Below are 57067 nucleotides of genomic sequence, written 5' to 3' on the forward strand. Positions count from 1 at the left end.
CCGTCCTCGCTCACGAAATTCCGCCGCCAACGCATGGACGACGACAAACTGCTCGACAAACTGCTCGCACACACGGTCGAGGTCGCGAAAGAGATGGGGCTGCTGAAGGGACGGACGCTGATCGTCGGTTCGACCCATTCCCGGGCCCGGTACGGGCAGAAGCCGATTGGGCAGGCGATCATCGCGGTAAACCTGAAGCGGATCATCACCCTCTCAAAAGAAAAAACAGGATAAGGGCAAGGAAAAAGAGCGATTGTCCCGACTTGAGTCGGTCCAATCGCCCTTTTTTCTGTTCACGCTCGGATAGAGCGGAGGTTTTTCAGTGCCCTCCGCGAGTAGCGAGAGAGTTTTTGTATTACTTAACGACGTGGATTGGCATACCCATTGCGATTTCTGCCGCTTCCATTGCCATCTCACCGAGTGATGGGTGAGCGTGGATTGTGAGCGCGATATCTTCAGCTGTCATGCCTGCTTCGATGGCGAGACCAAGCTCGGCAATCATATCAGAAGCGCCTGTACCCGCGATTTGAGCACCGATCAAAAGACCGTCCTCTTTACGCGTGATGAGCTTCATGAAGCCGTCTGGCTCGTCGAGGGCGAGGGCACGACCGTTCGCTGCGAATGGGAATTTCGATACTGTGAAATCGAGTCCTTCTTCTTTAGCGAGCGGTTCTGTGTAACCGACTGTCGCAAGTTCAGGGTCAGTGAAGACGACCGCTGGGATTGCTGAGTAGTCGAGGTAAGCCGGCTTACCTGCAGCTGCCTCCGCTGCAACTTTTGCTTCGTAAGAAGCTTTGTGTGCGAGCGGTGGTCCTGGTACGATGTCGCCGATTGCATAAATGTTTTCGTTCGACGTCTTGCACTGGTCGTCGATCTCGATGATGCCGCGGTCGCTGATTTTAACTTCAGCATTCTCGAGGCCGATGTCGCCAGTGTTCGGACGGCGTCCGACTGTGACGAGGACGTAGTCCGCTTCAACAGTCTGTTCTTCGCCGTTCACTTCAAACTTCACGATAACGCCGTCTTCCGTTTCCTCGACGCCTTTTGCAAGAGCGTTCGTGTGGATCGTGACGTTGCCTTTTTGTTTGAGTTTCTTTTTGACGATTTGCGTCATTTGTGGCTCGAAGCCAGACAAGATGTCGCTTGCGCCTTCAACGACTACGACTTCAGTATCGAAGTTCGCATACGCTGTTCCAAGTTCCATTCCGATGTAGCCGCCACCGATGACGACGAGCTTTTTCGGAACTTCTGTAAGAGCCAATGCGCCAGTTGAAGAAAGAACGCGTTTTGACCATTTGAACGATGGGATCTCGATTGGTGTCGAACCAGTCGCGATGATCGCTTTCTTGAACTTGTAAGGAGTTGAGCTATCTTCTGTGATGACACGAACTGTGTCTTCAGCTGCGAAGAACGCTTCACCTTGAACGATTTCGATCTTGTTGCCTTTCAAAAGACCTTTGACGCCGCCAGTCAATTTGTTGACAACCGACTGTTTCCAGTCTTGGACTTTCGTGAAGTCAACTGACACGTTGTCAGATGTGATTCCCATTGTCGAGTGACCTTTAGCGTGCTGGAAGTTATGTCCAGCCGTAATCAACGCTTTAGATGGGATACAACCGACGTTCAAGCAGACACCGCCAAAGTTGCCTCTTTCAACGATTGTAACTTTGAGTCCGAGTTGTGCGCCGCGGATTGCTGCGACGTATCCACCAGGACCGGCGCCGATGACAAGTAAATCAGTTTCTTGTGCGAATTCTCCTACTACCATGTTCTTATCCCTCCATCATTAGAAGTGCTGGATCTTGAAGCAAGCGTTTGACCATGTTGAGCGCGTTTTGAGCAGTCGCACCATCGATGAGACGGTGGTCAAAGCTGAATGAAAGTGCGAGCACTGGTGCTGCGACAATCTCTCCGTCTTTGACGACAGCTTTTTCAGCAATGCGGCCGATACCGAGAATAGCAACTTCCGGGTGGTTGATGACAGGTGTGAACCATTGTCCACCAGCTGAACCGATGTTCGTGATTGTGATCGATCCGCCTTTCATGTCGTCCCCAGCAAGTTTGCCTTCACGGGCTTTGCCAGCAAGCTCATTGATGTTGTTTGCAAGTGCGTAGACTGATTTACGGTCCGCATCTTTGACGACAGGAACGACGAGGCCGTTATCCGTGTCAGCTGCGATACCGATGTTGTAGTAGTTTTTGTAGACGATTTCTTCGTTTACATCGTCGATTGACGCGTTGATCGTTGGGTAAGCTTTCGCTGCCGCTGTCAATGCTTTGACGACGAATGGCAAGTACGTGAGTTTCACGCCTTGGTCAGCCGCGACTTGTTTGAACTCTTTACGGAGTGCGACAAGTTTCGTGACATCGACTTCGTCCATGAGTGTTACGTGCGGAGCCGTATGTTTCGAGTTGACCATCGCTTTCGAGATCGCTTTACGGATACCACGGATTTTCTCGCGCGTTTCGAGTTCAGGTGTAGCTGACTCGTAAGGCTTGATTTCCGTCTTCGCAGCCGAGGCCGTCGCTACAGATTCTGTTTTCTCTGTTGTAGCTTCCGCTGTCGGTGCTTCACCGTTTGCGAACGCGTCGATGTCTTCTTTAAGAATACGCCCGTTGTCGCCCGTTCCTTTGACTTCACGGATGTCGACGCCTTTTTCGCGAGCGTACTTGCGAATCGAAGGCATAGCGATGACACGCTCAGACTTGTGAAGTTGAACTTCACGTGGACCGTCTTCTTTCACGTCTTCTTTTACGTCTTCTTGAATCTCTTCTGTCTTCTCTTCAGCTTTTGGCTGTTCAGGAGCTGCTGCTTCTTCACCGGCTGGTGCGTCACCTTCAATATCGAACGTGATGAGCACGTCGCCGACGATGGCAACTGTTCCTTCAGAGACTTTAACTTCCTTGACTGTTCCGTCAACCGGAGCAGGAATCTCAACGACGGCTTTGTCGTTTTGAACTTCGAGGAGGATGTCATCCTCTTTCACTGTATCCCCTGCTTTGACGAACCACTTGACGATCTCACCTTCGTGAATTCCTTCACCGATGTCTGGTAATTTAAATTCAAATACTGCCACTGGTTTTTCCTCCCATCAAATAATCATGTAAATACGACAAGGGAGACAATTCTCCCTCATCGTTAAATGAACACGATCAGAAGTTGATAACTTCTTTAACTTTTGCAACGACATCTTTATGGTCAGGTAACCATGCATCTTCACCTTGTGCGAAAGCGAAGACCGTGTCTGGTGCAGTTACACGAAGCACTGGTGCTTCGAGGTGAAGAATCGCGCGTTCTTGAATTTCAGTTACGACGTTCGCCGCAATCCCTGCTTGACGCTGTGCCTCTTGAACGACGATCGCGCGGCCAGTCTTTTTAACTGACTCGACGATTGTGTCGATATCAAGCGGGCTGATTGTCATGAGGTCGATTACTTCGACGTTGATGTTTTCTTTTTCAAGCTCTTCAGCTGCTTTGAGTGAAGTATGAACCATCGCACCGTATGTGATGATCGAAACGTCAGTACCTTCGCGTTTCACGTCTGCTTTTCCAAGCTCGATCGTGTAGTCGCCTTCTGGTACTTCGCCACGGAACGAACGGTAAAGTTTCATGTGCTCGAGGAATACGACTGGGTCGTTGTCACGGATTGACGCGATCAAAAGACCTTTTGCATCGTATGGTGTTGACGGGATGACGACTTTAAGACCAGGTGTCTGAGCCATCAATCCTTCAAGGCTGTCCGCATGCAGTTCTGGTGTTTTAACGCCGCCACCGAACGGTGAACGGATTGTAACCGGCTGGCTGTAAGCGCCGCCTGAACGGTAACGCATACGTGCCATTTGGGCAGCAACTGAGTCAAACACTTCGAATACGAATCCGAAGAATTGAACTTCCATGATTGGACGGAAGCCTGTGAGTGCAAGACCGATCGCGAGACCGCCGATACCAGACTCAGCGAGCGGTGTATCGAAGACGCGGTCTTCGCCTAACTCGTCTTGGAGACCTTCCGTTGCACGGAAGACCCCACCGTTTTTACCAACGTCTTCTCCGAAAAGAAGTACTTTCTCGTCGCGCTTCATTTCAACGCGCATCGCATCAGTAATCGCTTGGATCATTGTCATTTGAGCCATAACTTACTTCGACTCCTTTGCTGTATATTCTTCAAGCTGCTCTTTCAAGTTTGAAGGGAGTGTTTCGAACATGTTGTTGATGAAGTCCGAAACTTTTTGTTTTGGTTCTTTGTCCGCGAGGCTGATCGCTTCTTTCACGTCTGCTTTCGCTTGTTCGATCACTTCGTTCTCCATGTCTTCGCTCCAAAGCTTTTTGCCTTCGAGGAAAAGACGGAAACGTACGAGTGGATCTTTTTCTTGGTACTCTGAATCGAGTTCTTTCGTACGGTAACGTGTTGGGTCATCCCCAGCGAGCGTATGTGGTCCGTAACGGTATGTGAGTGCTTCGATGAGCGTCGGTGTCCCATCAAGTGCGTCTTTACGCGCTTGTTGTGTTGCGGCGAAGACAGCAAGTACGTCCATACCGTCAACTTGGATTCCGTTGATGCCCGCTGCTACAGCTTTTTGCGCGATCGTTTTAGCTGCCGTCTGCTTCTCAACAGGTGTCGAGATTGCGAAGCGGTTGTTTTGAACGACGAAGATAGCTGGTGATTTGAATGCACCTGCGAAGTTCATGCCTTCGTAGAAGTCACCTTGTGACGATCCACCGTCACCCGTGTAAGTAATGGCGACGTTCGTGTTGCCGTTGCGTTTGAGGCCCATAGCCACACCCGCTGCTTGAATGATTTGTGCGCCGATGATGATTTGCGGCATTAAGACGTTAACGTCTTCTGGGATGCGGTTTCCTGCCACGTGACCACGTGAGAACAAGAACGCTTGATAAAGCGGAAGTCCGTGGAATACGAGTTGTGGGATATCGCGGTAACCCGGAAGAATCCAGTCTTGCTTGTCGAGCGCGTATTGCGTCCCGATCATCGTTGCTTCTTGACCTGCCACTGGCGCATAGAAACCTAGGCGTCCTTGACGGTTAAGCGAGATGGCACGCTGATCCCAAATTCGAGTATAGACCATGCGGCGCATAAGCTCCTGAAGTTGCTCGTCCGTTACATCTGGCATTGCGTCTTGGTTGACGACCTCGCCCTTCTCGTCGAGAATACGGAACGTTTGGAAGTTTTCTTCCACGTTTTGAAGTACCTGAACGTTGTTCATTCGTTTCACCTCATCCTTTCAACTATGAGACAATTGTCTTTTTTTGTGATCAAACACTACCTCAAATCTTAAGTGTATCTGTCCAAAAAAGCAATCTGTATTAACGTGATTCAGGAAAGTATGACTTCTCCTGCCGTTTCCTAGTCAGTATAAAACGGGTTGTTACAATAACGCAAAAAATATGCTCACTCCATAAAAACGCTTACATGAACACATTTTTCGAATGTTTTACGCTCTGTATCATTTTCATTTCACCTTCTGTACCATCTGAGCGATTCGCTCATTAAATATGATATAATTGGACATATCGCAATTGGAAAGGAAGTTTACCCATGTTAACAATGAAAGACGTGATTCGTGAAGGAGATGAGCGGCTCCGTAACCGTTCAAGTGAAGTCTCGATTCCACCTACGGCAGAAGACCTCGCCCTGCTCGACGAGATGGAAACGTTCCTCGTCAACAGCCAAGACCCTGAGATCAGTGAAAAATATGAGCTTCGCGGCGGTGTCGGGATTGCCGCACCACAACTTGGTGTCAATCGCCGGTTCTTCACCGTCCTGCTAAAAGAGGAAGAAGAGACGTTCAAGCTGTCGATCTTCAATCCGAAAATCACGAGTCATTCGCTCGAACAGACGTATTTGAACGGCGGTGAAGGCTGCTTATCTGTCGACCGCATCGTCAAAGGCAACGTACCGCGTCACCGTCGCATCACCCTCGAAGGATTTGACCGTGACGGCAATCCGATCAAGTTACGTCTTCGCGGGATGCGAGCCATCGTCTGCCAACACGAACTCGACCACTTGGACGGCGTCCTGTTTTATGACCGCATTAATACGACCAATCCGCTAGAAACATACGGTGAACCGATCTGAGGTGACGAGCGTGAAAAAAAAGACACTGTTGTTCCTATTCCCATTCTTGTTTCTTTTAATCGGTGGATGCGTCCGGATCGAATATGACGCCACCGTCCACTATGATCAGTCTGTCACGCTCGAGACGACGTATGCATTCCGCGATCACCCGGTCATGAAGCTATTAAACTTACGGCTCGACTGGGAAACGTGGAAACAACAAGCGAACGATAACGGCTATGCGACTCGAGACTATTCGAGCGAAGACGATTACGAAGGTATGGTGTTAAAGAAGACGTTCAAAAACGCCGATGAACTGCGAAACATTAAACAGGAATGGAAGACCGGACCGGCCGGTGTCCTCGTTCCCCCCGACGTGAAATTTGACGTTCAAAAGGAAGACGGCATTTGGTTCGATTCATACGTATTGAAGACGAACTTGGATTTACGTCTCGATCGCGTTGACTTGCCTGGTGTCAACTTGAGCGGTTCCCCGAAAGAACTCGCCGAGCGTTACATCCGCCAAGCCGACATCCGTTTCAATTTGACGGTACCGACCGGTGTGTTCGTCGAGGACGGGACCGGTCTTGACCCTCGTTCAATGAAACAAGTCGAGTGGCAAGTGTACGGCGGACGCCAAAACAATATGATGCTTGTTGCGCACGTACCGAACGTCAAAGCGTGGACCATCACGATCGTCGTTGCCATCATTGCTAGTGTGACTGCTTTCTTCTTTTGGCGGAGATCTCGGAAAAATGTCGGAAACCCCGACCGGACATCGATTCGTTCGCGCGTGCTCGGTATGTTGATCATCCTGTTAGCGTTAGCCATCATTATCGTGACCGTACGTGAAGAGCTGACGAACGATCGAAAAGTCGAAGCCATCCGTCAAGCCGCCCAAACCGATGAATTCATCCCGACGTTCGCCGTCCACGGCCTGCTTGGGACCGACCGGACGTTCCTCCGCTTCTCCCAATACATGGAGCAGCGCGGACTCGCCAAAGACGGTGCGCTTTGTACGGTGACAGCGAAAGGAGCGGTCGACTGCGTCATCAATGATTACAGTTCGAACCGCCCGATCGTCCGGATTGAATATGAGGATGCTGAAGCGTCCTTGAACAACCAGACGAAATGGTTGAACCTCGCCATCGAAGAGTACAAATCGGAACGAAACCGTTCGTTCGACCGCATGTATGTGATCGGTCACAGTATGGGCGGTGTCGCCGCAGCCAACTACATTTTGAACCAAGACGAGTATATCGTCGATAAGCTCGTTACGTTCGATAGCCCGTTCGCCGGGACGCGCCTCGCCAACTTCGGTTTATCCGCCAGCAACTTCGGTGTGAACACGGGCAGTCCGGCCATCCGCGACTTGTCGCCGAGTTCTGATGGGCTCAAGTCGTTCCAGGCGAAGCTTGAGACGTGGCCCCGCTCCGTCCAAGTGTATTCGTTCTCAGGACGAGGCGGCGAGTTCAACTTGATCGAACCGTCGAGCTCGCTCTTGCTTGAGGAATACACGAACAATATCGGTACCGAGACCGTCCCATACGATCACTTCTCACTTCATCGGAAGACGGACGTGCTCCGTGAGACGGGCGAGTTCTTATACGAGTATTCAAATGAGTTCAATCCAGTCGAAACGCAATAAAACAAGCCCGTCCTCTGATGAGGACGGGCTTGGGCTGTTGACGAACCAATTCGCTTTTCGCGAATTGGTTCGTCTTTTTTATGTTCGATGACCTCGAGTCACTCTGCCCGACATAAAATTGAAAAACTGTTATGTATACGGTCTTTCTAGGCCAACAAATTGGCCAGTTCTTTCATAATTTATGCGGTGACCGCCGCCAGATGGCGACCGTGTGCGTTGCCCGTCCGATGGCGCCCCGTCCCCTGCAGGATAGCAATCCAACGGAGACCCAGCAGCGACGCGAGTCGCGATGCGGCTCCGGGATTGCCTGCGGAAAGCGTGGGCGCCGAAAGGACGAGCGATAGCAATCATGTTAGTCAACAAGTTGAAGCCCGCCCTCTGTTGAGGACGGGCTTGTTTAGGTCAGTAGGTCATCGTCCACGTCAACTTCTGTAACCAGTAGAGCAAGTACTTGCCAATCGGCAAGTCGGTCTGAATCTCATCATAAGCGACGGTGTACGTCCCGTCCTCGTTGTTCCAAAGCCGTTTGAAATAGCTATCGACTTCGCGCATGAACTCGGTCTCGGTCGCAGTCGTCACTTCGACGTCCGCCTCGAGGTTATAGTCGTTCATATTCCGGGTCGTATAGTTGCCAGACCCCATCACGACAACACGCTGCTCGCCTTCGACGTAGAGCATCTTCGGATGATATTGTTCTTTCCCGACTTCGTACCAGCGGACCTCGATCTGTTCCGGATTGACTTCGACGAGCTCAGCCGTGACCGGCAAGTTCGGGAGACCCGACTTATTACGCCCGAACGCGTTCGTGTTCGGGTCAAGGATGAGCTTGACGAACGCGCCGCGCTCGGCGGCGTCGTGGATCGACTGGATGATGTTCCGGTCGGCCAAATAGAACATGCCGATCCAAATCGTCTCGCCCGCTTTCGCCTCTTCCATCGCTTTCAGGACGGCTTCTTGAATTTTCGACTCGGTGACGTAACGAACCTGCATCGGTCCGTCCGAGTCCTCGTCACGTAAGGCGGCAAGTTTTTCTTCACTCGGGAAACGACTCGCATCCCCTTTCGAGAACCGGGCGATCGCCTCTTCCCCTTCAAGAATGTCAGCTAGGATCGGACCGTCGAGTCGGACACCGACATTTGAATGGTAACCGGACGCGTCATGCGGATTCGCCGAGAGGACGAACCCGTCGTTCTCCGTCACCATGACTTTGCGATGGTTCGCTTTCACGTTCAGTAACCGTAAATAAGAACGAATCGTGATGTCCGGTGCCGATTTCGCCATCGGGTTCGAAAGCCAACCGTTCTGGCTGTCCCCGAACCATTGGAAGCCGATGCGATACAACGTCGAGTACAAGATATTCGGGTCACGTAACGCGTCGAGGTTCGTGTAGACGACTTCAGCGCCCGCTTCCTTGAGCACGTCTAAATGGTCAGACGCGTGGCCGTTATACGTCGTGTTGATCTCGTCTGTGATCAACACGACGTTCAAGTCCGGATACAGCTCCATCTGTTCTAAGAGTGCTGACGACAGGCGGGCCGTGATGTCCGGGTACTGTCGATCTTCATTTGAATATGGATTGAATAAGAAAAAGTCCATGACGATATATTCGCTTGCTTCCCGAATCGATCGCTCGACATCTTGGAAGATTTCTTGCTCGGTCACTTCCGTATCTTCCCCTTGGTATGTCAAATCAGACAAAAAATCGATTTGGTCATCCGAGATGTTTACCGATTCGGATGCTCGAGACACCCCTTCTGGTAGCGGTTTTACTTGATGATAAATCATCGTGACTAAAAATAAGAGCGCAAATGCGGCAAGTCCCCATTTGAGCCATCCTGTCTTATGCTTCTGCCGTTCCATACGCACCGTCCCCTTTTTTATGCTCTAAAAAACGGGCTGTAGTCACCTACAGCCCGTTCGTTCATACTTCCATAATGATCGGAAGAACCATTGGGTGTCTTCGTGTTTTTTGAGCCAAGTATGGTGTGAGTGTATCCGAGACGAGTTGTTTCATCTCTGACCACTTCATCTGCTTATTCGACAATCCTTGTTCGACCGTCTTCTTGAGCAAGCGCTCACCGTCACGAATCAAGCTACCCGATTCGCGCATGTACACGAATCCGCGCGAGATGATGTCGGGTCCGGAGACGAGTTTTCGCGTCTTGCCGTCGATGCTGATGACGACGACGACAAGTCCATCTTCTGACAAGATGCGGCGGTCACGTAAGACGATATTGCCGATGTCACCGATGCCGTTTCCGTCAACATAGACGGCGTTCGCCGAAATTTTGCCTGTGATGGCAGCCGAATCGGCGTCGACGGCGAGCACTTCGCCGTTGTCCATTACGAACGTGTTCTCTTTCGGGATCCCGACCGACTGCGCGAGCTCGGCATGTTTCACTAACATGCGGTACTCTCCGTGAATCGGCATGAAGAATTTCGGGTTGAGCAACCGGATCATGAGCAGTTGCTCTTGTTGCGATCCGTGACCTGACGTATGGATGTTCGTGAGTTTACCGTAGACAACGTCAGCGCCCGCTTTGTATAGTTGGTTGATCGTTTTACCGACCGACACGGCGTTACCTGGAATCGGTGACGATGAGAAGATGACCGTGTCGCCAGGGATGATCGAAACTTGACGGTGTGTCCCGTTCGCAATCCGGCTGAGCGCAGCCATCGGTTCACCTTGTGATCCTGTACAGAGAATCGCCACTTCATGTGGTTGGAAGTTGCGCATCTGGTTCGTCTCGATAATCATTCCTTTTGGTACGTTGATGAAGCCGAGATCTTGTCCGATCGTCATGACTTTTTCCATCGAGCGACCGAAGATGAGCAAGTGGCGGCCCGTCTCAGCACAAGAGTCGATGACTTGTTGCAGACGATAGATGTTCGAGGCGAACGTCGCGAAGATGATGCGCCCTTCCGCTTTACGGAACGTCTCACTGATCGTCCCGCCGACGACTTTTTCACTCATCGTGAACCCTTCGATTTCTGCGTTCGTCGAGTCTGACAAGAGACAAAGGACGCCTTCTTTCCCGATCTCAGCCATTTTGGCGATATCAGCCGGCTCGCCGACCGGTGTGAAGTCGAACTTGAAGTCGCCGGTATGGACGATGTTGCCTTGTGGCGTCTTGACGACGACACCGAGCGAGTTCGGAATCGAGTGAGTCGTCCGGAAGAACGAGATACTCGTCTTTCTGAACTTAACGATCGTATCCTCATCGATTTCATGCAATTCGGCCTCGCGAAGCAAGCCATGCTCCTCAAGTTTCACTTTGATCAACCCAAGGGCGAGCTTTGTCGCATAGATCGGCAGTTTGACTTGTTTCAACAAGAACGGGATTCCACCGATATGGTCTTCGTGACCGTGGGTGATGAACACCCCTTTTACTTTTTCTTTGTTTTTGATCAAGTATGAGTAATCTGGAATGACGTAGTCGATCCCAAGCAAGTCATCCTCTGGGAACATAATCCCGGCGTCGATGACAATGATCTCATCTTGAAATTGAGCGACGTACGTATTCTTCCCGATTTCTCCGAGTCCGCCTAATGCGAACACAGCGGTTTGATGGTTCTTTACAAACTTCATTTAATCTCTCCTTACTTCTAGTTAGTTGATTTTCATCTATGTGATACATAAGTGATTCTCGTGATAAAGTTATGTCTCCGTAAGATTCTTTCTTCATTATAGCTCATATTGTGACAAAATTTCACTAATGACGTCAGATTGAGGGCTGTTTCTTGATTTCGTGGTATGCTTTTTTGTATAGACATACCCTAAACAAGACAGAGAAAGCATGGTGATTCGAATGGAAGATAAAAAAGTAGTCTTTTTTGACATTGACGGCACACTTCTCCACGAAGGGACGTATATTCCGCCTTCGACGATTGCGGCGATCGAACAACTTCGTGCGAACGGAGTCGAGACGTTCATCGCGACGGGACGAGGCCCGGCGATGCTCTCAGACATCCCGCAGCAACTTGGAATCGAGAGCATGGTGTGCTACAACGGCCAAATCGTCGTCCACCGCGGGGAAATCGTCTATCGGAACACGCTACCGACTCATGCGCTCAGCCGTTTGACGGACCATGCGGGTACGAACGACCACACACTCGTCTATCTCGGACAAGACCGTGGCGGCGCGACGAAACCGAACGACCACGTCGTCGAACAGTCGCTCGGTGAACTCGATATACCGATCCCGACGTACGCGCCAAACTTCCACATTGAACAGGACGTCTATCAGACGTTGCTCTACTGCACGCCTGAAGAAGAGCATCGTTATCTCGACGCTTACAGCGAATTCGATTTTATCCGCTGGCACCCGCATGCGATGGACGTCATCAATCGCGGGGCGAGCAAGGCGGACGGCATTCGCCACTTCATCGAGACGAACGGCTATCGCCTCGAGAACACATACGCCTTCGGTGACGCGTTGAACGACTTGGCGATGCTCCGATACGTCGGTACAGGCATCGCGATGGGCAACGGACGAGCCGAGGCAAAAGAAGCGGCCGACTTTGTGACGAAATCGATTCTTGAAGACGGTATCGAGTATGGACTAAGAAAAATGAAATTAATCTAAAAACAACGAGAGGCGCGCGCCTCTCGTTTTTATCTTGACCGAAGCGAGCGTTCGAGCCGGTCGAGGTCGGTATCTTTTCCGATGATGATCAAAATATCTTCCGGCAGGATCATCTCGTCGGCTTGAGGGGAAATCAAGACGTCGTCACCACGACGGATGGCGACGATGTTGACTCCGTATTTGGCACGAAGGTCCAAATCAATCAGTGATTTATTCGATAGTTTTTCAGAAGCCTTGATCTCGACAATCGAATGTTCATTTGAAAGTTCAAGGTAATCCAAAATACTTTGGCTCATCAATCCGTTGGCGATCCGGACGCCCATATCGCGTTCCGGGTGGACGATGTTATCCGCACCGATTCGACGTAGGACTTTTTCGTGGTAGTCGTTCGTCGCTTTCACCGTGATGATTTGGACACCGAGCTCTTTCAAAATCAACGTCGTCAAAATCGAGGCTTGAATGTTTTCTCCGATTGCCACGATCACATGTTCGAAGTTACGAATCCCAAGACTCTTTAAGACGTTCTCATCGGTCGTGTCGGCGATGACCGCGTGCGTGGCTAGACCCATGAACTCATTGACGCGTTCTTCATCCACGTCGATGGCGAGCACGTCATATCCGTTCGACGACAGCTCCCGCACGATCGACCCACCAAACCGACCTAAGCCGATGACTGCAAATTCACCTGTCATATTCAAAACATCCCTTTCCCTACAGCTGGTTCTGTTCCCGATTCTTCGTACAGTGTAACCGATTCGCCCTAAAAAAACTATACAAAAAAAGACCGGGAAATCCCGGTCTTATGCTTTACCGCTTGAACGTTTTCCACGCACATAGTCATTGTCGAACAAGAACAGACGAAGCAATAAATACAACGCCGGTACGAGTAAGAGCAATCCTAGAATGAACACGATGACGAGCGCGATCGCCATCGACTCGTTGACGACGCTTCCGTTAATGTCGATATACGGATAGAGGATATACGGCAAATGCGTATAGCCATATCCGAACCACGCCATGAAGAACTGACCCATGACCATTAAGAAAGCGAGTCCGTAGTTGCGTTTCAAGTAGACGAACGATACGGCAATGATGAAGAAGACGAAACTCGCGGCGAACCACCACCAGTTACCCGCCAAAATGTTTTCATAATGCCATGCCGCCTGCGACTTTAAGCCGAAGAAGACGAGTCCCGAAGCGAGGATCGTCGGAACACTCCAGAAGAGCGCCCACTTACGCACGAGGCCGACTGCTTCGACATCACGTGCCTTGTCCGCATAGAACAAGAGGAACATCGCACTAATATAGAGCACCGACACGATCGCGAGGATCACGACTGTCCACGAGTAAAAGTTTGTGAACAACTTCAATCCGTTAAAGAACACACCCGACTCTGTCTCGTTAATGAATCCGCCTTGACTGACCGTGAGCACGGTCGACATCGCTGCCGGAATCAATAGACCTGTCGCACCATACAAGAACACGTAAAACGTACTCTCTTTCGAACCGTAGTTCGCGAACGCATAAAAACTTCCGCGAATCGCGAGCAAAATCAACACGACAGAGGCCGGTACTAACAAGGCCGTTCCATAATAGTAAGCCGTATCCGGGAAGAACCCGACGATTCCGACGAAGAAGAAGACGAAGAAGACGTTCGTCACTTCCCATGTCGGCGACAAATACCGTTGAATCAGGCGATTGATTTTTTGGTCTCGCTTCGTGTACTTACTATAGAAAGCGAAGAAGCCGGCACCGAAATCAATCGATGCAACGATGAGATAGCCGTATAAAAACGTCCATAATACGGCAATCCCTAATTCTTGAATTTGCATGTCATATCCTCCGATCACACTTCATCCGCAAACATCGCTTCGCCGCGATGTTCCGATTGTTTTAGTTCTTTCCCGACTGGGTTGTCCTTGAACAGACGTGTCAAGACGAGCACTGTGACCACGCCAAGAACCGCATATAGGATCGCGAAGGCGATGAGCATCCAACCTACGTTAGCCGACGTTGTCGCTGCCTCACTCGTGCGCATCAAATCATAGAGCGCCCATGGCTGACGGCCAAACTCGGCGAAGAACCACCCGAACTCGATTGCCATCATGGCGAGAGGGCCTCCCGCCGCAATCGCGATCAGCATCGGTTTGCTGAATTGAGGCAATCGCTTAATATAGCGTCCGAGGACGAACAGGAATGAGATAAGCGCAAGAAGCATCCCGATTCCGACCATTGCATCAAACAGATAGTGGATGAACAGTGGCGGTTGGTCCTCTTTCGCAAATTCATTAAGACCCGTCACTTCATAGTTTGGGACACCGCCCGCTAAGATTGACAACGCATAAGGGATTTTAATGGCCCCGCGTACTTCGTAACCACCTTCACCATCGTCTTCGAGCCATCCGCCCAAGATGAGTTCGGCTTCGGAGGAGGTGTCAAAATGCCACTCTGCCGCCGCCAACTTATCCGGCTGATACTTCGCCAAGTACTTACCTGAGAAGTCCCCGACGAGCGCAGTCGCAATCGCAAAGATGAGCGCGACGGTCATCGTTAAACGAAGACCTTTTTTGTGATACTCGACTGACAATTTGTCGAGCTGGTTACGACGTTGGCGCAATAACTGCACGGCCGCAATCGCCGCTAAGATGAACGCCGATGTCAAAATGGCAGACGTTAATACGTGCGCCATCTTCGTCGGCATCGCCGGGCTGAACATCGCATCGAGCGGACTCACGTTCGCAAGTTTTCCATCGACGATGTCAAATCCGACAGGTTGGTTCATAAAGCTGTTGACTGTCGTAATGAAGAAACCTGAGAACAGTGCACCAACGGCGACTGGAATCCCGATCAGCATATGGTGCCATGGGTTTTTAAAACGATCCCACGTGTACAAATAAATGCCGAGGAAGATCGCTTCAAAGAAGAACGCGAACGTTTCCATGAACAACGGCAGCGCGATCGTCTGACCGGCGACGCGCATCAAGTTTGGCCAAAGCAGTGATAACTGCAGCCCGATGGCTGTACCGGTGACGACACCGACCGCGACGGTCACGACATAGCCCCGCGACCACCGACGAGCCATCAAGATGTATTTCGGATCTTTCTTTTTAATACCTAAAAACTCTGCCAATAAAATTAAAAGTGGAACCCCGACGCCGATTGTGGCAAAAATCACATGAAAGCCTAACGTGAGTGCCGTTAACGCCCGACTCATCAGGACCGGATCTTGAAACATCTATTGATTACCTCCTATCTCTCTCTAGCGCTTCACACCGATGCGTGAAACGAAACATCACAGATGATTTCCTTTGGATAACCCTATCATAATGATTTTATATAGCGCTGTAATGTCTCAATGCTTGAGTTCGCAAAATGTTCACATTTGAACAAGCTTAACAATATCGACGCTTTACAATCATAATAATTTCCCTTTTTCCTCACATCGGAAGCACAATTCAACACATTCCAATAAAAAAAGCGAACCGCAACGCGTCCGCTTCGTTCACTTCACAATGACCGTTCTAAAGAAATGGTCGAACAGTTCGACCGCGACATCGATCGCCCGCTCATCCGGATTGAGCGTCGCTTGATGAAGACCTGAACCCATGTCGTTCACCCCAAGCCACACCATGAACCCCGGCACTTGTTTCAACATATAGCCGAAATCCTCACCGGTCATGGCCGGGACGCACGTCTTATACGAATAGCCGACGTCTTCGACCGCTTCCTCGAACTGGAACAAATACCGTTCGTCGTTCACTACTTCATGGTACCGGTTGCCGAACTCGAGGTCGATATGGACGTTATACGTCATCTCGACACCGGCGATGACTTGACGGATCCGGCGCTCAAGGACGACCATTTCTTTATCCGACAGGGCCCGGATCGTCCCATCGAGCTTGGCCGTCTCGGCGATGATGTTCTCTTTCGTGCCGGCAGCGACTTTACCGATACTGATCACGGCGCTCCCCATCGGGTCGATGTTGCGAGAGATGATTGTCTGCAGCTGCATGATCAGTGCCGCCTGAACGATGACAGCGTCAATCCCGGCATGCGGGAAAGCGCCGTGACCACCCTTGCCGTGAATCGTGAGGTGGAGCTCACGTGCACTCGCGAACAAGACGCCCGGCCGTGAGGCAATCGTGCCGACCGGGTATTCCGGCGCCACGTGGAGACCGAACATCGCGTCAGGACGGAAATGATAGAACAACTCCGACATCGCCATCGGTTCCGCACCGCCCGGCCCTTCTTCGGCCGGTTGGAAGAAGACGACGAGATGATGATCGAGCGGCTCTTCGATTGCGCGTTTGATCAAGCCGAGCGCGATTGCCATATGGACATCATGGCCACAGGCATGCATCATGCCTTCATGGACCGAGGCGAACTCAAGTCCCGTCTCTTCCGTGATCGGCAATCCGTCCATATCGGCCCGATACCCGATCGTCTTATCGCCGACAAGACCGTCGACACGCACGAACAGTCCGGTGCGCCAATGCGAGATATGGACCCGTGACGAGTTAAACGAACGAATCAACTCCTCAAGCGTCGCTTGTGTTTTAAACTCTTTGTAACCCGGTTCTGGAATCAAATGTAACTGTCTTCTAGCTTCTATGGCCCAACTCATTCCACACTCTCCTTTGTCACTTCTTCAACGATTTCCCAAAACGCTTTCACTTGCGCGAGCTCGAGCATCGAGTCGGTCGACAACATCCACGTGTCACGCACGAGCGGTGTCCCGTTCGACGACGTGAGCGGGATCTTATTGATCGCCTCGACATCGCGAATCGTCGACTCCGGCAAGATGGCAAAACCAATCCCATGCAGCGCCATCTGTTTGCACGTCTCGATTTGATCGACGACGAGCGTTGTGAGCGGAGGACTCGAGAACCGCTCTTGCCACCATTCAAGGATTTCTTGATAATAGGTCGAGTCACTTTTAAACTGAATGAACGAGCGCTCGTTATTTTTCAACTGCTTTAAATCGGTCATCCGCATATCAACGAGGTGAAGTGAATCTGAGAACAGTTTCATCTTTTCTCCGCGCCAGTCCGGATTACCGCGAATGATCCCGATATGGAAACTCTCTTCGAGCATATAGCGCATCATCTCGCTCGACCATCCTGTCACGAGCTTGACCCGGACGGACGGATACCGTTCCATGAATCGTTTCAAGACGCGGGGCAACCAATACTGTCCCATGATCGAGGCGACCGCGATTTTGAGCGTCCCATACACTTCGCCTTGCTTGGCCGTCAACTCTCCCCGAAGTTCTTGCTCTTCGCTATACATCTTTTTCGCGAAGTCGATGATTTTCTCACCGTCCGGGGTGAGGGCGAGGCCTCGCGTCGAGCGGACGAAAATCTTCTTGCCCCACTGATGCTCGATCGTGACGAGGCGTTGGCTTAAAGCCGGTTGGGAGACGAACAACCGCTCGGCGGCTTTTCTCATATTCAACTCTTCGGCGAGGACGATCAACACTTCCACTTCTGATACTTGCATGACGTCACCTGTTTCTATATCGTTTCTAAGACTGTATACTAAATTCATTGTTGCTAACCTGTATCATATCATGTTCATTCGCAATTTTTGAGTCGTCAGGAGGAAATCGTATGCAACGTCATCATTTTGCCTTTATTGTCGCGACCGTCGCGACGCTCGGAAGTTTGTACTTCTCCGAAGTCATGCTTTATCTGCCCTGCAAGCTGTGCTGGTTTCAGCGCATATTCATGTACCCGCTCGCGATTTATTACTTGACCATCATGTTGACGAACCGTGAGCTCAACCGTCTCTTCATCGGACTGATGGCCGGTGCCGGCTGGCTGATCAGCCTATACCACGTCGTGCTCGAACGGATTCCGAACGGGGATGCGTTTTGCAGCAACGACTGTCTCATCCGTTGGGTGAACTACTTCGGGTTCGTCACGATCCCGCTCTTGAGCTTCATCGCGTTCACGCTGATTTTAGTCATTCAATTCGTTCCAAAACGTACTGCTCGTTGAATGGAAAGAGGAGACACGGTCGAAATACGACCGTGTCTCCTCTTTATCAAAATTAGGCGAGAATACTCCCACTTCTAAACGACGCGGGCGAAGCCCTAGTGAAAGTGGGAGATGAATCGCCTTCGAACCAGGCGTGTCTTTCGATACATCAATGGTTCGACATCGTGTTTGAACTTCCTGAAATCAGGTAAAAAAATAAGTGTCACGTTCCTTGAAAACTGAAGATATAGGGTTGTGGCAGGAAGTTCGTCTGTCACGTAAAATCTTCAACGTTCACCTAGCGGATGACCGAAGTAGCGAAAACCAAGCAAAGTAGGCATCCGCACTAAAGAAACGGACAAGATCAACTTTCAATCGTCGGGACGACGGGGTTAGCCTGATTAGGTTCCGGCTGATAGGTCGGATAACTCAGGAATCCTTCACCTCTAAGCAAAGCGTAGGTGGGGGTAGTTCAATTAGCTCATTGCCACCACTCGTCATAGAGCGACGCCGGCATATGGTGCTTATGGCGCGACCGTTTAAAGATCGTCTCGATCCGCTCGGCGATAGCCGGGTCGACGGCTTTCCCTTCTAAATAATCGTCGAGTTGGTCATACGTCATCCCCAGTGCGACTTCATCGGGAAGACCCGGTTTGTCGTCCTCGAGGTCAGCCGTCGGCACTTTATAAATCAGACTCTCGTGCGCTTCGAGCTCATGGAGCAACGCTTTCCCTTGTCGCTTGCTCAGTCCCGTAAGCGGCGTCAAATCGGCTGCCCCGTCCCCGTGCTTCGTATAAAATCCAGTTACATACTCTGCCGCATGATCAGTCCCGACGACAAGCGCCCCGAACGTCGCTGCGATGTCATATTGGACTTTCATCCGTTCACGCGCTTTCGTGTTTCCTTTATGGAAATCGCCGAGTTCGAGCGTCGTCGCTTGTTTGAACGCCTCGACCGAAGCATCGACGGCCGGCTTGATGTTGACGGTGAACGTCTTGTCAGGCCGGATGAAATCGAGTGACCGCTTGGCGTCGTCTTCATCATGTTGTTCGCCGTATGGGAGGCGGACCGCATAAAACGTATAGTCGCCGCCGGTCTCAGCCCGCAACTCTTCCATCGCATGTTGGCATAACTTGCCCGCGAGTGTCGAGTCTTGTCCACCTGAAATGCCGAGGACGAGTCCTTTCGCCCCCACACGTTTGACGTACGTTTTTAAAAAGTCGATTCGTCGGCGGACTTCTTGAACTGGATCGATGTGCGATTTCACATGAGTCGATTCGATGATGTGTTGTTGCATCTTTCGTTTCCTCCTTGTTTGTAAGTCGGTTTGCCTTATTGTCTGACAATCTGGTTTTGTCGTCAATACGTTTGATTACCAAAAAAAAGACGGAAACGTGAGTTTCCGTCTAACGCTTATTGAATGCGGAACGATGCGACGTCTCCGCCGATCGGTGTCATCTCTAGGAAGAGCGACTGCCCTGATGTCGGTTCCTCGTCTAATAACACGCCGAACGTGAAGCCGCCGGCCGTCGGTTGCGACGCCCCTTGCGCAAACACGTTGTGCCCGTCCGAGACACTCCATTCGAACTCCTCGACGTTCGTGTACCCAGCCACTTCAATCAAATTCCCGTTTCTCTTAATCGAGACATCGCTGAACGCACCGTCCGTCTGGGCCGGTTGCTCGCTCGACTCATCCGTTGGTTCTTCAGAAGGCTCTTCCGCAGGCGGCGCCTCTACCGCTTCAACTGATAACGTCTTTTGATCGGTGGCCGCCATCTCTGGTGCACCTTCGACTTGAGCGAGGCTGACGAAATCAACCGTATACTCTCCGCTCTCGAGTGTGAGCGGGAACACTTCGTCAAACACTTTCGTCTCACCCGGTTCCCACGTCTCTTCGATAATTGATTCAGTGAACATATATTCGCTGCCATAATCAAAAACGGTCGTTTCTCCGTTCATGACCGTCAACTGAAAACGTTGCGATGAATTGAAGGTCACCTTGACCGGTCCTTCATTCGGGTTCGTCATCGAAACCGTCGCCGATAATTGTTTTAAATCGGCATTGTAGCTCGCGTCCGTCTCAAGCGTCAATAAAGCTGGAGCTGCCGACGAGTTCCCGTCCACATCGCTCGGAGTTGCTTCTTCTTTACCACACGCCGCCACCACGAGCATCATCGTAGCGACCACGACTAGCAACCAAGTTTTTTTCACGTATTCCACTCTCCTCAACAAAATAAAAAAAACGTCTATAGCACTAGTGTATACGTTCGTGCAGACGTTTGTAATGGATTTCCCTATATTATTTACCTTTTTTAAGAAACTTGTAGGTTTTCCACGTATTGCTGCCAACCGGTCACGAACAACGAGTCAGCGACGTCGATGTCAGAACGAACTTGTGCAGAGATTGAGAACGTCTCACTATGAATCGTCTCAAAAGTGACGGTGATCGTGCCATCGACCACTTCTTTGTAAGCTACGAGTTCAGTTGTTTCTGCAAAAAGAATCATGAGTGTGGCTCCTTTGTCCATATAAGATACATTCAGTGTACCAACGTTATTCAAATAAAAACGTCTTTTCGTTCGACAGTCCCGCCCCGAGCTCGACATGTCTGTCGAATAACTGGCACCGATTGTTAACCGATTGGTTGAATTATGTAAGGACAAACGAAAAAGAGAGGCAATTCGCCAAGCGAACTCCTCTCACTTCCTATAACTGTAAATTTGAACAAACTTGGCTTGTCGAATGGTTTATTTCGAACGGTTCGAGATTTGTTGCCATACCGTTCCGAGTGCCGTTTCTCCGCTCGTAATTCGCTCTTTGGCGAGCCTTGCCTGAAGGGCGACTTCGAATTCACGGTCTTGTTCGGCGATTGTAAGTGCCGGCACCGATTGCTCGTCCCCACAGTCAAATAGGAAACGGGCGGCCCGCCAGCGGACAAGCTTACTTTTATCTTTGAGCGCCTCGATCATCGATGGCTGAGATTTTGACAACGCCCAATCAGAGACGGTGTCCCCCGCGGTCCGTCTCACAATCGGTGACGGATCGACGAGTGCCTGCTCGATATAGGTGACGTAATCCTCCCGATTTTCTTCAAACATACCAATCATGACGACTGCTTGACGACGGATCGCCATCACCTTGTCCTCGAGTGCCCGGCGGAAGTAATTCATGTTCTCCGGTTCGATTTGCAGTTCATCCAAGAATGCCATCCGTGCTTTCCAGTCTTCCGACTGGAGTTGCGACACGTTGGCCTCGTAATCCGCTTCGCGCCCGAAAGCACGGGCGACAATCCGAGCAACGCGATCTTCTGGATAGGCCGCTTCAAGTTCTTCTTGGGCGACGCCGCTCACGTCTTCAAGCTCTCCGTAGCGAGGCGCTTGTTCGACCCAGCGGCGATCTTGAATGACATTTTTCACTTGCTGCTGCACTTGCATCGCTGCGTCGACAAAACGTTTAGACAAACCGACCCGTTTCTCCTCGTCACCTTTGACGAGTTTCAACTGCATCGGGACGTCTAATACGAACTGGACTGATACGTGGACCGGCTCATAGTCTGCCGTCAACTGGCTCGCTTCTCCTTCAGCGACGTCTTCGCCGAACGCACGACGGATGTCGTTCATGACGTCGTGCCAATCGTGTTTCGGATGCCGTTCGACCGCTAAAAAATCAGAGACGGCGTATACCGATTTGACGCCTCGTAGTGCGATGATGTCTCGGATCGTCTCCGGGACGTCTTGACTCGCCTTGTCATATGTGATCCCGCGGCCAGAAAAAGCCGGTTCGACAATGATCTTTAAATTGTTCGGACTTGGCGTTGGTTCAATTGCCACAAGTTTCATCTTCATCACCTCACACCAATCGTGACGAAAACAACAAAAAAACGCAAGCGAGTCGCTTGCGTCGTGAACATCAAAATAGGGCGATGAACTGTTGGAGGGAATAGCGCTCTCCTTCGACGTCGAACGTGTCATCTCCAGCAATCGGTTCTAGGAAGAAGCGTTTCTCCCCGTCAGCTTTCACGTAACCGAAGATGTGGTTCGTCTGATAAAATAATTCCACAATCGTGACCCGGCCGAACGTCATCCCGTCATTGATGACTGCCTGGTCCCCTAACTCGCCGCCGTTGTACAGTTCGATATACGTTTCCATGTGTTGTCGCTCCCTTTGTGTTTGTTTTCACAATTCATTTCTATCAGACAAAGGTCGTGACTTCAAGTTATTTTTTTGCGTTACGCTTCCAAAAATCAATCCAATTATAATACTCAGATAACACTCTATCAATTTGTTGGATTGACGGTTCATGTTCAAGTCCTTTAGCACCAATCTTCTCTTTGCAATGCGTGATAAAGATTTCGTTTCCTGGTAAAACGTTTGCCCGATTTGTGGCAAATACTTGTCGGAGGTGGACTTGGCATCTTACCGTCCCGAGCATGCCTGGCGAGGCACCGGCAATCAAGACCGGTTTATCACGAAGCGGCGTTCCCGGTTCGAGTGATAGCCAGTCGATCGCATTCTTTAAGACGCCGGGTATGCTGTGATTGTATTCGGGGGTAACAACGAGCAGACCGTCCGCTTCTCTAACCACTTGCTTGAACGCGACAACGACGTCCGGTTCATCCGGGTCGATCAAGTCGTCATTATAGAGCGGCAATTCGATGGATGCGACCTCCACGTCAAACCGATCACGACCGAGTTCGATGATCGAATGAAGTAGCGCCGTATTGAACGATGCTTTACGCAAACTTCCTGATACGGCGATCAGCTTGAACTTATGCACCGAGCGCACTTCCGCGTCGAGCCAAGCGTTAATGAGTTGCGCTTCGGTTTCAGGCGTCTCCATCATCCCCATATGACTGGCTTGCACCGTCTGTTTTGTATGACGCTCCGCCCCTATGAAAGCTCGTTCCGCGTCCATGTTCGGGTCTTTCGAGCCGTAAATAAACAATCCGGGCAGGTTCGTCTCGCGCACCGTTCCTGTCTCGTCATTCCGGTCCCGAATCGCTTCTTGAGCTGAAATGATTCCTTCTTTCGACATCTTGAAGCCGATTCGTTTCGCACGTTCGATGAGTGTCTGACCAGAATCCGGGGCGAACACGCCTGGGATCATCTCGTCGATGAACGGATGGACACCTTCTTCGATCACTTTCTCAATCGCGGCGTTTCGTTTCGCCTTCGCTTGATCCGAATCCGCGCCGGCCGTCGAATGAATCAACCCGAAGCCCGATAATTCATCCGGATAGCGTCGAACAAGGTTCGTCGTGATGTATCCGCCGAACGAATGTCCCAGTACGACCGGACGATCGAGCTCGCGCAAACGAATCTCTTTGATCACCCAATCCGCGAATTGATCGATCGTCTCGGGACCCGATTCGGTGTCATCATGTCCCGGAAGCGTCAACGCGTACACATCCGCTTCAAGCATCGGGACGAGCTCGTCAAAATAATCCGGTGACCCACATAGGCCGTGAAGCAATACAACTTGTCTCATCGTCATCTCCCTCTCTGTGACCATTCGTCTTTTAGTAGACGGTACATCGTCAAGTCCATAAAACGGCCGTGACTGTAAGCGTAGTCGTGTAGCAAGCCTTCCTCGGTGAAGCCGAGCTTTCGCACCAACCGATTTGACCCATCGTTCTCTGGCGCGACGAGCGCCGAGATCCGGTGAAACTTGAACTCGTCGAACCCATACCCGATGACGGCTGTCGCCGCTTCAAAGGCGACACCTCTGCGCCAATAACTAGGCGCGACTTCAAATCCGATTTCAGCCCTGAAGTATTGAGGCGTCCAGTTATGAAAGCCGATCGTCCCGACGAGTTCATCGGTCACACGGTCACAAATCGCCCATCGAATCGCTTTCCCTTGTTGGAATTGATCTTTAAAATAGGCGATGACGTTCTTCGCCTCATATACGGCAAGCAACGGATCCGATCCGTAATAGCGCATGACTTCCTCGGTCGAGAGAATCACGTAGAGTGCCCGTGCGTCCCTAGGCTCGAGTTCTCTCAGGATAAAGCGATCTGTAGCGAGCTCTGGAAAACTCTTCTTCAACCCCCACATGCTGAACCCGCCTTTCTTCTACCTTTTCTCTAATTATACCTAGTTTTCCTCAAAAACCATCATCTCAATCATCTCGACCGCTCCAACATGGCACACTCGGGACGGATTTGCTAAAATCAAATTGTAGTGACTTCGAACTGAGGGGATTAATATGTCAAAACAGTTGTTCTACATTAAACAAGACCGGGAACTACAACGTTTTACCCTTCATGGGGTGACACTGACGGATGTCGTCGAAGCGTTATCACTCGCCCGACCGATGATCATCTGTCGAACAGACATTAAAGGGATGAGACAATCATCCCGGACGAGGTTTCGCTATATCGAGGCACACGAACTCTCAACGTTCTCGACGAAATATTTGAATAACCAGACGAGTTTCACCGCCATCGATTTTCCCGACTATAATTTACTCGAGTCATTATCAGACCATGAGATTGCGGAAATATTGTTTTTGAGCCACATGGAACGAGGGCTGAAAGCGCCGTTCCTCAACTCGATTCAAAATGAGATCGCTTATTTCAACGAGTCGAACGATCGTCACAGTAGCCTCTACATAAAAGACTGGTCGACGATCAATCAGTTCCTGCAAAGCGTGCTTCAAAGTAAACTCGATCGTGACATCCGTAATATCAGCTTCGTCCCGATCCCGCTGCCTGTCATCGATGAAATCGTGGCTTTATCCCCACAAGGGCTGATTATCGATTTCGACCACACGAAACGCAGTCTGTTCAATCGACAAGTCGCCATCTCGTTTTACGTCGCCGGACGATACGAGGACATGTCTGTGCTTGAAGAAGACTTTGACGCCAAAAAAGAATCGATCGCCTTAAAAGGGCAATTGACCTATCGCCGCCGAACATGGGAAATCGAACGATTTTAAGTTCATACGTGTATGAAAGTCAAAAGAGCCTGTACAATTCAGGCTCTTTTTTGCTATTGCGCTCGTCTTTATTTCGTTCCAAATCGCTTTGTCCAACGACTTTATCGTTATTTTTAAAAATTGATAACAAATTGTCTTAATTTTTCGTTAAATTAAGTCTTTTCTTTTAACGACAGGACGGTATACTAGGAATAACCTTCTGGAGGGACGGAAGGCAATATAGAGAAAGCGAGGTGAAAATCTATTCATCTGTCGATGGATAGATCTACGAAATGGAACAACTGAAAGTACAGGGAATTTCTTCGTTCACCAAGTTTGCGACGAATGGAAACATGCTGAAATTAAAAGACGCAATTGCCGGCGAGCAGCGGATTTCGCTTCAAGAAGCGACCGATATTCAAGTCTCGATGCTCGACGAGGACCATTCGCGCTTCACTATATTCGGTCAGTCGCGCCCACTCGTGGAACTGACCCTTCCTCACCATTCTTGTGAAGTGCTATATGCATGGCTACTCCACAAATTAAAACGACAAAAAATCAAATTGGCTTCAAACGCTTAATAAAAGCGCGTCCTCATGAGGAGGGCGCGCTTTGTTCATTTCTCCGATAGATGGTGACGCCCCCATGTTTGGCGGCGCCCACGACTTGGAACAACCACTCTTTCTCGATCAACAGTGACCGTACTGTCAAAAAGTCGTCTTTCGGTACGAGCAACTCATCGATTGAGCCGTCGAGTAACGCTTTGACCTTTTGTTCCCACTCGTTCATTTTGCTTCATTCCTTTCCTTCTGTGCTTCGTTCGCCCAGGCAAATAAGTACTCACCCGTTTGAATCGCGTCGCCCGGTACGAACAGTTCCATCGGCACGTGTGCATGCGACGGAATCTCTCGATTGATTGCGAGCACGACCGGTTCACCGAGTGCTGCTTCGATGTAGTCGGAAGCAAACGTGATCACTTCATCCGCAGACATTGTTCCCTCGTTCGCAAGAGCTGCTGCATAGGCCGCGTCCATCTCATTATCTTTCAACAGAACACGTCCGTGCTCGAGCAGCGCGAACGGTGGCTTCGCGTCGACATGAAACACCTCATAGGCGCGATAGCCCGTTTCATCACATGATAGGAGCGGAACGAAACGGCGTTGTCCCGTCCATTTCTTCAATTGAAACAACGTCCGCATCGACGCAAATGACTTCGCGCCAGTCGCATCTTTTTCGACCAATATCGTCGGCGAACTCGCCGCGTCCGCTTGATCCCTTCCCATAAACAACCAACTTTCAACTTCAGACACGAGTATCAACGATTCTTCCTCCCTATAATCCATTCTGATCCGGCAATCACCGTGAACGCGACGAGCCATCCGCCCATGACGTCACTGAAATAGTGAACGTTTAAAATGACCCGACTGAACGAGACGGCTACGAGTAGCACGACGAGCACCGCGACCCAAACGGGCGAGTACTTTCGCCGGTATAAACTAAAAGCGAGCAAACCGTACAAGGCGAGCGAACCCGAGGCGTGCCCGCTCGGAAAACTATACGTCGTCGCATCGAGAGCGGCATCGATGAGCGGCCGGTCGATCCCGTACACTCGCTTCAATAGTTGAGTCACAACTAACGTCCCGATGACGACGAGCGGTAACCGGAACGCTTCAAGTTTGTCCCCGCGCCATAACCAATAAAGCATGCCGACAAAGGCAAGGGCGATCAACACCTTCACGCTGCCGAGTTCCGTCACATAGACAAACAGCGGGCCAGACAACGGCGCGACAGTCCGATAGACGAACCCGTCGAGCGAAACCGCCCCACCTAAAATGACAATCACCGAGACGATGGCGAAGCCAAGCGTCCCGGCGATTGTCATTGCTTTTGCGCGATGCATCAATATAATCCTTTGCGTCCACGCATCTCGTCTTCACCGAAATCGTTCATGTCGCGCAACCGGTGCGCGAGACGGCCCGATGCGTTAGCCGCGATCGCACCGACAAGGTCGTCCATGAACGTATGAACTTGACCGTCGTCCATCTTCGTATCGAGCTGCTTGATGATCCCGATCTTCGCTTTATCTAAGTAACCGAACGTCGTGACGGCAATCGATCCGTACGTGTTGACGGCCCCGATCGCGATCGTCTCATCGACGCCGAATAAACCTTCATCTGAAGCGACGATTGAAAGGAGCGGTTCTGACAACTGCCCTTTTTCGGCTAACATATCGAGCTCTGAACCGACGAGAATCGCGTGTTGGAGTTCGCGTTTCTCAAGGACGGCCTCAACCGACTCGATGCAGTCTTTTAATGATAAGTGTGGTGAATAGGGCGCCTGCATTTGGTAAACGATCTCTGCGATCGATTCGATCGATACGCCCCGTTCAATCAAACGGGCCCGTGCAGCCTCTGTTACGTCTCGTGAGTGTGGTACTTGTTTCATAATTGTTGCGGGCAATTACCCGCGTCACATCCCTTCATCTCGAGAAAAGCATGTCTCGAAGTACTCATTCTCTATTATACTGAAAACTTGAAAAAAAACACTAAGCCCACTTTGACTTCATTCGATAAATCGGTCATCATAAACTAGTAGACCATTCATAAAGGGGGAACTGGAATGAAGATTGGGGTAGTCTTATTTCCATCAAAACAAGTTCAAGACTTCGCCAACTCGTATCGAAAACGTTACGATACGAAGTACGCTTTGATTTCGCCACACGTGACGATCAAAGAACGTACCGAAGTCGACGAAGCCGAGTTACCAAAAGTGCTCGAGTATTTACAACAAATCGCTGAAACGACGAAGCCGATTCAGTTGAAGATCGACGGTGCCCGCTCGTTCGCGCCGACGAACAACGTCCTTTACTTAAAAGTGTTACCGACGCGCGAACTCGAAGCGCTACAAACTCGCTTACACGAAGGTGCACTCGATCAGCCTCCGAAGTACGAGTTCCTCCCGCATATCACGATCGGACAAGATTTGACCGACGCCGAGCTGTTCGATGTGCTCGAACGGATGCGGATGGAACAAGTCCATTTTGAAGAGACAATCAACCGTATGGCCGTCATGTATGAGCTCGAAAACGAAACATGGAACGTCTATGAGACGTTCCGGTTCCGAGGTTAATATTATACGCTCCGGTCGACGAAACGACCGGGGCTTTTTTCTTGTTCAGCTTCTAACCATTCTTCTTGACGCGGAATAATCCGTTGGACCCGCTGGATGCGAGTGACCGGTTCGATGTTCGCCCGTTCTGTCGGTTGGACCTGGCGATTCCCATATTGGACGACCGTAAAATCAATCTGATAAGGACCCATGATCTTCCCTCCCTCACAAGTCCTTACCCCAAACGGTTACGCTATAATACAAAAAGAGCGCATTTACGCGCCCTTTCCCAAACTTATAAAATATGGTAGCCGCTGTCGACGTGGATGACTTCTCCCGTGATGCCACTCCCCATACCCGATAACAAGAACAGACCGGTCGAGGCCACTTCTTCGGCCGAGACGTTCCGGCGCAGTGGTGCCTTTTGCTCGAGTTCAGACAAGATGCTGTTAAAGTCGCCGACACCTTTCGCCGACAACGTCCGAATCGGTCCAGCCGAAATCGCGTTGACTTGCACGCCTTGCGGGCCGTATTCGTTCGCCAAATATTTGACGCTCGAATCGAGCGCGGCCTTAGCGACACCCATCAAGTTATAGTTCGGTACGACCCGTTCCCCTCCGAGATACGTGAGCGTGATGACCGAAGCGTTCTCTGCGAAGTAAGGTTTTGCCGCCTTGACGACCGCCGTCAAACTGTACGCCGAAATATCGAGCGCTTGTGCGAACTGACCGCGCGTCATCTCCGAGAATTCACCGCGCAACGCTTCTTTATCCGCGAAAGCGATTGAATGCGCAATCCCCTGAATCAGACCGACTTGCTCATGGATCGAACGGAACGTCGTGTCGATCGCTTCATCGTTCGTGACATCACACTCAAGCAACAGTGCTTCTTGGCTCAATTCAGCAGCGAGTGATTCGAGACCTGACTTGAAACGTTCAGACGCATAAGTGAGCACGAGCTTCGCTCCTGCCGCGTCGAGCGTTTTCGCGATCGCCCAAGCGATCGAGCGTTTATTGGCAATCCCCATGACGACGTACGTCTTGTTCGTTAACGTTGGATAAATTGACATTGTGAACTCCCCTTTTTAGTACCTGGTTATAACATCTGTTATCAGATTACAGAATGGTGTCTGTTTTGTCAACCGCCTCGTAACGTATTGCGATTTTTTATAGTTACGGTAAGATAAACTACGTATAGAAAGGGTGAGACGACTTCATCATGAACCACATTCAATCTTATTTAAAAAGTTTAGACACGACACTTCTGACAATCGTCTTTTTCTTGATGGTCATCAGCCTTGGTGCCATCTACACGGCACAACCGATGTTGCCAACTCGTTTACAACATATTAACTTCGCCTTCGATCAAGGAATCCGTTACATCATCGGATTCGTTGCCATGTTTGCCATCATGACAATCGAATACGAGCAGTTGCGAAAAATTCATTGGTATCTCTATTCCTTTGGTTTATTGCTTTTAGTTGGCTTAATTCCGCTCCGGGATACCACACTCGTTCCAAATATTAATGGGGCGTATGGATGGTACAATGTGCCTGGTTTTAGTTTTCAACCAGCTGAATTCATGAAGTTGTTTTTACTTATTTCCATGGCCACAATCGTCTACGACCACAATAAACGTTACGGTTCGTCTCAACAGGATGCGTGGCTGTTAATGAAACTAGTATTACTCGCCATCCCACCTCTTGGGCTGATTGTCACGCAACCAGACTTAGGGACCGGGCTTGTTTTAATCACGATGCTCGGTGCCATCATCATCGTGTCAGGGATCGGTTGGAAGTGGTTGCTCGGCCTATTTAGCGCTGCCGCCGTGACGATCGGTGGGTTCATGTACTTGTTTTTCTCGCATTTCGAGGTGCTTCAAAGCTTCGTTCCGGGCCACGCCTTGAATCGTTTCCAAGCATGGATTTACCCATATGAGTACTCTGACGATTTAGCGTTCCAGTTGATCAAATCGCTTCAAGCCATCGGTTCTGGTCAAATGTTCGGAACTGGCTATGGTCAAGGTTTAGTCTATCTACCAGAGTCGCAGACCGATTTTATTTTCGCCGTCATCGCTGAGCATTATGGTTTTATCGGTGCAGCAATCGTGATTATCGTCTTCTTCTTGTTCTTGTACCGGATGATTCATATCGCGCTCGAAGCGAGCAGTCCGTTCGGAAGTTACATCGTGACCGCCGTCATCGCCATGTTCACGTTCCAGATCTTCCAAAATATCGGAATGACAATCGGTGTCCTCCCGATCACCGGCCTAACCTTGCCGTTCATCAGTTACGGGGGTACCGGGATCATCATGAACATGATTGCCATCGGGCTCGTCATGAACGTCGCCTCAAAATCAAAAACGTATATGTTTGACGACGATTGAAAACAGCCCCGCACTCATTTGAGCGCGGGGCTATGTTTTGTTCACTCGTGTTCAAGTTGAAAGTCGTCGGGGTAAGCCGCTTCGATTACAATACTCTTCCCTGTCAACGGATGATCGAACGCGGCAGACGAGCTGTGAAGCGCGTGACGGGCGAGCACGGGACGTCCGCCATACATGGTATCCCCGAGTAACGGATGACCGATGTGGCGCATGTGGACGCGTATCTGATGGGTCCGTCCGGTCTCGAGTTGAATCGTCAACGCCGCATAGTCACCTTGCGACTCGACGTGACGGACGTGTGTGACGGCTCGTTGCCCGTCGTCTGTGACGACGCGTTCCATGATCGAGTGTTCGGCCCGACCGATCGGCGCATCAATCGTCTGTCGTTCGACCAATCCTTCGACGAGGGCGATATACGTCCGGGACAAACCACCTCGCTTTTGAAGTTCGCTGAAGCGATGGTGCACGTACGCATATTTAGCGAACAAGACGACACCAGACGTATCCCGGTCGAGCCGATTGATCACATGAATCGCCGAGTGCAATCCAATTCGTTCATAGTAACCGAGCACAGCGTTCGCAAGCGTGTCGTCAGGATGAAGCCGAGACGGGATCGTCGCGATGCCTGCCGGCTTATCGACGGCGAGCAAATAGTCGTCCTCGTAGATGACCGTGAGCGGACGCCGCGAACGGACCATCGTTTCCGCTGGCTGCTCAAGCGGAAAATGAACCGTCACTTCATCGCCGCTCGACACATCAAAGCGAACAGTCCGCGGCTCCCCGTTCACTAAGATGAGGCCACCGTGTTTGACTTGCGTCAACATCTTGCGTGAGATGCCACAATCCCCCATCAAAAAATCGCGCAGCGGGACGTTCGTCTCCGCGACACGACGTAATGTAAAACCGTACATATGTTACTTCCCTTCCTCGATGAACGATTCGCGCACCCGACGCCAAAATGGGAACGGGCGGAACCGGGCGAACGTCACTTTTTCTCTCGCGACCGCGCAACGGATCGACTGGACGTTCGACCACGACAGTGCTTCCTGATGGTCGAACGCGAGCTCAAACTCCGTTTTCGTGTGCGGTTTGATTTTGACTTGGTGGTGCTTCGGCAACAACAGTGGTGAGCCGATCGTCCGGTAGACGAGATTATTGATCGACGCCATCTCGGTCACTTGGATCGCCTCGATCGATGGATGGACGATCGCACCGCCGAGCGCTTTATTATAGGCGGTCGAGCCGGACGGTGTCGAGATGCAAAGCCCGTCTCCGCGGAACGTTTCAAAGTAATCGTCACGGATCGACAAGTCACACACGAGCGTGCGCTTGTAATTTTTAATCGTACACTCGTTCATCGCCAACTGCCGCTCCGTCGTCCCGTCCTCATAGTCGATCAACACTTCGACGAGCGGATAAGATACCGGTTCGAACGATTCGCTCGTGATCATCTCTGTCAATTCATCGAGCTCGTCCGGCTGCCAGTCCGCGTAAAAACCGAGATGGCCCGTATGGATGCCGACGAGAAGCGTGTCGTCTAGCCGGTCGACATATTCATGGAACGCCTGTAGCATCGTCCCGTCCCCACCGACCGAAACGACGATCCGAGGTTGTTCCGAGACGGAATGTCCCGCCTCGGTCAACTTGTCTGTCAACTCACGCGCGATTTCCGCGGAACGCGCATCTCCCCTTGACACAATCGCAAACTGCATACACTCACCCCCCTAGTCTTGGTCCGTTTGGACGTTCATTTCTTTATCACGAAACACTTGCTGCGCATCTTGAATCTCGACGCGGAGCTGACTCATCTCAGCATCGAGCAAAAACGCCGCCTCCGCGGCCCGGCGCAGCCGTTCTTGGACTTCTTGCGGCATGTCGCCATCGTATTTATAGTTCAACGAGTGCTCGATTGTCGCCCAAAAGTTCATCGCGAGCGTCCGGACTTGGACTTCGACGAGCGTCGGGAATTCCCCGTGGATCGTCTGGACCGGGTATTCGATGATGATGTGATACGATCGATAACCCGATTTTTTTTGATTCGTGATGTAGTTCCGTTCCTCTACGATTTTAAAGTCGGTCCGGTGGTGCAACAGCTCGAGGACCTGCACGATATCATCCACAAATTGACACATGATTCGAAGCCCGGCGATGTCTTGCATCTCGGTCGACAAGTGATCATAGGCGATCTGTTTTCGTTTCGCTTTCTCGAGGATGCTTCCGACCGGCTTGACCCTGCCGGTAACAAACTCGATTGGAGAATGGTCATTTTGCGAGTTGTATTGCTTACGGATCGCTTTAAACTTCACTTTCAGTTCATCGACCGCAATTTGATACGGCACTAAAAATTGATCCCAGTCCACTGATTGCATATGCTGTCACCACTTTCGTTCGTTTCGGAAAACCTTGCATTTTTCCGTATGTATCCGATTGTATGGTATCATAAACCAACAATTGTTCATAGAATGGAGCGATGACGAATGACCCAAGAAGTGGAAATTGAGTTTAAATCGATGCTGACGAAAGATGAGTATGAGACGTTGCTCGAATCGTATCAGTTATCCGACCAAGTCAAATGGCAAGCCAACGATTATTTCGATACACCCACGTTTGAACTGCGCAACCAAGGCGCGGCCTTGCGCATCCGTGAGAAGAAGACCGGTCAAGTTTTGACGCTCAAACAACCGCACGATGTCGGACTGCTCGAGACGCATGCACCGATCAATGAAGAAGCGGCGGAAAATTTGTTCAAGTACGGCATCGTCCACGACGAACAGATGAAACAAGCCCTCGCCACGTTCAATTTGACCGGACCGCTCGAGCATTTGGGCCGGCTCGAGACGAAGCGTGCTGAAATCGAGACGGCAGACGGTCTGCTCGTGCTCGATGAAAGTCATTATTTGGAGATTTGTGATTACGAAATAGAATTCGAAGTGACGGACGAAACGGCAGGCCGAATCGCGTTTGAACAGCTGCTCTCGAGCCACAGTATCCCGTTACGTCCGGCCAAAAATAAAATCGTCCGATTCATGGAAGAAAAGATGAGACGGAGTGAAGGTTGAGCAGATACGTTGCCAACCTTTTTTTTTCGTTGCTACAATGAGCATACGATATAGTTGATTTTGTTTACGAGAGGAGGCGACACAATGGAACTTGAACAATGTAATGAGTCATCCTGTTCACTGGAAGAATCTTCTATCCAAGTAACATATAAGCCATTAGAGTTATTCTATTTCATGGACATCTCTGATCCCGACGGTTTCCACGTGATGACACTCATTAAAAAACTCGAGCTCGAATACGGACACTTGATTCGTTTTCGGATGGTCTCGACAGTTCCTAGTTGTGTTGGCGGATGTCAGGAAGAGGTTCGCCTTCTCACGATGATCAAGGCTATGGAATTACAAGGAAAACGCCATGCGATGCGTTTTTTGCGTCACCTTCATATTAACGACGCCTTTACGAAGGACGCTTCTAACGATGCCGACCTGTGGGAGATTGCGCGCTCTTACGCCGGATACGGGCTCGATATCGATGAGTTGGCGGCAGATATGCAGTCGGATCAACTCTTGAGCGCCCTCGCTGTCGACCATCAAATATTAAAAGACTGGGAAATCGAATCACTTCCTGCCATGACGTTCGTCACCCGTGACGAGGCGCTCAAAATCGAAGGCGTCTATCCTTACGACGTGTACCAAGCCGTTATGAGTGAACTGCTCGGATACGTACCGAATCGGCAAACCGGTTGGAACGTTGAAAAAGTGTTACGTCACTACGACGCCTCGACAATCACTGAGCTCGCGTTCATCTTAGAGCTCGACAAGCCGATCATCGAACGGGAACTGAAAAAACTGTCGCTCCAGCAACGTTGCCGCCCTGTCCCCGGCTGCAGCGGTCAAGCATGGGCCACACAAAAATAAACGGATACAAAAAGAAACCCACGGCCGGGGAGCCGTGGGTTTTTGACGTCTCAAGCGGGGACAAGAGACGCCGATCTTAACACCCGGGGAAGGTGTCAAGACGGGAGAAAGTTTACGGTCAATAAAGGGGTTTGTGATTGATTTCACACTTATAATATAACCATAGGCTCGCCTGTTGACAAGCACTTTGTTCATATTGTCACATAATGTTCACGCACGTGCACGCTTACGAAAACAGGAGTGATTCCATTTCATCGAGGACGGATTCAAACTGATCGAGCGCTGCTAACACAGGTGCTTTCGTCGTCATGTCGACACCGGCTGCCTTCAACACCTCGATCGGGTAATCACTCGATCCGGCTTTTAAGAACTTATCGATATAACGTTTAACGGCAGGCTCGCCTTCGTCCATGATTTGTTGCGACAACGCCGCTGACGCCGAAATTCCTGTCGCATACTGATATACATAGTAGTTGTAGTAGAAGTGCGGGATACGGGCCCACTCGAACGCGATCTCTTCGTCGATGACGATGTCGTCGCCGAAGTAACGCTTGTTCAACTCAAGATACGTCTCGTTCAAGTATTCTGGTGTGAGCGAGATGCCATCTTGGGCCGCTTGATGGATCTTATGTTCGAACTCAGCGAACATCGTCTGACGGAACAGCGTCCCCCGGAACGTCTCGAGTTGATTGTTGAGCAAGTAAAGGCGCTCGGCTTTGTCCGTCCGTGTCTTCAACAAATAGTCGTTCAAGAGCGCCTCATTCGTCGTCGAGGCGACTTCTGCCACGAAAATCGAATAGTCCCCATACGGGTACGGTTGCGTGGCACGCGTGTAGTGACTGTGTACCGAATGACCGAACTCGTGGGCAAGCGTGAACAAGTTGTTCACGTTGTCTTGCCAGTTCATCAAGATGAACGGTTGCGTGTCGTACGCGCCAGACGAATAGGCACCGCTACGTTTGCCGCGTGTCTCTCGGACGTCGACCCAACGTGAATCGAGACCGTCTTTGACGATTTGGACGTACTCGTCCCCGAGTGGAGCCAGACCTTGGACCATGAGCTCTTTCGCTTCTTCATAAGGCACTTTCATCTCGACGTCTTTGACGAGTGGCGTGTATAGGTCATACATATGCACTTCGTCTACACCGAGCGCTCGTTTACGAAGCGCGACATAACGGTGCAACAGATCGAGCCGTTCATTCACCGCTTCAACGAGTCCATCGTATACCGATTCAGGAATCGAGTTGTTGTGGAGTGCCGATTGACGCGCGCTCTCAAACTTGCGAACCGTCGCATAAAAGTTGTCCTTCTTCACGCTTCCAGACAGAGTTGACGCGAACGTGTTCAAGTATTGTTTGTACGTCCCATACATCGCTTTGAAAGCCGTCTCACGCACGCTGCGGTCTGCCGACTCTAAAAACGTAATGTAACGTCCGTGTGTCAGTTCGACTTCTTCTCCTTGCTCATTCTTCACTTTAGGAAATTTCAAATCGGCGTTGTTGAGCATGCCGAACGTCGAGCTCGATTGTCCGAGCACGTCGCCGGCTTGGGCGAGGATCGCTTCTTCCGCTTCCGTCAAGACGTGGGGCCGCTCTTGCGCCAACTCATCGAACGCATGACGGTAGACGGTCAACCCTTCGTGGCCGTCCATGAACGCCGTGATCTCACTTTCATCGATGGCGAGCAGTTCTGGTGTCATGAAGGCGAGTTGAGCCGAAATTTGAGCGGCGAGTGACCCGGCACGGTCGTTCAGCGCCTGATAATGGCTGTTGGCCGTATCTTCGTCATAGCGCATATGGGCGTATGTATACAGCTTATGCAGTTGACGCGAGATCTCGTCACGGAGCTGCAGCGCCGCGTAAAGTGTCTCGGCCGATTCCCCGAGTTTCCCTTTGAATTCAACGAGTTCAGGGATTCGGGCTTTGAGTGTCTCAAAGTCTTGCTCCCACGCTTTGTCGTCTGCATAGATGGTTTCTAAGTTCCACGTCTCCTCGACGGGTACTTGTTGTCGTGTTAGTACTTCTGACATATGTCCACTTCCTTTTCTCAGTTTATATACGATTTCGCCATGAATCGCTGAAACCCTTGAAACAAACGAATATCGTCACGAAGTGCTGCTTCGAGCGTGACCGGGACTTGCCAGTCGATGACATACTCTGACAAGCCGAATACGTTCAAGAGTTGTCTCCATTGTAACTGAAACGAAGAAACAAAGTCGCTTGTCGGGGTCGCGTTGAACTGGCGGCATGTCTTCTCGATGCTCCAAGCGAGCGAATCCTCAGGAGCTTCCCGTCGATTTAAATACAAGACCGTTTGAAATTCGAACGGATGAACATGAACACCCCACAGCGCCGGGAGCGGCAAATAACAGACCGTCGGCAATAGCGACGGTAACATGCCGAGCGGATAGAGACGATTCAAGATCAGCCGTCTGAAGAGCGGCGTCGGATAAGGCGGCGTCATACGCTTACGCCGCACAAGTTGAATCCATCGGTGCGCATCAAATCGATAAAACGGCTCAAACGGCGAGACGTCAAAAGATGTCGCCGGCACCCACGTGCCTTGTGCCCGTCTGAGCGAGATCGGACACCCGACGAACCGGTACAACGCGTTCTTGACCGGAACGATCAGCGTACACCGCCGCGCGATCTCACACCTCATCCACGGTGAGAAGGACGGCACCGGTTCAAGACGTAATCCGCTCGCGATCCAGATGACGGCAAGACCGTTTCGCTCATAGTGTCTCGTCCGTTCTACGTAAGAATCGACTGCTAGCGGTGAGGACTGTATTTCGACGACGAACGACGCCCCGGCTTTTGTCGCGATTAAGTCAGCCCGTCTCCCGTTAAGGTCCACTTCTTGCTCGACATCATATCCGCCCGCCTGCAGCCATTGTCTGACGCCCCATTTATCGGTTCGGTGACCAGCCGACTCTCCGCTCCCACACGTTTGAACGTGAGAAAAATGGAGCCTCCGTTTCGCTCCTCGTTTTACAATGACCCGTTCTCCGCACTGCGGACATGAAAAAGGGGCAGCCGGTTCGATTTGCCTCCGACTCAACGTATGGGCATCCACGTACTCCCCTGTCTGATCGATTGCGAACCGCATCCCGCTTCCCCCTCATAATAATGGTGAAAACATTCGTGCCAAAGATTCAACGAGTTTGATGAAATAAGATCGTTCTGCGAACGCGCCCAACTCCAACTCGTGAGACCCTTCAAAATCTTTGTAGATGTCTTGCTTGAGCTGATGAACCGAGTTCGTGTTGTACAGCAGTGCGTTCACTTCAAAATTGAGATGAAAACTACGGAAGTCCATGTTCGCCGTCCCGATCGTCGCTAGACCGTCATCGATGACGATGACTTTCGAGTGCATGAATCCTTCCTCGTACAAATAAATCTTAACGCCAGCGCTGAGCAAATCCTCATAATAAGATCGGCTCGCATAGAAGACGATTTTATGGTCCGGGAAGCTCGGTAAGACGATGCGGACATCGATCCCCGACAAAGAAGCCGTCTTCAACGCACTCATAATATCCTCGTCAGGAATTAAGTACGGTGACGAGATGTATACCGATTTTTTTGCGGCGTTGATGAGCGCGAAATAAATCGACTTCATCGTCTCGTACGGCTCGTCCGGTCCGCTGGCGACGATTTGAACACCGCCGCTCGCGCTCCGCACCGTCTCGAGCGGCTCTAGGTAGAACGGTGTGAACAAGCGCTCACCCGTCATATAGTACCAGTCTTGCAGGAAAATCAGCTGCAGTTCCGATACCCCTTCCCCTCTGACGTATAGATGCGTGTCACGCCAAAATCCGAACTTCGTATGCTCTCCTAAATACTCGTCCCCGACGTTCAAACCGCCCGTGAACGCTTCTGTCCCGTCGATGACGACAATCTTCCGGTGGTTCCGATAATTCGTTTTACTCGAGACGAGCGGTAAGACGACGGGAAAGAACGCCTGCACGTGGACACCAGCTTGTCGCATCTCTTCGAAAAAAGAACTGCTCGTATGAATCGACCCGACCGCATCATACAAAAACCGGACCTCGACCCCAGACCGCGCTTTTTCGATCAAAATCCGTTGAATTTCCCGAGAAATACGATCTTCCCGGAAAATGTAGTACTCGAGGTGAATGTGACGCGTCGCCCCGTTCAAGGCTGGCAATAGTTTCGAAAACTTTTCTTTTCCGTTTGTGAGGATTTGTGTATACGTATTCGACGAGACGGGTAATTGATTCAATGAAGACGTTAAGTGGAGCAACTTCTCGTAATCATCGTGCGGAAACACGAGCGATGGCGAGAGTGTCATCGCTTTTTGCCGATAAGCGAGATACGTTTCTTCATCCAACATCGCCTTCTCATTGAACATGCGTCTCCGCCGATAGTTTTGACCGAAGACGAAGTATGCGAATAAACCGACGACCGGAAATCCGAGCATGACGATTGCCCAGATGAGCGTTCGTTGCGGATTACGGTTCTCGAGCAAGATGACGAGCAGGATGCTAAACGTCGTCAGAAAGACGAGGATCGAGAACAGCCCAATCACTTGCGAGCTCCAGTAATAAGATAATACGGCAATGAGCCCTGCGAGCAAAAGAAGGGATAATAGTACTTGTATGCGTCGCAACATATTATAAACTGACCCCGTTTCTGTCATGTATTATTATTAATTATACATCGGAACGATATCTTTTTGAGGGAGTGGAGAAAATATGGGAACTTTTCTAGTAACGGGGGCGACGAGCGGCATCGGTCGTGCGGTCTCCTTACGGTTGGCAGAAGAAGGACACGACGTCTTAGGCGTCGGACGTGATGAGACGAGAGGTGCGGCACTAGAACTCGAATCGGATAACACCATCACGTTCCTGAAATGTGATTTATCTCAAGCTGACGAGGTCGAGGCACTCATGGACCGCCTCGCAGCCGATCAAGTCGTCCTGCACGGATTATTCAATAACGCCGCGACGTTCGGTCGCCCCGGTACGCCTGAACGGTTGCCAGCCTCTGCTTTTGACGAAGTGTTCGAACTGAACGTGTTGGCGACAAACCGCCTCATTCAACGCGCAATCCCGCTCCTCGCGACCGGTTCTAGCGTGGTCAACAACGCAGCGATCGTCGGACACGTCAAATTCCCGCCGATGCTTGGTCCATACGCCGCTTCGAAAGCGGCCGTCATCGCCTTGACGAAGACGTTCGCCCACCGGATGAAAGGAAAGATTCGTTTCAACGCCGTCTGCTTCGGACCAGTCGATACGCCGCTCAGCCATAAGCTGTACGGCGGCGAGGCAAAATTCAAAGACGCGATGAGCCACCATTTCCGCGGGAACGCCGCTTCACCGGAAGAAGTCGCACCGGTCGTCACGTTCTTGCTAAGTGATGCGTCGAGCTATATTAACGGCCAAGCCATCACCATCGATGGTGGTTACAGCCTGTCTTGAACGCGAAAAGGGGTCGTCTACGAATTAGACGGCCCCTTTCGCTTTTGTGCGAACAGCTATATATTATGCCTTGATTTTCCTCGCTTGCATCATCTGGGTCGTCAAGAACGCCTTTTCGCGCGGATGCAAATCATCCCATGCGAGCACGTCTTCAATGTAATCGACGAATTCTTCAAACGTGTCGTGATGCGTTGGATGAGCGCGCAGGCGTCCGATCCGGATCGCCTCGAAAATCGACGCCATCACGAAAATGTCATGGCTCGCGTACGTTTTGATCGGCGCGAGCGCCTCGAATAACGTCGCTTCCATCGCTTTCCGTTTGATGTGCCAATCACTCTTACCGTTTGAGAAGACGAAATCCCCTTCCGGAAGTTCGCTCAATTCCCGTAAGATATCCCCGATATAGTGAATCGCATGAATCGCCGTGTTCGGGTCGTTAATCCCCGGTGATACTCCTTTAAGGGCGATCTCACTCAATTTTTCAATGACGAACGCCGGGTCTTGGATCGATGAACGGACCTCGCCGATTTGAAACACATCTTTGTCGAGAGCGTCATCCCCTAGCCAATATCCGAGAATATCTCCTTCCGCCACAAAGTCGCCGACCGCGACGACCGATTCGAAACTGATGTCGTGATCTTCTTGTTTCTCGCTCGAGAACAATTGAACATAGCCGGTCCGCGAGGCGTACACCGCTTGCCCTGTTTCGAACGTATGGACCGATCGTTTCAGCACGATGCTCACCTTTCCGTCTTCGACCGCTTGCTTCTGTTTTACGATGACGGATAATGCTTCTCGATGTAAGGACGATAACAGGCGTTCAGCTTGAATCGAGACGCTAATCGTCTGAATGAACTTGACGAACGCCCAGATCGAACTGACGACTAATACGACGCTGACACCTGAGGCGAGGACGGCGTCCTCTTCCGATGTCCGAATGAGAAATAAATTCGTGATCCCGTATACAGTAGTCATGATGAAAATACCGAGCGTATGTTTCGAAGCCGAGTTCGTTAAAAAGTTATTGATTGTACGGGGCGAAAATTGAGATGAATACGTCGTCAGCACGACTAAAATCGTCGAGAAACTGAACGTCATCATCGTCATGAGACTCGTGAACGACGACGAAAGGACGGAAGCGGCTGAATCCTGATCCAAATAAATGATTTTTGGCAACAGTTCGCGGAAAAAGCTACCGAAGTATTGCGTCAGAAACGTTAATACGATACCGCCTGTCCCATACAAAAACGGGACGAACCACGTACTGTCTGACAACATCAATTGTAAACGCTTGAACATCAAGTCACCTCTTCATATGTATCAATTAGTAAAAAAGTCGCCTGTCCGTTTGAACAGGCGATTCGAGTTTAAAAATAGTGGCGTACTTTCGAGAACACGTCGCCGTCGAGAATTGGTTTACCGTACTCCTCGAGCATAGCGAGGGTTTGCGTACTGAACGACAAATATTCGGCTAAAAGACTGAGGACGTTCTCTTCTTCTTCCGGCTCCATCTCGTCCGGGAAGTCAATCCACAAGTAGTAACGGTTTTCATAATGGAATAACTTGAGGGTGACGTTATCCAACGTATCACCGGCCCGTTTGCTCAGAGCGATAATGGCCTCAAAGTCATCCGTATCCATGGCTAACGGAGCCCACGCCTCCGGTTCAGTTTCGACTTCATCGAGTTCACTCAACTGGTCAAGGACAGACTGTTGATCACGCGCTTCGTCGATCGCGTTGCGCAAGAGCGAGCCGAGTTCTGCGTCGTCTTCTGTGTCGATCACATTTTTGGCGATCGTGACAGTCACTTCAAGCCCTTTTTCAAACGCTTGTACTTGTATCCATAGTGGACCATCGAACGAGATATCTTCCCGTTCGTGCGCTTCGTCCATCATCTGCCAGAACAGCTGCTCACCACGTTCTCGGTTGTACCAAATTTCATCCCGGGCGAATCCGCGTTTCTCGATATCGACATAAGTGATGAAAAACTTGACGGTATTGTCATTGATGCGCTCAATTTTCACGATTGTCCACTCCCTTCTGACCTCACTCCTACTTCTTAAGGAGGAGAGGGGAAATTGTCTTGTTATCATAGTACCCTTTTTTTCACCTGTCAATCTATTGATGATGGGGTGTGTATCACTATTTTATCGGAAAAACGAGATAATAAAAAGCACACTGCTTGGACAGTATGCTTCCTCACTCGTTGACGAGTCGTTGCGCTTCTTGAAGTTGGAACGTACGAACTTTACGAGGCAAGAACCGACGAATCTCATCTTCGTTATATCCGACTTGAAGGCGTTTTTCATCAATCAAAATCGGACGGCGAAGGAGGCCCGGATATTCTTGAATCAAATCGTACAACTGCTGAAGCGAAAGTGCGTCGACCGATACATCAATTTTCGAGAAAACTTTTGAGCGGGTTGAGATGATCTCATCTGTGCCGTCTTCTGTCATGCGTAAAATCTGTTTAATCTCATTGAGTGAGAGTGGTTCTGAGAATATGTTTCGTTCTGTAAATGGGATATCATGCTCTTCGAGCCAAGCCCGTGCTTTTCGGCACGATGTACAGCTCGGAGACGTATAAAGTGTGACCATTTTCGTTCCTCCCTGATCAAATGTTCGTCCATTTTTTCGTGACTCTTCTTGTATACCCAAAATCTCGTTCACGTAATTATAATAATTCTTATTTACTGAAACTTCAATGATATTCTTTCTCATCCGGGGAAGAAAAGAGGACGCATTCAGAAGAATGCGACCTTGATCGACCGTTCTACGAAGCTGGAATCCGAGAAACCGGTTGTGACACCGTTTCTTTCCCTGGCTTCACTTGCAAGTCTTTCAATTTCTTCTTGAGCACTTCTTTTAACAGTTTCTTTTTCTGTTGCAGTACTTTGTCACGCTCTTTCATGGTCTCTCACCCCCCATGGACGAAAGGAAAAAACAACCATTACTGTATCTGAAAATCTTAAAGTTGCACTAATCTATAGTTAAATTATAGCACATCCTATTGAAAAATGTTGAACAATCTCGTAAAAAATCATGATTTCACACGTTCCAAATTTGCATTTACTTATCCATTCCCGTATAGTTAATAGAAATAATCTTTGAAATCACCAAGGAGGAGAGCACGAATGAGAATCACGTTAGAAACGATCATGCAGCATCACGTCACCCAGAAATACTTGACACGATCTGGATTAAAACATGCCGTCGACGTCTGTGAACGCGCTCTCGAATTGGCGACACGACGAGGACTCGACACCGATCTAGCAACGAAGGCTGCACTGCTCCACGACATCGGTCATTACGAATGGTACACCGAAGGCAAGTGGAACTATGACTTGTATCGTCAAAACGATATCCACGCCATCAAAGGCGCGGAACGCGCGCATAAACTGTTGATCCGGCTCGGAGAAGACCCGGCTCGGGCCAAGGAAATTTCCGTCATGATCCTGCTTCATACGGATTCTTACCTTCCGCCTAGCCGCATCCAACGGACCCCGCTCCAACAACTCGTCCATGATGCCGACACGTTCGTCGAACAACCGGGCGGCCTTCACCATTATGAAACAATGGAGATTGAAGATGCGCTTGCTCGCGTCCGCTCCATCGATGCCGTCGTCGAGCGTCTCTCGAACTTGCCGCGCATCTCAAACGCTTAACACCGTCCGGGTCTCCCACGGTGTTAAGCGTTTGAGCAAAAAATCCCCGAATCCAATTGGATTCGGGGATTTTCGTATTAGACGAGCTGGGCTTTATACGCCTCATATTCTGCGTCTGTGAGCGAAACATAGTGACCTGGTTCGACTTCACGAAGCGCAGGGATACTCGAATCTTCATCCGATCGTCCGACAGCACCAAGTGAGCCAGACTCGTAGACGATCCGCTTACGTGTCCGTTCGTGTTCTGGGTCCGGAAGCGGGATCGCAGACAAGAGCGATTTCGTATAGGCGTGAATCGGGTTCTCGTACAGGCGCTCTGCCGATGCAAGCTCGACGAGGTGACCTTGGTACATAACGCCGATCCGGTCTGAGATATACTTGACCATCGACAAATCATGGGCGATGAACAAGTACGTGAGATCGCGGTCCCGTTGCAACTCTTTCATCAAGTTGACGACTTGAGCTTGGATCGACACGTCGAGTGCCGAGATCGGCTCGTCGGCGATGATGAACTCCGGTTCAACAGCGAGTGCCCGGGCAATCCCGATCCGCTGACGCTGTCCGCCTGAGAATTCGTGTGGATAACGGCTCGCGTGCTCTTTCGTGAGGCCGACCGTCTCGAGGAGGTCGTACACACGGTTCATCCGTTCTTCATTCGTCTTGGCAAGGCTGTGGATATCGATGCCTTCGGCGATGATGTCAGCGACCGTCATCCTCGGGTTGAGCGACGCATACGGATCTTGGAAGATCATCTGCATAGCCCGGTTGAATTTCAACTTCTCAGCCTTATTCTTTTTCCCGTGGACGTTCTCACCTTTGAAAAGAACATCCCCGTCTGTTGCATCGTAAAGGCCGATGATCGTACGGCCTGTCGTCGATTTACCGCAACCCGACTCTCCAACGAGGCCGAGCACTTCACCTTTGTAAATATCGAACGAGATGCCGTCGACCGCTTTAACGACGCGGCCTCGACCAATGTTAAAGTGCTGCTTCAGGTCTCGTACTTCTAGTAATTTCTCACGTTCCATTATTCAGCACCACCTTTCAAAATCGATTTTGCGAACGCGCTGTCAGGACGATACTTGAGCGCGAGCTCACGAATCGCTCGCGGCGGCGTCACTTGCGGTGCTTGTGGATGTAAGAGCCAGCTCGCTGCATAGTGTGTATCGCTAATTTGGAACATCGGTGGTTCTTTCTCGAAATCAATCTTCATCGCATACGGATTACGCGGTGCGAACGCGTCGCCTTTCGGCGGGTCAAGCAAGTTAGGCGGAGTGCCTGGGATGGCCGGGAGCGCTTCGTTCGGATCGTCGGTCGGACGCGGCATCGATCCGAGCAGTCCCCAAGCGTACGGGTGACGCGGCTCATAGAAGATTTCATCAACCGTTCCTCTTTCGACGATTTTACCGGCGTACATGACGGCGACACGGTCAGCCATGTTCGCGACGACACCGAGGTCGTGCGTGATGAAGATGATAGCCGTACCCGTTTTTTGCTGAATGTCTTTCAACAATTCTAAAATCTGAGCTTGGATCGTCACGTCGAGTGCTGTCGTCGGCTCATCGGCAATCAACACTTTCGGGTTACATGCGAGCGCGATCGCGATGACGATCCGTTGGCGCATCCCGCCTGAAAGTTGGTGCGGATATTGTTTAAGACGTGCCTCTGGGTTCGGGATCCCGACGAGCGTGAGCAATTCGAGCGTACGCTTCTTCGCATCTTCACCTGTCAATCCCTGGTGTTGCTTCAATCCTTCGGCAATCTGTTTGAAGATTGTCATCGTCGGGTTGAGTGACGTCATCGGATCTTGGAAGATCATCGCGATGTCGCGGCCGCGGATTTTCAACATTTCTTTTTCTGACAACTTCGCCAAGTCTTTTCCTTCGAACAAAATTTCTCCGTTCGTGATCTCACCTGGCGGGTTCGGAATGAGACGCATGATCGCTTTCGATGTGACGGATTTACCAGAACCCGATTCACCAACGATTGCGAGTGTCTCGCCTTTTTTCAAATCAAACGATACGTTGCGGACGGCTTGTACCGTTCCGGCATACGTATGGAACGAGACTGCTAAGTCTCGGACAGATAAAATCGTTTCCATGCACGAGTCCCCCTCTGTTTAAATTATTTACGCATTTTCGGGTCGAACGCATCACGCAAGCCATCGGCGAGCAAGTTGAAGCTGACCATGAGCAAGACGATGATGATTGACGGGATGACGAGCAAGTACGGGAACGTCCGTAGCTCTTTGTATCCGTCGTTGATCAACGTACCAAGTGACGCTTGTGGCGGTTGAAGTCCGATCCCGATGAAGCTGAGGAACGCCTCGAAGAAGATGGCAGATGGAATCGTGAACATGAGTGTGATGATGATCGCACCGAGCGTGTTCGGGATCAAGTGTTTGAAAATCAAACGGTTACTTGACGCACCGAGCGTACGGGCAGCCAATACAAACTCTTGGTTTTTCAGTTTCAAAATTTGACCGCGGACGAGTCGACTCATCCCGATCCAGCCGGTGATGGCCATCGCCAAGATAATGGTGAAGACACCTGGGTCAAAGATCAAGATGAACAAGATGATCAAGATCAAGTTAGGAACACCAGTCAAAATCTCGACGATCCGTTGCATAATGTTGTCAATGCGGCCACCGAAGTAAGCCGAGACGCCGCCGTAAGCGACACCGATGACCGTATCGATGATTGCGGCCATCAAACCGATGAAGAGCGAGATACGAGTCCCTTCCCAAACACGCGACCAAAGATCACGCCCGAGGTAATCAGTACCAAACCAGAAATTCTCTTCGACGTTTTTTTGTTCATAGAAGTTGATGTCACGCCCACCGAGGTTGGCCATGCCGTCAAATCCGGCCCACTCAAGTCCTGTGACTTTAGGCGGTAGTTTCGCTTGTGAGATATTTTGTTCATAGGCGTCACGAGCTGAAAGCATCGGACCGAACAACGCGAGCAACACTAAAATCAAAATGATCGACAGCGAGACGATGGCCGCTTTGTTTTTCTTGAGACGAAGCCATGCATCTTGCCAGAAGTTCAAACTTTTCCCAGCAATTCGTTCACCGAGCTGTTCGTTCATCTCGACACGTTGGAACATGTCTTGGTCGAACTGCTCGAAATCTTTTTTATTTTCAATCATCAGTTATCCCCCCCAAGACGAATACGTGGGTCAACGACTCCGTAGAGCAAGTCAACAAGTAAAATAATTAGAATGAACAGAGCCGAGAAGAAGAGCGTCGTGCCCATGATGACCGAATAGTCATTCAACGTAATCGACGTTACGAACAATTCACCAAGTCCCGGAACGGCAAAGATTTTCTCGATAACGAACGTACCTGTGAGTAGCGCAGCCGTCATCGGTCCAAGGATTGTGATCGCTGGAATCATCGCGTTACGCACCATATGTTTCCACACGATTGCATTCCCGGTTAATCCTTTTGCTTTCGCGAGCGTGACATAGTCTTGTCCGGTCACTTCTAGCATCTCGGTCCGTACGAAACGGGCGATCGACGCGGTGACCCCGAGCGACAACGAGATGGTCGGAAGGATCGTATGTGCCGGCGAGTCCCAGAACGCGACAGGCAATACGCCCCATTTTACCCCAACGTAGTATTGAAGCAGGGCCGCAAAGACGAACGACGGGACAGAGATCCCGATTACCGACACGAACATTGAACCATAATCGATGTACGTGTTATGGCGAATCGCTGCAACGATCCCGAGCAATAGTCCGGCTAACGTACCAAGCACTAATGCCTGAATACCTAACTGGGCCGATGGTCCGATTCGTTCCATGATCAACTCCGTCACTGGCCGGTTGGCCGTACGGAACGATACGCCGAGGTCGCCTTGGACAAGGTTCCCTAAGTAAGTCGCGTAACGAACTGGAAGCGGATCATTGAGTCCGTAACGATCGTTCAAGATCTGAATTTGCGTGTCCGTCAATTTTTCCTGGTTCTGATACGGCGAACCTGGAAGCAGGTCCATCAGGAAAAATGTGAACGTCGCAATCAAGAAGAACGTGATGAGGCCGTAAACCAGCCGCTGAAGAATATAACGTCCCATAATAAAAACCCCCTGTTTTTCTAATTGTGTCTATGCTTGCACCAACAGCGTCACTATGACATATTTCCCTTTTCTTGAATTCACAAAATGAAAGGAATTTTCTGAAAGAATAGGTCAAACGTCATCTCAAGGCTCTTAGCACAGCATATGAAAATCAAAAAACTCTCAGTTTCTGAAGTATTCTGAATTTTCACTGTTACTCCATTATACTTTACCAACAAAACATTTGAATAGTATTTTCTCTCAATTCGCTTTTTTTTTTAGAAAAGTGGGGACATGCTTGCGCATGTCCCCTCGCCTATTTAGTTGATATCAACGTATTTGTACTGGTAATCAGCACCGAAAAGTTGACGGTTGAAGTTCTCGATGTTCGGACGGATCAAGTAAGCGACACCGGCCTGATAGATCGGCATGATCGCTTGGTCTTGTTCGATCAAGAGCGTTTCCGCTTCTTTGAATTTGTCGTAACGGGCATCGATCTCTGTTTCAGCCGAAGCTTCATCAATCAACTTGTCATATGCTGCCGACTTGTACTTGATGTCATTTTGACCGTTGTCTGACGTGAAGATGCCAAGGTTTGTGAGCGGGTCTTGATAGTCAGGTCCCCAAAGGGCGAATGACATCTGGTAGTCCCCGTTCGCTTCGCGTTCGAGCTTGTTGTTGAACGGTTGTTGCGAGATGTTAACCGTCACGTTCGGCAAGTTCGATTCGATTTGGCCTTTCATATACTCTGAGATTTGTTTTGAAACTTCACTGTCGAATGAAAGCAATTCGATTGTGATCGCTTCGCCGCCAGTTGCTTCTTCCCAAAGCGTTGCTGCTTCATCAGTGTTCGTCTCGAAGTGTTGTACGCCTTCTGTGTAATCCGTTCCGTCTTCATACTTGATGAATTCTTTCGGGATGAACGAAGTCGTTGCGATCGAACCGTTGTTCAACAGTTGGTCGACAATACCGGCTGGGTCAACGGCACGAGCGATTGCTTTACGTGCGTTCACATCAGCGAATACTTCATCTTCATGATTGAACTTGAAGTAACCGACCGCTGAACGAAGTCCTGTGTTATAGTCTTCGTCTTCTTGGAAAGCAGCGACTTGCTCAGACGCGAGGCCTGCGTAATCAACATCGCCTGCTTCATACAAGTTGACGACCGTTGACGTATCTTTGACGACGCGAACGTCGACTTTGTTGAGGGCGACGTTGTCAGCATCCCAGTACGCATCGTTTTTCGTCAAGACATAACCTTGTTCACGGTCCCACTCTGACCATACGAACGGACCGTTGTAGAGAAGGTTCTCTGTGTTTGTTGCGAAGTCCGCTCCTTGCTCAGTTGCGAATGCTTCATTGATCGGTGTGAACGTACCGAACGATGTGAGTGAGACGAACGATGGGTCCGGACGCTCGAGTGTAACTTCTAGCGTTTTCTCATCGATTGCTTTCACGCCGAGTTCTTCTTTAGGAAGGTCACCCGTGTTGATGGCTTCGGCATTTTTTACCGTGTTCATGATATACGCATACTGTGAACCAGTTTCTGGGTCCACGGCACGTTGCCAAGCGTAAACGAAGTCGTTCGCTGTAACCGGCTCACCATTCGACCATTCGGCGTCACGAAGCGTGAACGTGTAGACGGTCTCGTCTTCGTTCAATTCCGGTTCTCCTTCGGCGATGGCTGGAACGGCTTGCCCTTCTTGATCAAGACGGTAAAGGCCTTCCATTGTGTTGGCGATCAAGTTGAACGCGACTGCGTCCGTTGCGAGCGCCGGGTCGGCTGTAGTAATGTCAGACGTGTCCGTCAAACGAAGTACTTTCTCTCCGTTCGAAGACGAACCGCCGTCAGAGTCTCCGCCAGTCGAGCAAGCGGCGAGCACTGAACCGAGCGCTAAGATGAGTGTCATCATTAGCAAAATCGATTTTTTCTTCATTGCGATGTCCCCTTTCTAATCTCGTGAAGCTTAGCATTCCGTCGGACTAACATCTTACTCTTTTTCTTTAATTTTCTGAATATTACATAAAGTATCCGACGAAAGAACGTTAGGGCTATTGTAAAAAATTTTTAATCAAACTGTCAACTGTGGAATAAACCGCTATCATCTTAAAAACTTCCTTCTCGCCATAATAGCGGGACTACGCGTATCATAGAACCATAAGCAAACGTGACAATTTGACGTCGTCACGTTGAAAGGAGTTTGTCACATTGAAAAATTTTAGAAGTATATTAATCGTTTGGGGAATTGTCACAATTGCCTATACGGTTTGGTCGTACGTATCGTATTACCGCGCGGAATCGTTCGCGTTTCATTTGAGCGGTGGCTTGTTCGTCGCCGGCATGATCGCCTTCGCGTTCGGGATGTTCTCACAGATGAGCGCTTCAGGATTGTTCGACGGGATTATGTATGGGTTTAAGCGGAACCGCCGCGCCAAACTAAAAGAAATTGATTCCGATTATGAGGAAGACGAAAAAGACGACGACGAGATGAAAGAAGAACGTTCCGTCCGTAAACAGTCGGCTTGGCGTTGGGTATACGTCGGGATTGGCAGTGTGATCCTGTCATACGTCATCACCCTCGTTTGACCTTTTTGTTTTTCCGCCAATATGCTAAACTAAATGCAGAATATAAGAAACACGAGGAAGAAGACAAGTACCTCGAACCCCCTCTCCCCCAGAGAGTCTACGTTGCTGCGAGTAGACGGAGAGCGTTCAAGCGAATGGACTTCAGAGTGGCTCACCTGAATGGTAGTACGGTGAGACGGTTACGCCCGTTAACGCGATCAAGTGGCATGACTTCATGCAAATTTGGGTGGCACCGCGGTTATTCGTCCCGATTTTTCGGGCGGAGAACTGCGGTTTTTTATATTTTATGGAGGTGTAGGCATGGCAACGATATTTTCAGGCATTAAACCGACCGGCGTCGTGACGCTCGGTAACTACTTAGGGGCGATGAAACAATTCGTCGATCTTCAAGAAGAACATGACGCGTACTATTGTATCGTCGATCTTCACTCGATCACGGTCCCTCTCGACCGTGTCGAACTGATGGACAACACCCGCAAGCTGGCGGCACTCTATCTCGCTTGCGGACTTGACCCTGAGAAGGCAACGATCTTCGTCCAGTCAGAAGTAAAAGCGCATGCCCAACTCGGATGGATGTTGACGTGTATCGCCGGGATGGGCGAACTCGGTCGGATGACGCAGTACAAAGACAAATCGCAAGGCAGCGATAACGTCGGTGCCGGGCTGTTCATCTATCCGACACTCATGGCGGCGGACATTCTACTTTACGGGACAGAGCTCGTGCCGGTCGGTGACGATCAAAAACAACATATCGAACTGACGCGCGACTTGGCCGAACGGTTCAACAAACGCTATTATGAGACGTTCAAGATTCCTGAGCCGCTCATTCAAAAAGAAGGGGCTCGGATCATGAGTTTGACGAACCCCGAGAAGAAGATGTCGAAGTCGGACGCGAACGTCAAAGGCTTCATCTCGATGCTTGACGAACCGAACGTCATCCGTAAAAAAATCAAGAGCGCCGTCACGGACTCGAGCGGCGTCATCAGCTTCGACCGGGAGAATAAGCCGGGCATCTCGAACTTGCTCGAGATTTACTCGTTATCGACGGGTACTTCGATAACAGATCTCGTGACTCAATACGAAGACTCGAACTACGGAACGTTCAAGCAAGACGTCGCCGAAGCGGTCGTCGCCATGCTCGAACCGATTCAAGCGCGCTATCACGAACTCGTCGACTCGTCAGAGCTCGATGCGATCCTTGACTCGGGACGCGAGAAAGCCGAAGCGGTCGCGAACAAAAACCTCGCCAAGATCGAGAAAGCGATGGGCTTAAGCCGGAAACGTGCCAAAGTGAAAAAATAAGACAGAGCCGCCCAACGCATGCGTTGGGCGGCTTCTTTATGGAAGAACACAAAAAAAGAAAGAAACAGGCGTCCCTGTCTCTTTCTGGTGAATGTTGCTTATTGCTCTTTGCCTTCGATGAATGCCCACTTGTACGAGTAGTCAGCGCCGAATCCGTGTTCAACGATTCCTTTAACGTATGGCTTCGTGAGACGAGCTGATCCGCGTTGGTAAACTGGCGAGATCGCGTTCTCTTCAAGAACGATTTTCTCTGCATCTTGAAGTTCTTTCCAACGTGCTTCAGCATCTGTGTTCGATTTCGCAGATTCGATGAGTGCGTCGAATTCATCGTTCGACCACTTACCACGGTTGTATGGTCCGTCAGTAACGAAGAGGTCAACGAACGTCATTGGATCCTGGTAGTCAGGTCCCCAGCCTGCGAATGTAAGCTCAAAGTCACCTTTGTTCTCGAGGTCGAGTTTGTTGTTGAACGGTTGTTGCTTGATCGTAAGCGTCATGCCTGGAAGGTTCTTCTCAAGTTCACCTTTGATGAACTCACCGATTTGCTTCGCAGACTCTGAGTCGTAGTTGAGGAGTTCGATTTCGACAGAATCTGTCCCGAGCTCTTCAAGTCCTGCTTCCCAAAGTTTTTGTGCTTCTTCAACGTTGTAACCACCGATGTCGCCGTTAGCGTCACGGAAGTCTGCACCGTCTGGGCCTGTTACGAAGTCTTTCGGCACGAGGTAGTTCGCAGGTACTGAACCGTTCGCGAGAAGCGTTTCAGAGATTGCTGCTTTATCGTAAGCACGGTCGATCGCGTTACGGATATTTTGGTTGTCGAACGCTTCAACTTCAGTGTTGAACTGGAGGTAGAAGAGTGTCGGCTCAACGACAGTCGAGAAATCTTCGCTGTCTTGGTATTGAGCAACGAGTTCAGAAGTCAAACCAGTACGGTCAACGTCGCCGTTTTCGTACAAGTTGACGCCCGTTGAAACTTCTTTAACGACTTTAACGTCGATTTCGTCAAGTTTGACGGCTTCAGCATCCCAATAGTCGTCGTTTTTGACCATTTTCCAGCCTTGCTCGCGCTCCCAGCTTTCGAGTTTGAACGGTCCGTTGTAGAGCGTCGTCTCTGCAGACGTACCGAAGTTCTCGCCTTGTTCCGCGTCGAACGCTTCAAGTTTAGGCATAAATACGCCGAAGCTTGTGAGACCAAGGAAGTAATCAGCTGGTGCTGTCAATTTAACTTCAAGTGTCTGATCGTCAGTTGCTGTAACGCCGACCGCGTCACGCTCGCCTTCGCCAGTGTTGTAAGCTTCAGCGCCTTCGATGACAGACATGACATAAGCATATTGTGATCCGTTGTCCGGATTAAGTACTTCTTTCCAAGCGTATTCGAAGTCGTTTGCCGTTACAGGCTCACCGTTAGACCAAGTTGCGCCTTCACGGATTTTGAACGTGTACGTTTTACCGTCTTCAGAAACTTCGTGTGATTCAGCCATCCCTGGTGTTGGGTTGTCTTCTTCGTCCATACGGTAGAGACCTTCGTTAACGTTGTTCAAGACGTTGAACGATACTGCGTCAGTCGCGAGAGTTGGGTTAAGTGAAGGAATGTCTGCACTGTCGAGCAAGTTGAGGACTTGCGCTTCATCTGCACTACCTTCTGAACCTCCATCTCCGTTTGTTGTCGTTGTTTCTTCTTCCCCACCCGAGCAAGCTGCTAGGAACGCGCTAGATAGAAGCGTTACCGACGTTGCTAATGCAAAACCTTTTTTCTTATTCAATACGATGACCCCCTGATTTTTTCGTTTTAACGAAATGAACGATGGTAGAAAATTCTGAAAGTTAACTTTACAAAATTTGCTACCACAATCCCGTTGATGCAATAATACAATATTCTGATAATTTTGCAAAGTATTTATTTTGATTTTTCTAAAAAATTTTTATCATAGGCTAAAAGCCCGCCTAGGGAGACGGGCTTTTAGCTCATTTTTTATAAACTTTTGAAAAAGTTAGGACGTACGAAGGACCGATGACCGGAAATCCAATTTCCGCATAGGTGGAATCGACCGCGTAAGTTCTTCCAGCTTGGTAGATTGGAATAACGACTGCCTCTTCCAACAAGCGTTTTTCGGCTTGACGATACGCTTCGTTCCGCGCCTCGAGTACCTCAGTCGAGCGTGCCTCCTCCATCAACCGATCGAACGTCTCGTCTTTATAACCACTCGAATTCAAATAATTTCCTGTTTCAAATTGAGTCAAATAAGCACTGTACGCCGGATAATCCGGTTGCCAACCAGACAGCGACAGCGCATAGTCACCTGCGACTTCTTTCCTAACTTTGTCACCGAGCGGCAGTTCCGTGATGGAAACAGACAGCCCCGGAAGTTTTTCAAGTTCGGTTTCAATCGTCTCGGCGATTTGTCTCGCTTCTTCATCGACAAAGCTGAGTAATTCGATGTCAATCGTTTCTTCTTCGTAGCGCTCTTTGACCGACTCGAACAAACTAGACGCATCTTCTTCAAACGAGACGTCTTGCGCACTCTCGTCTGTGACGAGCAAGCGGTCCGTCGTTTGTTCGGCGCGGGCGAGTGCATCGGTGAACGCCTCTCGATCGAGCGCAATCGCGAGCGACCGGCGGAAGTCAGGGTCATCGAACGGATACTCATCGACGTTCGATTTCAAATAGAAGACACCGCTCCGAGGCACGTCAATCACTTCACTTTCAAGTGAATCGAACACACTTTCATCCGTCCCATAAGGAACCGGGTGAATGCCCGTCGCTTCCGTCCCGAGCGCGGCGTCCGCCCAAATGATGATGCGCTCGAGCGTAACGTTACCCGAGTCATGGTAAGATTCGTTTTTCGTCAGTGTCACTTGGGCTGCGTCAATCGATTCGATTTGAAACGGTCCGTTCGCATCGAGTTCTGGCCAAGCCCCGATGGCTGTTTGTGGAAGAAACGCCGGCATTGCCAAAATCTCCTCGAACCCTTCCATCGGTCGTTCGAGCGTCAATTCGAGTGTCTGCGCATCGACCGCCTTGACACCGAGCGTCTCCGGCTCGGCTGTTCCGAGACTGATTGCTTTTCCATTTTTAACATCTTCAAGTAAAAAACTAAACGGTGAGTTCGTATCGTCGTCCGCGAGTTTTCTAAAATGGTCGACGAACGTCTCGGCGGTTACCGCCTTGCCGCCCACCGTCTGACTCGGCTTTAGCGAGAATGTGTACGTCGCACCGTCCTCTGACCGGGTCAAGCTCTCGACGAGACCTGGCTCGATTTCTCCGTCCGCCCCGAAGCGATACAATCCCTCATAGACATGAGACAATATCGTCTGGGAACTCGGGTCGATGGCGAGTAACGTGTTCGGCTGCTCCGGTAACGTCTCCCCGTGGATCGTCACGACTTGTTCTTCTTGCGGTACTAGTTCACGTGCCTGCTCGCGTTGTCCGTTCCAAATGATCAAAAAAAGAATAAGGACTGAACCCAACAAGGCGGCACCGATGATAAAACGTTTCATTCGGCATTCTCCTTTCTGTTAGACCAACCCTTATACCCTACCCGTTTTTGACCTATTTTTCTACAATCAGTCTGTCACTTTTGCGAATGCGAGTGTCGCATTATGGCCCCCGAAGCCGAGTGAATTGCTCAGTGCGTACTGAATATCAAGTTCCCGCTTTCCTTCTCTAACATAATCAAGGTCACAGTTTTCTGCCGGTTCGTTACAGTTGATCGTCGGATGAATCTGGCCCTCATGAATCGACAACGCCGTGATGACCGCTTCGACGCCGCCCGCAGCCCCGAGCAAATGCCCGATCATCGATTTCGACGAATTGACGGCGAGCTGATCAGCATATTCCCCGAACACGTTGCGGATCGCTTTCGTTTCTAACATATCGTTGAGTGGTGTGCTCGTCCCGTGGGCGTTAATGTACTGGACGTCTTCCGGTGCGATTCCGGCGTCACGCATCGCTTCACTCATCGCTTTCGACCCACCTTCAGCTTCAGGTGACGGTGCCGTGATATGGTAGGCGTCCGAACTCATCCCGTATCCGACGACTTCGGCATACATTTTGGCACCGCGCGCTTTAGCGTGCTCATATTCTTCGAGAACGAGGACACCTGCGCCTTCGCCCATGATGAACCCGTCACGATTTGCATCGAACGGACGGCAGGCCGTCGCCGGATCCGGGTTCGTCGATAGCGCCTTATTGGCACAGAACCCTGAAAACGATAACGGTGTGATTGGTGCCTCGGCCCCGCCTGCGAACATCGCGAGCGCATCACCGCGTTGAATGACACGGAACGCTTCGCCGATCGAGTTCGTGCCCGACGCACAAGCCGTCACCGAGCAGTTGCTCGGTCCTTTCGCCCCAAGGTAGATCGAGACTTGGCCGCTCGCCATGTTCGGGATCATCATCGGAATGAAGAACGGGCTGACCCGGCGCGGTCCGCGTTCATGCAAGATGCTCGCTTGTTTATCGATCGTCTCGACGCCACCGATGCCGCTCCCAATCCACGTCCCGACTTTGTCCGCCATCGCTGTCACATCTAGACCGCTATCCCGATGTGCGGCGTCCGCTGCTAAAATTGAGTATTGGATGAACGAGTCCATCTTCCGAGCTTCTTTTGGCTCAACCAAATGCTCGATATTCCATTCTTTGACTTCAGCGCCGACTTTTGCCGGGTACTGGCTAATATCAATCTTCGTCAACGTATCGACCGCATTGTCCCCGTTCAATAGCCGACCCCACATTTCTGTGACATCATTGCCTAACGGTGATACGACACCTAACCCTGTAATGACTACTCGTTTCATGAACAAATCTCCTCCGTGATTTTAGCGTTATTCCATGTGAGACAGCTCGCTCCCCAAGTGAGCCCGGCACCAAAGCCGGCAATGACGACCGTTTGCCCGGCCGTGACCTTCCCAATTTTAACCGCTTCAGCAAGCGCGAGCGGAATCGAGGCGGCCGATGTGTTCGCATGGTCTTGAATCGTGACGACTACTTTGTCTTCAGCGAGCCCTAACCGCTCTATCGCCGCGTCAATGATGCGGCGGTTCGCTTGGTGCGGGACTAAGACGTCCATGTCGGCAATGTCTTTACCGGCTTGATGAAGCGCCTCTAACACGATGTCCGGCATTTTCCGGACCGCGAACTTGAACACTTCACGCCCGTTCATGACGATTTTACCATCTGCATTCTCATATAAGAACTTCCCACCCGTACCATCGCTCCCAAGAACGATCGAATCGATTGCCGCGACGTCATCTTCCCCCAATACGACTGCACCTGCGCCATCACCGAACAAGACGGCAGTCGAGCGGTCGTCCCAATCGATCAAATTACCCATCTTTTCGGCTCCGATGACGAGTGTACGTTTAAAGCCTTTCGACTGCATCAAGCTCTTCCCCGTATCCATC

The 57067-nt window shown here is 50.4% G+C and carries 57 protein-coding genes, 1 pseudogene and 1 other annotated feature (1 of these 59 cut by a window edge); of the genes and pseudogenes, 15 read left to right on the forward strand and 43 right to left on the reverse strand.

The window, feature by feature from the left end:
* Nucleotides 1–234 (forward strand): annotated as a pseudogene (locus EVJ32_RS16185) (IS5/IS1182 family transposase); the annotation flags it as partial.
* Nucleotides 235–355: 121 nt separating this feature from the next.
* Here EVJ32_RS16185 and lpdA read toward each other — a convergent pair.
* From lpdA to pdhA, 4 genes are all read right to left on the reverse strand, one after another.
* On the reverse strand, nt 356–1768 hold the full coding sequence (gene lpdA / locus EVJ32_RS05220; protein WP_131457242.1) for a dihydrolipoyl dehydrogenase: 1413 nt from the start codon (nt 1766–1768) through the stop codon (nt 356–358).
* Between the two features lie 4 nt (nt 1769–1772).
* The gene (locus tag EVJ32_RS05225) at nt 1773–3077 is read right to left on the reverse strand and encodes a dihydrolipoamide acetyltransferase family protein (RefSeq protein ID WP_131457244.1); all 1305 of its coding nucleotides are present in this window, start codon (nt 3075–3077) and stop codon (nt 1773–1775) included.
* 76 nt (nt 3078–3153) lie between these two features.
* The gene (locus EVJ32_RS05230; RefSeq protein WP_070327596.1) at nt 3154–4131 is read right to left on the reverse strand and encodes an alpha-ketoacid dehydrogenase subunit beta; all 978 of its coding nucleotides are present in this window, start codon (nt 4129–4131) and stop codon (nt 3154–3156) included.
* 3 nt (nt 4132–4134) lie between these two features.
* Nucleotides 4135–5220 carry a pyruvate dehydrogenase (acetyl-transferring) E1 component subunit alpha gene (gene pdhA, locus EVJ32_RS05235; protein WP_131457246.1) on the reverse strand — a complete coding sequence of 362 codons (1086 nt, stop codon included), beginning with the start codon at nt 5218–5220 and terminating at the stop codon, nt 4135–4137.
* Nucleotides 5221–5552: 332 nt separating this feature from the next.
* On the opposite strand from pdhA, the gene def reads away from it, so the two are divergent.
* Together def and EVJ32_RS05245 are read left to right on the forward strand one after the other, a co-directional pair.
* Nucleotides 5553–6092 carry a peptide deformylase gene (def, locus tag EVJ32_RS05240; protein WP_131457248.1) on the forward strand — a complete coding sequence of 180 codons (540 nt, stop codon included), beginning with the start codon at nt 5553–5555 and terminating at the stop codon, nt 6090–6092.
* A gap of 1 nt (nt 6093) precedes the next feature.
* Nucleotides 6094–7719 carry an alpha/beta hydrolase gene (locus EVJ32_RS05245; RefSeq protein ID WP_131457375.1) on the forward strand — a complete coding sequence of 542 codons (1626 nt, stop codon included), beginning with the start codon at nt 6094–6096 and terminating at the stop codon, nt 7717–7719.
* Nucleotides 7720–8121: 402 nt separating this feature from the next.
* On the opposite strand, the gene EVJ32_RS05250 is transcribed toward EVJ32_RS05245, so the two are convergent.
* The gene (locus EVJ32_RS05250; RefSeq protein ID WP_131457250.1) at nt 8122–9579 is read right to left on the reverse strand and encodes a phospholipase D family protein; all 1458 of its coding nucleotides are present in this window, start codon (nt 9577–9579) and stop codon (nt 8122–8124) included.
* Between the two features lie 61 nt (nt 9580–9640).
* On the reverse strand, nt 9641–11308 hold the full coding sequence (rnjA, locus tag EVJ32_RS05255) for a ribonuclease J1 (RefSeq protein ID WP_070327600.1): 1668 nt from the start codon (nt 11306–11308) through the stop codon (nt 9641–9643).
* 208 nt (nt 11309–11516) lie between these two features.
* Here rnjA and EVJ32_RS05260 point away from each other — a divergent pair, with 208 nt between their 5' ends.
* Nucleotides 11517–12305, forward strand: a complete 789-nt coding sequence (locus EVJ32_RS05260) for a Cof-type HAD-IIB family hydrolase (RefSeq protein WP_201738307.1) — start codon at nt 11517–11519, stop codon at nt 12303–12305.
* Nucleotides 12306–12334: 29 nt separating this feature from the next.
* Here EVJ32_RS05260 and EVJ32_RS05265 read toward each other — a convergent pair whose 3' ends face one another.
* The 5 genes from EVJ32_RS05265 to EVJ32_RS05285 form a co-directional block, all read right to left on the reverse strand.
* Nucleotides 12335–12997: a potassium channel family protein gene (locus EVJ32_RS05265; RefSeq protein WP_131457251.1), complete on the reverse strand. Its 663-nt coding sequence runs from the start codon at nt 12995–12997 to the stop codon at nt 12335–12337.
* Between the two features lie 108 nt (nt 12998–13105).
* The gene (locus EVJ32_RS05270; protein ID WP_131457253.1) at nt 13106–14137 is read right to left on the reverse strand and encodes a cytochrome d ubiquinol oxidase subunit II; all 1032 of its coding nucleotides are present in this window, start codon (nt 14135–14137) and stop codon (nt 13106–13108) included.
* A 14-nt stretch (nt 14138–14151) separates the two neighbouring features.
* Entirely contained in the window at nt 14152–15540 is a 1389-nt protein-coding gene (locus tag EVJ32_RS05275; RefSeq protein WP_131457255.1) for a cytochrome ubiquinol oxidase subunit I, read from the reverse strand.
* Between the two features lie 267 nt (nt 15541–15807).
* Nucleotides 15808–16929 (reverse strand): N-acetyldiaminopimelate deacetylase, encoded by a 1122-nt coding sequence (locus tag EVJ32_RS05280; protein ID WP_070327605.1) that lies wholly within the window; start codon nt 16927–16929, stop codon nt 15808–15810.
* Nucleotides 16926–17804: a transcriptional regulator CcpC gene (locus EVJ32_RS05285; protein ID WP_070327606.1), complete on the reverse strand. Its 879-nt coding sequence runs from the start codon at nt 17802–17804 to the stop codon at nt 16926–16928. The genes EVJ32_RS05280 and EVJ32_RS05285 overlap by 4 nt, the downstream gene beginning before the upstream one ends.
* A 110-nt stretch (nt 17805–17914) precedes the next feature.
* Here EVJ32_RS05285 and EVJ32_RS05290 point away from each other — a divergent pair, with 110 nt between their 5' ends.
* A complete protein-coding gene (locus EVJ32_RS05290; RefSeq protein ID WP_131457257.1) occupies nt 17915–18304 on the forward strand; it encodes a disulfide bond formation protein B in 390 nt (129 codons plus the stop codon).
* Nucleotides 18305–18764: 460 nt separating this feature from the next.
* Here the strand turns inward: EVJ32_RS05290 and nadE are convergent, their stop codons facing one another.
* The 7 genes from nadE to EVJ32_RS05325 form a co-directional block, all read right to left on the reverse strand.
* Complete coding sequence (gene nadE, locus EVJ32_RS05295) at nt 18765–19580, reverse strand: ammonia-dependent NAD(+) synthetase (RefSeq protein WP_131457259.1); 816 nt, start codon at nt 19578–19580, stop codon at nt 18765–18767.
* A 116-nt stretch (nt 19581–19696) separates the two neighbouring features.
* Nucleotides 19697–20494, reverse strand: a complete 798-nt coding sequence (locus tag EVJ32_RS05300; protein WP_236635960.1) for a BsuPI-related putative proteinase inhibitor — start codon at nt 20492–20494, stop codon at nt 19697–19699.
* Nucleotides 20495–20595: 101 nt separating this feature from the next.
* Nucleotides 20596–20790: a hypothetical protein gene (locus EVJ32_RS05305; protein ID WP_131457261.1), complete on the reverse strand. Its 195-nt coding sequence runs from the start codon at nt 20788–20790 to the stop codon at nt 20596–20598.
* Between the two features lie 240 nt (nt 20791–21030).
* Nucleotides 21031–22122, reverse strand: a complete 1092-nt coding sequence (locus EVJ32_RS05310) for a virulence factor (RefSeq protein WP_201738308.1) — start codon at nt 22120–22122, stop codon at nt 21031–21033.
* Nucleotides 22123–22192: 70 nt separating this feature from the next.
* Nucleotides 22193–22432, reverse strand: coding sequence for a hypothetical protein (locus EVJ32_RS05315; protein WP_070327611.1), 240 nt, complete (start codon nt 22430–22432; stop codon nt 22193–22195).
* 67 nt (nt 22433–22499) lie between these two features.
* On the reverse strand, nt 22500–23771 hold the full coding sequence (locus EVJ32_RS05320; RefSeq protein WP_161568782.1) for an alpha/beta fold hydrolase: 1272 nt from the start codon (nt 23769–23771) through the stop codon (nt 22500–22502).
* 2 nt (nt 23772–23773) lie between these two features.
* Nucleotides 23774–24340, reverse strand: a complete 567-nt coding sequence (locus EVJ32_RS05325; protein ID WP_131457267.1) for a GNAT family N-acetyltransferase — start codon at nt 24338–24340, stop codon at nt 23774–23776.
* A 151-nt stretch (nt 24341–24491) separates the two neighbouring features.
* On the opposite strand from EVJ32_RS05325, the gene EVJ32_RS05330 reads away from it, so the two are divergent.
* Both EVJ32_RS05330 and EVJ32_RS05335 read left to right on the forward strand, forming a co-directional pair.
* Nucleotides 24492–25223, forward strand: coding sequence for a hypothetical protein (locus tag EVJ32_RS05330; protein WP_070327614.1), 732 nt, complete (start codon nt 24492–24494; stop codon nt 25221–25223).
* A 272-nt stretch (nt 25224–25495) separates the two neighbouring features.
* The gene (locus EVJ32_RS05335) at nt 25496–25783 is read left to right on the forward strand and encodes a hypothetical protein (RefSeq protein ID WP_070327615.1); all 288 of its coding nucleotides are present in this window, start codon (nt 25496–25498) and stop codon (nt 25781–25783) included.
* 13 nt (nt 25784–25796) lie between these two features.
* Here EVJ32_RS05335 and EVJ32_RS05340 read toward each other — a convergent pair whose 3' ends face one another.
* From EVJ32_RS05340 to EVJ32_RS05355, 4 genes are read right to left on the reverse strand one after another with little or no spacing between them, the layout of a single operon-like run.
* Entirely contained in the window at nt 25797–25991 is a 195-nt protein-coding gene (locus EVJ32_RS05340; protein WP_131457269.1) for a hypothetical protein, read from the reverse strand.
* A complete protein-coding gene (locus EVJ32_RS05345) occupies nt 25988–26521 on the reverse strand; it encodes a hypothetical protein (protein ID WP_131457271.1) in 534 nt (177 codons plus the stop codon). Before EVJ32_RS05345 ends, EVJ32_RS05340 begins: the two co-directional genes overlap by 4 nt.
* Entirely contained in the window at nt 26518–27102 is a 585-nt protein-coding gene (locus tag EVJ32_RS05350; protein WP_131457273.1) for a phosphatase PAP2 family protein, read from the reverse strand. Before EVJ32_RS05350 ends, EVJ32_RS05345 begins: the two co-directional genes overlap by 4 nt.
* Nucleotides 27102–27647, reverse strand: coding sequence for a phosphatidylglycerophosphatase A family protein (locus EVJ32_RS05355; protein ID WP_131457381.1), 546 nt, complete (start codon nt 27645–27647; stop codon nt 27102–27104). The genes EVJ32_RS05350 and EVJ32_RS05355 overlap by 1 nt, the downstream gene beginning before the upstream one ends.
* Nucleotides 27648–27821: 174 nt before the next feature.
* Between EVJ32_RS05355 and EVJ32_RS05360 the strand changes: the two genes are divergently transcribed.
* Nucleotides 27822–28331, forward strand: a complete 510-nt coding sequence (locus EVJ32_RS05360; protein ID WP_071399504.1) for a YjcG family protein — start codon at nt 27822–27824, stop codon at nt 28329–28331.
* Nucleotides 28332–28333: 2 nt separating this feature from the next.
* Here the strand turns inward: EVJ32_RS05360 and EVJ32_RS05365 are convergent, their stop codons facing one another.
* Together EVJ32_RS05365 and fabI are read right to left on the reverse strand one after the other, a co-directional pair.
* Nucleotides 28334–28522, reverse strand: coding sequence for a hypothetical protein (locus EVJ32_RS05365; RefSeq protein WP_016510315.1), 189 nt, complete (start codon nt 28520–28522; stop codon nt 28334–28336).
* Nucleotides 28523–28605: 83 nt separating this feature from the next.
* A complete protein-coding gene (gene fabI / locus EVJ32_RS05370) occupies nt 28606–29379 on the reverse strand; it encodes an enoyl-ACP reductase FabI (RefSeq protein ID WP_071399503.1) in 774 nt (257 codons plus the stop codon).
* 149 nt (nt 29380–29528) lie between these two features.
* Here fabI and EVJ32_RS05375 point away from each other — a divergent pair, with 149 nt between their 5' ends.
* Nucleotides 29529–30695, forward strand: a complete 1167-nt coding sequence (locus tag EVJ32_RS05375; protein WP_070327622.1) for an FtsW/RodA/SpoVE family cell cycle protein — start codon at nt 29529–29531, stop codon at nt 30693–30695.
* A gap of 41 nt (nt 30696–30736) precedes the next feature.
* Here the strand turns inward: EVJ32_RS05375 and EVJ32_RS05380 are convergent, their stop codons facing one another.
* From EVJ32_RS05380 to yjbM, 3 genes are read right to left on the reverse strand one after another with little or no spacing between them, the layout of a single operon-like run.
* Nucleotides 30737–31606: an RluA family pseudouridine synthase gene (locus EVJ32_RS05380; RefSeq protein WP_131457275.1), complete on the reverse strand. Its 870-nt coding sequence runs from the start codon at nt 31604–31606 to the stop codon at nt 30737–30739.
* 3 nt (nt 31607–31609) lie between these two features.
* Nucleotides 31610–32407: an NAD kinase gene (locus EVJ32_RS05385; RefSeq protein ID WP_070327624.1), complete on the reverse strand. Its 798-nt coding sequence runs from the start codon at nt 32405–32407 to the stop codon at nt 31610–31612.
* Between the two features lie 12 nt (nt 32408–32419).
* A complete protein-coding gene (gene yjbM / locus EVJ32_RS05390) occupies nt 32420–33064 on the reverse strand; it encodes a GTP diphosphokinase (RefSeq protein ID WP_131457277.1) in 645 nt (214 codons plus the stop codon).
* A 108-nt stretch (nt 33065–33172) separates the two neighbouring features.
* On the opposite strand from yjbM, the gene EVJ32_RS05395 reads away from it, so the two are divergent.
* Together EVJ32_RS05395 and EVJ32_RS05400 are read left to right on the forward strand one after the other, a co-directional pair.
* Complete coding sequence (locus tag EVJ32_RS05395) at nt 33173–33754, forward strand: CYTH domain-containing protein (RefSeq protein ID WP_201738389.1); 582 nt, start codon at nt 33173–33175, stop codon at nt 33752–33754.
* An 84-nt stretch (nt 33755–33838) separates the two neighbouring features.
* On the forward strand, nt 33839–34612 hold the full coding sequence (locus EVJ32_RS05400) for a DsbA family protein (RefSeq protein WP_236639484.1): 774 nt from the start codon (nt 33839–33841) through the stop codon (nt 34610–34612).
* Nucleotides 34613–34838: 226 nt separating this feature from the next.
* Here the strand turns inward: EVJ32_RS05400 and pepF are convergent, their stop codons facing one another.
* The 3 genes from pepF to cls are packed head-to-tail and all read right to left on the reverse strand — an operon-like array spanning nt 34839 to nt 39244.
* On the reverse strand, nt 34839–36641 hold the full coding sequence (gene pepF, locus EVJ32_RS05405; protein WP_131457279.1) for an oligoendopeptidase F: 1803 nt from the start codon (nt 36639–36641) through the stop codon (nt 34839–34841).
* 17 nt (nt 36642–36658) lie between these two features.
* Nucleotides 36659–37720, reverse strand: a complete 1062-nt coding sequence (locus EVJ32_RS05410; RefSeq protein WP_131457281.1) for a competence protein CoiA — start codon at nt 37718–37720, stop codon at nt 36659–36661.
* Between the two features lie 12 nt (nt 37721–37732).
* Nucleotides 37733–39244: a cardiolipin synthase gene (gene cls, locus EVJ32_RS05415; protein WP_131457283.1), complete on the reverse strand. Its 1512-nt coding sequence runs from the start codon at nt 39242–39244 to the stop codon at nt 37733–37735.
* Between the two features lie 82 nt (nt 39245–39326).
* Between cls and EVJ32_RS05420 the strand changes: the two genes are divergently transcribed.
* Nucleotides 39327–40052, forward strand: a complete 726-nt coding sequence (locus EVJ32_RS05420) for an SDR family NAD(P)-dependent oxidoreductase (protein WP_131457286.1) — start codon at nt 39327–39329, stop codon at nt 40050–40052.
* 63 nt (nt 40053–40115) lie between these two features.
* Here the strand turns inward: EVJ32_RS05420 and EVJ32_RS05425 are convergent, their stop codons facing one another.
* The 4 genes from EVJ32_RS05425 to EVJ32_RS16265 all read right to left on the reverse strand — a co-directional run bounded on the left by EVJ32_RS05425 (nt 40116) and on the right by EVJ32_RS16265 (nt 42963).
* Nucleotides 40116–41351, reverse strand: a complete 1236-nt coding sequence (locus EVJ32_RS05425) for a DUF2254 domain-containing protein (protein ID WP_131457288.1) — start codon at nt 41349–41351, stop codon at nt 40116–40118.
* Between the two features lie 68 nt (nt 41352–41419).
* Complete coding sequence (gene mecA, locus EVJ32_RS05430) at nt 41420–42076, reverse strand: adaptor protein MecA (RefSeq protein WP_131457290.1); 657 nt, start codon at nt 42074–42076, stop codon at nt 41420–41422.
* A 175-nt stretch (nt 42077–42251) separates the two neighbouring features.
* Nucleotides 42252–42650 (reverse strand): transcriptional regulator SpxA, encoded by a 399-nt coding sequence (gene spxA, locus EVJ32_RS05435; protein WP_015881217.1) that lies wholly within the window; start codon nt 42648–42650, stop codon nt 42252–42254.
* Between the two features lie 175 nt (nt 42651–42825).
* Nucleotides 42826–42963, reverse strand: a complete 138-nt coding sequence (locus EVJ32_RS16265; RefSeq protein ID WP_167331259.1) for a hypothetical protein — start codon at nt 42961–42963, stop codon at nt 42826–42828.
* A 223-nt stretch (nt 42964–43186) separates the two neighbouring features.
* On the opposite strand from EVJ32_RS16265, the gene EVJ32_RS05440 reads away from it, so the two are divergent.
* Nucleotides 43187–43717, forward strand: a complete 531-nt coding sequence (locus EVJ32_RS05440) for an HD domain-containing protein (protein WP_131457292.1) — start codon at nt 43187–43189, stop codon at nt 43715–43717.
* 77 nt (nt 43718–43794) lie between these two features.
* On the opposite strand, the gene EVJ32_RS05445 is transcribed toward EVJ32_RS05440, so the two are convergent.
* The 5 genes from EVJ32_RS05445 to EVJ32_RS05465 form a co-directional block, all read right to left on the reverse strand.
* Nucleotides 43795–44745 (reverse strand): ABC transporter ATP-binding protein, encoded by a 951-nt coding sequence (locus tag EVJ32_RS05445; RefSeq protein WP_131457294.1) that lies wholly within the window; start codon nt 44743–44745, stop codon nt 43795–43797.
* Nucleotides 44745–45818 carry an ABC transporter ATP-binding protein gene (locus EVJ32_RS05450; protein ID WP_071399491.1) on the reverse strand — a complete coding sequence of 358 codons (1074 nt, stop codon included), beginning with the start codon at nt 45816–45818 and terminating at the stop codon, nt 44745–44747. Before EVJ32_RS05450 ends, EVJ32_RS05445 begins: the two co-directional genes overlap by 1 nt.
* A gap of 23 nt (nt 45819–45841) precedes the next feature.
* The gene (gene opp3C, locus EVJ32_RS05455; RefSeq protein WP_131457296.1) at nt 45842–46867 is read right to left on the reverse strand and encodes an oligopeptide ABC transporter permease; all 1026 of its coding nucleotides are present in this window, start codon (nt 46865–46867) and stop codon (nt 45842–45844) included.
* Nucleotides 46867–47793, reverse strand: a complete 927-nt coding sequence (gene opp3b, locus EVJ32_RS05460; protein WP_131457298.1) for an oligopeptide ABC transporter permease — start codon at nt 47791–47793, stop codon at nt 46867–46869. The genes opp3C and opp3b overlap by 1 nt, the downstream gene beginning before the upstream one ends.
* A 302-nt stretch (nt 47794–48095) precedes the next feature.
* Nucleotides 48096–49712 (reverse strand): peptide ABC transporter substrate-binding protein, encoded by a 1617-nt coding sequence (locus tag EVJ32_RS05465; protein WP_131457300.1) that lies wholly within the window; start codon nt 49710–49712, stop codon nt 48096–48098.
* Nucleotides 49713–49984: 272 nt separating this feature from the next.
* On the opposite strand from EVJ32_RS05465, the gene EVJ32_RS05470 reads away from it, so the two are divergent.
* Together EVJ32_RS05470 and trpS are read left to right on the forward strand one after the other, a co-directional pair.
* Nucleotides 49985–50362, forward strand: a complete 378-nt coding sequence (locus EVJ32_RS05470; RefSeq protein WP_131457302.1) for a DUF3899 domain-containing protein — start codon at nt 49985–49987, stop codon at nt 50360–50362.
* Between the two features lie 45 nt (nt 50363–50407).
* Nucleotides 50408–50615 (forward strand) — a binding site (T-box leader).
* A gap of 47 nt (nt 50616–50662) precedes the next feature.
* On the forward strand, nt 50663–51664 hold the full coding sequence (gene trpS, locus EVJ32_RS05475; RefSeq protein WP_131457304.1) for a tryptophan--tRNA ligase: 1002 nt from the start codon (nt 50663–50665) through the stop codon (nt 51662–51664).
* Between the two features lie 98 nt (nt 51665–51762).
* Here the strand turns inward: trpS and EVJ32_RS05480 are convergent, their stop codons facing one another.
* From EVJ32_RS05480 to EVJ32_RS05495, 4 genes are all read right to left on the reverse strand, one after another.
* Nucleotides 51763–53427 (reverse strand): peptide ABC transporter substrate-binding protein, encoded by a 1665-nt coding sequence (locus EVJ32_RS05480; protein ID WP_131457306.1) that lies wholly within the window; start codon nt 53425–53427, stop codon nt 51763–51765.
* Between the two features lie 202 nt (nt 53428–53629).
* Nucleotides 53630–55162 (reverse strand): peptide ABC transporter substrate-binding protein, encoded by a 1533-nt coding sequence (locus EVJ32_RS05485; RefSeq protein ID WP_131457309.1) that lies wholly within the window; start codon nt 55160–55162, stop codon nt 53630–53632.
* A 66-nt stretch (nt 55163–55228) separates the two neighbouring features.
* Nucleotides 55229–56461: a beta-ketoacyl-ACP synthase II gene (gene fabF, locus EVJ32_RS05490; RefSeq protein WP_131457312.1), complete on the reverse strand. Its 1233-nt coding sequence runs from the start codon at nt 56459–56461 to the stop codon at nt 55229–55231.
* Nucleotides 56458–57067: the 3' portion of a beta-ketoacyl-ACP synthase III gene (locus EVJ32_RS05495; protein ID WP_131457313.1), read on the reverse strand. The gene runs 350 nt beyond the window's last position; the window shows 610 of its 960 coding nt (coding positions 351–960); the start codon falls outside the window, past its right edge — the gene reads right to left on this strand; it ends in the stop codon at nt 56458–56460. Before EVJ32_RS05495 ends, fabF begins: the two co-directional genes overlap by 4 nt.

It is taken from the genome of Exiguobacterium sp. SH5S4 (genome assembly GCF_004337045.1).
GTDB classification, from domain to species: Bacteria; Bacillota; Bacilli; order Exiguobacteriales; family Exiguobacteriaceae; genus Exiguobacterium; species Exiguobacterium aurantiacum_A.

What these genes read in the sequence shown, in the direction of transcription:
- EVJ32_RS05315 (WP_070327611.1), bottom strand. Translation starts at nt 22,432, where the DNA reads ATGGAAACGTATATCGAACTGTACAACGGCGGCGAGTTAGGGGACCAG.
- EVJ32_RS05465 (WP_131457300.1), bottom strand. Translation starts at nt 49,712, where the DNA reads ATGAAGAAAAAATCGATTTTGCTAATGATGACACTCATCTTAGCGCTC.
- opp3C (WP_131457296.1), bottom strand. Translation starts at nt 46,867, where the DNA reads ATGATTGAAAATAAAAAAGATTTCGAGCAGTTCGACCAAGACATGTTC.
- EVJ32_RS05380 (WP_131457275.1), bottom strand. Translation starts at nt 31,606, where the DNA reads ATGTACGGTTTTACATTACGTCGTGTCGCGGAGACGAACGTCCCGCTG.
- EVJ32_RS05290 (WP_131457257.1), top strand. Translation starts at nt 17,915, where the DNA reads ATGCAACGTCATCATTTTGCCTTTATTGTCGCGACCGTCGCGACGCTC.
- EVJ32_RS05375 (WP_070327622.1), top strand. Translation starts at nt 29,529, where the DNA reads ATGAACCACATTCAATCTTATTTAAAAAGTTTAGACACGACACTTCTG.
- EVJ32_RS05350 (WP_131457273.1), bottom strand. Translation starts at nt 27,102, where the DNA reads ATGCATCGCGCAAAAGCAATGACAATCGCCGGGACGCTTGGCTTCGCC.
- rnjA (WP_070327600.1), bottom strand. Translation starts at nt 11,308, where the DNA reads ATGAAGTTTGTAAAGAACCATCAAACCGCTGTGTTCGCATTAGGCGGA.
- EVJ32_RS05400 (WP_236639484.1), top strand. Translation starts at nt 33,839, where the DNA reads ATGGAACTTGAACAATGTAATGAGTCATCCTGTTCACTGGAAGAATCT.
- trpS (WP_131457304.1), top strand. Translation starts at nt 50,663, where the DNA reads ATGGCAACGATATTTTCAGGCATTAAACCGACCGGCGTCGTGACGCTC.
- EVJ32_RS05395 (WP_201738389.1), top strand. Translation starts at nt 33,173, where the DNA reads ATGACCCAAGAAGTGGAAATTGAGTTTAAATCGATGCTGACGAAAGAT.
- cls (WP_131457283.1), bottom strand. Translation starts at nt 39,244, where the DNA reads ATGTTGCGACGCATACAAGTACTATTATCCCTTCTTTTGCTCGCAGGG.
- pdhA (WP_131457246.1), bottom strand. Translation starts at nt 5,220, where the DNA reads ATGAACAACGTTCAGGTACTTCAAAACGTGGAAGAAAACTTCCAAACG.
- nadE (WP_131457259.1), bottom strand. Translation starts at nt 19,580, where the DNA reads ATGCAACAACACATCATCGAATCGACTCATGTGAAATCGCACATCGAT.
- EVJ32_RS05360 (WP_071399504.1), top strand. Translation starts at nt 27,822, where the DNA reads ATGAAGATTGGGGTAGTCTTATTTCCATCAAAACAAGTTCAAGACTTC.
- opp3b (WP_131457298.1), bottom strand. Translation starts at nt 47,793, where the DNA reads ATGGGACGTTATATTCTTCAGCGGCTGGTTTACGGCCTCATCACGTTC.
- EVJ32_RS05355 (WP_131457381.1), bottom strand. Translation starts at nt 27,647, where the DNA reads ATGAAACAAGTACCACACTCACGAGACGTAACAGAGGCTGCACGGGCC.
- EVJ32_RS05260 (WP_201738307.1), top strand. Translation starts at nt 11,517, where the DNA reads ATGGTGATTCGAATGGAAGATAAAAAAGTAGTCTTTTTTGACATTGAC.
- EVJ32_RS05320 (WP_161568782.1), bottom strand. Translation starts at nt 23,771, where the DNA reads ATGAGACAAGTTGTATTGCTTCACGGCCTATGTGGGTCACCGGATTAT.
- EVJ32_RS05275 (WP_131457255.1), bottom strand. Translation starts at nt 15,540, where the DNA reads ATGTTTCAAGATCCGGTCCTGATGAGTCGGGCGTTAACGGCACTCACG.
- EVJ32_RS05270 (WP_131457253.1), bottom strand. Translation starts at nt 14,137, where the DNA reads ATGCAAATTCAAGAATTAGGGATTGCCGTATTATGGACGTTTTTATAC.
- EVJ32_RS05330 (WP_070327614.1), top strand. Translation starts at nt 24,492, where the DNA reads ATGTCAAAACAGTTGTTCTACATTAAACAAGACCGGGAACTACAACGT.
- yjbM (WP_131457277.1), bottom strand. Translation starts at nt 33,064, where the DNA reads ATGCAATCAGTGGACTGGGATCAATTTTTAGTGCCGTATCAAATTGCG.
- EVJ32_RS05365 (WP_016510315.1), bottom strand. Translation starts at nt 28,522, where the DNA reads ATGGGTCCTTATCAGATTGATTTTACGGTCGTCCAATATGGGAATCGC.
- EVJ32_RS05265 (WP_131457251.1), bottom strand. Translation starts at nt 12,997, where the DNA reads ATGACAGGTGAATTTGCAGTCATCGGCTTAGGTCGGTTTGGTGGGTCG.
- EVJ32_RS05230 (WP_070327596.1), bottom strand. Translation starts at nt 4,131, where the DNA reads ATGGCTCAAATGACAATGATCCAAGCGATTACTGATGCGATGCGCGTT.
- fabF (WP_131457312.1), bottom strand. Translation starts at nt 56,461, where the DNA reads ATGAAACGAGTAGTCATTACAGGGTTAGGTGTCGTATCACCGTTAGGC.
- EVJ32_RS16265 (WP_167331259.1), bottom strand. Translation starts at nt 42,963, where the DNA reads ATGAAAGAGCGTGACAAAGTACTGCAACAGAAAAAGAAACTGTTAAAA.
- EVJ32_RS05285 (WP_070327606.1), bottom strand. Translation starts at nt 17,804, where the DNA reads ATGCAAGTATCAGAAGTGGAAGTGTTGATCGTCCTCGCCGAAGAGTTG.
- EVJ32_RS05305 (WP_131457261.1), bottom strand. Translation starts at nt 20,790, where the DNA reads ATGATTCTTTTTGCAGAAACAACTGAACTCGTAGCTTACAAAGAAGTG.
- EVJ32_RS05385 (WP_070327624.1), bottom strand. Translation starts at nt 32,407, where the DNA reads ATGCAGTTTGCGATTGTGTCAAGGGGAGATGCGCGTTCCGCGGAAATC.
- EVJ32_RS05485 (WP_131457309.1), bottom strand. Translation starts at nt 55,162, where the DNA reads ATGAAACGTTTTATCATCGGTGCCGCCTTGTTGGGTTCAGTCCTTATT.
- spxA (WP_015881217.1), bottom strand. Translation starts at nt 42,650, where the DNA reads ATGGTCACACTTTATACGTCTCCGAGCTGTACATCGTGCCGAAAAGCA.
- lpdA (WP_131457242.1), bottom strand. Translation starts at nt 1,768, where the DNA reads ATGGTAGTAGGAGAATTCGCACAAGAAACTGATTTACTTGTCATCGGC.
- EVJ32_RS05310 (WP_201738308.1), bottom strand. Translation starts at nt 22,122, where the DNA reads ATGAAACTTGTGGCAATTGAACCAACGCCAAGTCCGAACAATTTAAAG.
- EVJ32_RS05325 (WP_131457267.1), bottom strand. Translation starts at nt 24,340, where the DNA reads ATGTGGGGGTTGAAGAAGAGTTTTCCAGAGCTCGCTACAGATCGCTTT.
- EVJ32_RS05410 (WP_131457281.1), bottom strand. Translation starts at nt 37,720, where the DNA reads ATGCGGTTCGCAATCGATCAGACAGGGGAGTACGTGGATGCCCATACG.
- EVJ32_RS05280 (WP_070327605.1), bottom strand. Translation starts at nt 16,929, where the DNA reads ATGAGTTGGGCCATAGAAGCTAGAAGACAGTTACATTTGATTCCAGAA.
- EVJ32_RS05440 (WP_131457292.1), top strand. Translation starts at nt 43,187, where the DNA reads ATGAGAATCACGTTAGAAACGATCATGCAGCATCACGTCACCCAGAAA.
- def (WP_131457248.1), top strand. Translation starts at nt 5,553, where the DNA reads ATGTTAACAATGAAAGACGTGATTCGTGAAGGAGATGAGCGGCTCCGT.
- EVJ32_RS05335 (WP_070327615.1), top strand. Translation starts at nt 25,496, where the DNA reads ATGGAACAACTGAAAGTACAGGGAATTTCTTCGTTCACCAAGTTTGCG.
- pepF (WP_131457279.1), bottom strand. Translation starts at nt 36,641, where the DNA reads ATGTCAGAAGTACTAACACGACAACAAGTACCCGTCGAGGAGACGTGG.
- EVJ32_RS05425 (WP_131457288.1), bottom strand. Translation starts at nt 41,351, where the DNA reads ATGTTCAAGCGTTTACAATTGATGTTGTCAGACAGTACGTGGTTCGTC.
- EVJ32_RS05420 (WP_131457286.1), top strand. Translation starts at nt 39,327, where the DNA reads ATGGGAACTTTTCTAGTAACGGGGGCGACGAGCGGCATCGGTCGTGCG.
- EVJ32_RS05450 (WP_071399491.1), bottom strand. Translation starts at nt 45,818, where the DNA reads ATGGAAACGATTTTATCTGTCCGAGACTTAGCAGTCTCGTTCCATACG.
- EVJ32_RS05445 (WP_131457294.1), bottom strand. Translation starts at nt 44,745, where the DNA reads ATGGAACGTGAGAAATTACTAGAAGTACGAGACCTGAAGCAGCACTTT.
- EVJ32_RS05340 (WP_131457269.1), bottom strand. Translation starts at nt 25,991, where the DNA reads ATGAACGAGTGGGAACAAAAGGTCAAAGCGTTACTCGACGGCTCAATC.
- fabI (WP_071399503.1), bottom strand. Translation starts at nt 29,379, where the DNA reads ATGTCAATTTATCCAACGTTAACGAACAAGACGTACGTCGTCATGGGG.
- EVJ32_RS05250 (WP_131457250.1), bottom strand. Translation starts at nt 9,579, where the DNA reads ATGGAACGGCAGAAGCATAAGACAGGATGGCTCAAATGGGGACTTGCC.